Source organism: Clostridium sp. MCC353, assembly GCF_018785315.1.
Classification (GTDB): domain Bacteria; phylum Bacillota; class Clostridia; order Lachnospirales; family Lachnospiraceae; genus CHH4-2.
Genome location: NZ_WQPN01000073.1, coordinates 1 through 48623 on the forward strand (window position 1 = coordinate 1; position 48623 = coordinate 48623).

Consider the following 48623-nt stretch of genomic DNA (forward strand, 5'->3'; position numbering starts at 1 on the left):
CTGTTGCTTTTCCCTAATAAATAAAACGTTTACTCTATAACTGAAATCACAGGTATGGAATTTCAGTTTACAACTGACGCATTATTCAATATACAAATGCGATCTCCAATACTGGGTAGCCATGCTGATAAAGTCCTTGGCCGCATTGTTTATGTAATGGCTGGGTGAATAAGCAGCGGCCAGTTCCCAGCTCGCCATTTCCCCAAGGGAAAAATAGGAAATGTGTTCGCTGGGCAGGGCATAGCAGCGGGGGATGATGCAGCAGCACTGGCCGTTAGCCGTTAACCGCTGCATGGTTCTCATGCTGGTGGATTCAAAGAGCAGCTTTGGCTTGAATCCGGCCAGATCAAAGAGATTATCGATCACCGCCCGCATGGTGGAGGTCTTTTTCACCAGGGTGAACAGGTTGCCGGAAAATTTGGTCAGGGAGATTTCAGGGTACTGTTCGGGCGGAAGGGTTTCCTGGTAAGCCAGCGGATGGGATTTGGGGATGCACAGGTAAAATGGTTCCCGCAGGATTTCCGTATAAACCAGGTGTTTGTATTTTCTTTCATAAATGGTCTGAAAACTGATATCCAGCTGGTTGGCGTCCAGCATCTTTACCTGGGATTCCACGTCGGCTTCCAAAGGCTGGAAGGTGGTGCTGGGGTATTTTGCATGTATTTCTGGATATATGGCGGTGAACATCTGGATTCCCCGTTCAGGAGTGAGGCCGATGGTGATTGTGCCTTTCCAATTCTGAGCCATATCCTGAATCTGGTTATAGGTCTGTTTCTTTATGACCAGAATGCGTTCTGCATTTTCTATATACAATCTGCCTATATCGGTCAATTCCCAATGATTTCTGGTACGGATGAAGAGGGGCGCTCCCAGTTCCTTTTCCAGCTTTAGAAGCTGCTGGTTTAAGGCGGACTGAGTCACGAACAGTTCGTCGGCGGCTTTGGAAATGCTTCTGTGCTTGGCGATTGTCAGAATATATTCGATAATTTTGGTTTCCATAACATATAATCCCCTTTGTATTAAATTGGTATTTGGGCTTCTAATCTCTCGCTGGTCTTAGGGATAGTGCACAATGAACTTTAGAAAAACTAAAGAACAGTTTATTTTAATTAAGTTGATTTTCATATACCTTATTTATATAATAAAAACATACAAAAAACAAGGGGATTTAGAAGAAAAACAACACAAATAATACAAGAGGAGGAAATGATTTATGAGAAAGAGTAAAATGGCGGCTGCATTGGCGGCAGTGCTTATGATCGGTTCCGCACTAACGGGATGTGGTAACGGAAGTTCCGGCAACGCGGGCACAACCGCAGCTCCGGCCCAGGCGGCAACAACCCAGGGGCAGGCGGAAACAACCGCTGGAGAAAATGGTGCGCAGGCGGAAACAGCCGCTGGGGAAACCAGTGCTCCGGCAGAAGCGAAGAATTATAGCAGCACCTTTGATGTAGCAGGCGCAGGCGACGTGACTTTGGATGTTATGATTACATCTTTGGGAGATTCCGACGGAGGCCCCTATCTGAGAGGCGTAATGGACAATTACATGGCGATGTATCCCAATGTTAAGCTGAATCCTGTGGAATGTTCCATGAACGATTTATATACCACATTGATTACCCAGGCTACGGCAGGAACCCTGCCCGACATTTTCACCATGACAGAAGCTTACTCAGCCAACTGCCTTGAAATGGGCATGAGCGTGGACAACATGGCAGAGCTTTTAGGCGAAGAGTACATGGGCGGCCTGATGGAAGCGGCAGTTGAAAATGCAACCGTTGACGGAACCCTGGTTTACATGCCATGGCAGAACAATATCACTGCAATGGTGTACAGAAAAGACCTTTTTGAAGAAAAAGGAATCGAAATTCCTAAAACATGGGATGAGTTCCTGGCAGCCGCTAAAACTTTGACAGAGGATTTGGACGGAGACGGAAAGACAGACCGTTACGGAGCCGCATTTGCAGGAACCAGAAATGATTCCGCAGAATCCAGATTCCAGACATTTGCGCTTACATATGGCTGTGACTTCGTGACAAAGAATGATGACGGAACATTTACCAGCGGTTTTGGAACAGAAGAATTTAAAAATGCGATGACTTCCTTTATCAATATGGCGGCCAATGAAGGCGTAACACCTCCGGGATTCATTGAAACCGGTTATTCAGAAGCTTATACCATGATCGCGGCAGACCAGGCCTGCATGTTCTTCAGCGCATCAAATGTGCTCGGCGGCATTTACAATGCAAACCCGGATATGAAGGGCAAAATGGGAAGCTTCCCGATGCCTGTGGCTGAAGGCGTAGACCCTGTGACTTCATTTTCAAGTGTTGGTATGACAATCAGCAATACCTGTAAAAATCCTGAAGTTGCGGCTGATTTCCTGAAATATATGACAAGTGTGGAGAACAGCGTGGAATGGAATAAGGCTACCTGCCGTCTTCCTGTTGTAAAAGACGCCCTTACCGCAATTTGTGAGGCTGACGAAGCTTATTCAGGATTTGCAGATGCGTCTGACAGCGCGGTTATTTATCCGGCATTTGCAGGGCTTGCGGAGCTTAGGGATGCCTGCGGCGAGTGCTGGCAGACGGTTGTTGCTGAAGGCACATCTGTGGACGACGCGGTAGCGAATGCGGCGGCTAAAGCGGAAGAAGTGGCGAAATCTTATAGTAATTAAGGATGTTTTTTACTGGATGGGGTGACGGGAAAGGCGACGGGAAGGGTGTGACGGGAAGGGTGAAGGCATTTTCAGAAAAGCCTTCGCCCTTTAAAGTAAAGCGTGAGGTCATTTTCGAAAAAGCCTTCGCCCTTTAAAGTAAAGCGTGAGGTCATTTTCGAAAAAGCCTTCGCCCTTTAAAGTAAAACGTGAAGGCATTTTCGAAAAAGCCTTCACCCTTCATGTCACCCTTCATATCACCCTTCATATAAATCCCCCCATCATCCCCCAAACACATACCCAAGAACCGCAAAGGAGGCAAAACATTGAAAAACCGAGTCCAGAGCGTAAGCAGGAACAAAATAAAATCAGCGCTTACTCCATATGGCTTTATCACCCCAGCGTCTCTCACCATACTGCTGTTGGTGGTTTACCCCATACTCTATGGAATCTACATTAGCTTTTTTGATACAAACCTGGTGAACAAATGGAAATTTGTAGGGCTTCGTTATTATGTTCAGGCGCTGACAGATTCCTCTTTTCTGCACAGCCTCTGGAAAACGATGGTTTTCACCGTATCCGTGGTAGGCGGACACTTTATATTAGGCTTTATTTTCGCGTCAATTCTGAATCTGGATATCAAAATGCGCACCCTGTTCAGGGGAATTCTAATTCTTCCATGGCTGTTTCCCGACGTGGTGATCGCGTATCTGTTTAAATGGATACTGAATACACAGGGTGGCATCGTCAATGAACTGCTGATGCATTTTAACCTGATATCGGAGCCGGTGGGGTGGCTGAGCACGTCGGCGACTGCATTTCCGTGCGTGATCCTGGTCAGCATCTGGAAAGGATATCCGTTGGTGATGGTGCAGGTTCTGGCCGGAATCCAGACCATTTCCACCGATATGTATGAGGCGGCCCAGATTGACGGGGCAAATGTATGGCAGAAGTTCAGGTATATTACGATTCCTGCTTTAAAGCCGATTCTCACAACCATTTTGATTCTGGATACTGTTTGGGTGTTTAAACAGTTTACATTGATCTGGCTGATGACTTCAGGAGGCCCGGGCAGTTCGACCATGGTTTCAGCAATTGAAATCTATAAAAATGCATTCTCATATTTCAAATATGGCTTTGCGTCGGCCCAGTCGGTTTATATCCTTGTTATCTGTTACCTGATCGGAGTGGTGTTTAGGAGGTTATTGCGTGATGACTAAAAAAAGCAAAAATAGAGTGGTTTTATCGTTGGGTTACCTGGTTTTGTGCGTGGGATGTCTCTGCGTTTTACTTCCCCTGTCCTGGATGGTGATAACATCCTTAAAATCCATGGCGGACATCACCCTTTCAAAAGGGCTGAAACTGTTCCCCACAGGCCCGACCCTGGAAAACTATATCAATATCTGGAAGGACTATCCCATTGCGGCCTACATAAAGAACAGTTTGATCGCCGTGGGCGGATCTACGGTATTCGGCGTGGTGTGCGCGGCTCTCTGCGGTTACGGGCTGTCCCGGTATGAATTTAAGGGGAAGGCATTTCTTCTCAGTTTTCTGCTGGTGACGCAAATGTTTCCGGCAGTGATGAAGATCATTCCGTATTATAAAATTCTTGTATCCATCAATTTGAACAATACCAGAATCGGGCTTTTGATCGTATACGCGTCGTTCAGCATTCCATTTTGTACCTGGATGATGTTTGGGTATTTTAAGAGCATTCCTACGGGGCTTGACGAGGCGGCAAGAGTGGACGGCAGCAGCGCATTTCATACATTTTACAGGATCATTCTGCCCATTGCGCTGCCTGGACTGGTAGCTACGGTTATCTATGCATTTTTGCAGAACTGGAATGAGTATATGTTCGCTTCCGTGCTCATGTCGGCGGATGAGAAGAAAACCATCACCTATGCCATCAGCACCATGGCGGACGCCTATAAAGTGCAGTGGAACTATCTGATGTGCGCGGCCATCATTTCCAGCGTGCCGACGCTGTCCGTATTTGTGATCATGCAGAAATACCTGATTGCCGGCATGACGGCCGGAGCGGTTAAGGAATAACGACTAAACAACCAAATGGAGGAAATCATGAAGAGTAACAAATTCCACAATCCCGTAATCAAAGGGGGATACCCGGACCCATCCATATGCAGAGTGGGCGATGTCTATTATATGGTCACTTCGTCATTTTCTTATTTCCCCGGACTTCCGGTGTTCAAAAGTCTTGATCTCGTCCATTGGGAACAAATTGGGAATGCGGTATCCAGGCCGGAACAGCTTGATTTCAGGGACTGTGACAGTTCGGAAGGGCTGTGGGCGGCAACGATCCGCTATGATAATGGTACATTTTATATTGTAAATACGTTAGATGTCAATGGCCGCATCGACCGCTACAATTTCATACTAACTGCCAAAGATCCGGCTGGGGAGTGGTCTGAGGCGGTGGTGATCGAAGGTGCGGACGGTATCGACCCGTCTCTGTATTTTGACGAGGACGGGAAAATGTGGTACTGCGGCAATATGATACCCGAAGAACCGAAATATGCCGCCCAGCGGCTGATTTATCTCTGTGAGCTGGACCGGAAAACCTATCAGTTTGTCGGCGAACGAAAGATCATTTACGACGGATATTCGGATTTGAGCCAGTATATGGAAGGCCCCCACATTTACCATATCGACGGCATTTATTACCTGCTGACCGCATGCGGGGGGACCCAGACCAACCACTGCGTCAATGCGGCCCGCAGCAAGGACCTTTTGGGTCCATATGAGCCCTGCCCCAGGAATCCGGTGATTACGAACCGGAACCTGCGGCTGATCAACCAACTGGGAGTTGCGGTCACGGGACACGGGGACCTGGTTCAGACACAGAATGGGGAATGGTATATGGCGCTCCTGGGCATCCGCCCATACGAACACGAGATCGAGGATTACGAATGCTATCAGCCCAGGAAATGGATCCGTACTCCGGACAGGAACAAAAATGCCCAATTCAACCTGGGCCGGGAAGTATTTATCATTCCCATTGCCTGGGATTATGACGGATGGCCGCTGGCGGACAACCATAACGGAATGGTGAACCTGACGGAACGGAGGCCGGATCTGCCTTCTTACCGTCCGCCTCTTCACAGCAGAGTTGACAACTTTGAAGAAGAGACCCTGGATATGATCTGGTGTATGCGGCGTCCGGTAAAAAAACCATTTTACTCCCTGACCGAGAGACGGGGGTGCCTGAGAATCCGGCTTCTGCCTGTGCCGGCAGAGGACACCCGGACCCCGGCAATGCTGGTGAGACGCCAGCAGCATTATGACTTCCAGGCGGCTGTGGCCATGGAATTTGAACCGGAAAAAGAGGGGGAAGAGGCTGGAATGATCGTAACCCAGAATGAGAGGTTTTCTTTCCTGATTCTGAAACAGAAGATTGGGGATGAGACGGTTGTCGGATGTTATAAAGTGGTAAACGGCGTTCGGAAACTGATCAGCACCGCCCAAGCGGGACCGGGAAGAATCTATCTCTTTATAGAGGGAAGCGAAGGCGCTTATGACTTCTATTATGGAAGAAGCGAGAGAGAGAGGATACCTTTGGCTGTGGGAGAAGACGGTTCTATTTTAAGCACTGTGGTGGCGGATGGATTTATTGGTTCTTATCTGGGAATGTACGCGTCTTCCGGCTGTGAAGAATCCGGGAATTATGCGGATTTTGACTGGTTCAGGTATGAAATTATAGAGGAATAGTTAAAACAGTAAAACGATGAGAGGGTGTTGCATCAATGATTGTAAAATCACTGGTGTAACACCCCTTATTTTGTACTTTCGGACTAAAAACAGGAATTATAGATAGTTTGGATATGCCTCAGACCCATAGTTAAATCAATTTCCGCTTTTTGACTGATCAATGTTTTCTTCCAAATAACGATAATCATCTAAGAAACGGGATTCATCCCATGTGCTCTTAGCTGTTTGCAGCAATTCGGCGGCACGGGCATAATCTTTCATGCCGATTGCCGCAAAAATATCGAGTACAGCGATGTTTCCCCCATACAATTTGTTATTCCTATAGGGATTAAATACCCCTTGGCTGCTTTCGTACAGCGCCATAGCACGATCTGTCTGTTTTAGATAGAAATAACAATAGCAGAGATTGATACAGTGAACTAATTTTAATACACCGGACAGTTTTACATTCGATAAGTGTTCCAACAATTCAGCAGCCTTGTCATATTGTCCAAGTCTGCAGTAACCGGCAGACAAATTGATCGTGAGCATATTGTTTGCAAAGCGGCCTTTGGCACGACGGCGTAAGGATTCTGCTTCTGCGATATATTCCTCTGGGCGGCCGGCGTCCAAAAGTGGTGCGATTGCGTTCATCTTTTTCAGATACCGAAGGTTGTAGAAGATGTTGAATGCCGCCATGCCAATAAGTAAAATGGCTGATAGAATCAGGTAATACTGCCAAATTGCACCGTCAGGAATTTGAAATACTATTTTTGCAAAGAGAAACATCATTCCCCAACAAAATCCGGCAATAATAATATAAATGATACGCTTCATTTTCTCATCCTTCCATGAAATTCGATTTCGGGTCTTAATTTATTTGCCTTGTTCAATGGCGTTACCTCCATAAAGCCTGATTTCTTCCGCTGTTAAATGCCAAGAATAGCCGGAATTCATTTGTTGGTTAAAAAAACAAGCCCATGAAGCCCATAACCCAAGAGACTTTTATTTTCGCATATACTCAAATGTAACTCCATATATTTCTCAAAATCTTCTTTCCGGGCCTTGTTAAAATCCGCACCCCGTGCCAATGGATTTCCATCAGATGTTATATGATTGAGTATGGTAAGTTTATATTTTGCTGCCATGTCTTCAATTTCTTCAGGCATCATATATACAAAAGAATCGCCCAGACTTTTTGTACTGCAGCATTTTAATATTTCACTTATATTTTCTAATCCGGGCTTTAAGTTCATATGTAATACTGTTATCAGATTAATATAAGATATGACTAAAATACCTCCGTCTTTTAACAGCCTCAGACACTGTTCCATTGCCTTATAACGCATGGTTTCATCTAAATGATAAAATGCGCCCATACAAAGCACTGCGTCAAAATAATGATCGTTATAGTGATTGCAGGCACAGATATCTCCGACAAAGATATCGTCTAATATCGGAGAACGTTCTTGCTTTTGTAACATAATATCCACATTATGAGGCACAATATCACTTGCGGCCACACGATGGCCTTGTTCCGCTAATTTGAACGCATAATTTCCAGTTCCTGCGCAGCCGTCGAAAATTTTGCTGCATGCGGGAATTATTTTATCAAAATAATGCATGGTTGTCAGCCATTCAATTTGATGGCTGTAATCGCGAAACAGCCTCCCGTCTTCATCATAAGAATTATAATAATTAGTGATACTGTTTTCCATTAGCTGCCTCCGTAATTGATTGTTTCGCACCATATTATCTTTAACCGCCTGATAAATTTCCGTTTTTTCCGGATGGTCACTATTTTACGATTTCGTTATTTCTCTGATATACAGATACGCGAATTCGATTGCGTTGCAACTCAGGTTTTCACACATATGGGGCGGATCATTTTCTGAAAAACCTGTGGGACGCAGTTCCAAACATCTCAAGGATCCAAACGTGTTATCAAAATCAGATGCAAAATGATAACAGGCAGATATAATTTCAGCATCTGTTTTCCCCAATATATGTAGATAAATGCCTATGAACATAAGTGCACCTTCGACCAGACCACATTGCGCTCTGTATCCGCCTGCACCATGCAGTCCAACCGCAGACCAAAGGGTTTGCGGTTCAACGGCTATTTCAAATAATTCGCTCAAACAGATGAGCGCTGTCCCCGCACAATTGATATCTTTTTCCCAGTACAACTCATGTACCCGCTTTGCTATATATTCTTTTGTCAATATCATCCATACCCCTCTCCAGCTATTCTTCAACGGTTCCCCATTTAACGGAACAGATTCCGGTATCCTTCATCCATCTCATCCCCAAGTTTCAAATCTCTCATCAGTCTTGCCGCTTCCGCCGCCTTGCGGTACAAATTGCCATGCATGCTGCCTGCGGCTAAAAGCAGAAATGGATGGCTCCATTCCCACAGCTCTTTTTCCCTGCCGCCTCCGTGAAGAACCAAATCCATGCAGTCTTCCAGCACAAAACGGCCCAGGCCAATGCCCCACCACTGTTCCCTGGCCGGTTTCAGCCATTGACGTATCCACATAAGGCGTTCCCTGGCCTCGTCCCACATTCCGGCCTCAATGAGCACCCGGACCAGCCGCTCACAGGCGGAACAGACGGCCCAGGCATTCTGTTCCTCTTCCAGCAGCATTTTTTCCAATTCGTCCCGCCTGGCATCGGCCTCCTGCTCCTTGTCACCAAGCCACTTCTGCCAATTGCCAAGAGTGCGATAGTCGTCCGTGCCAAGTATCCCTTTATTTTCCTTCCAAATGGCGATGAGCTGCCTGGCTGCATCATTTTCCTGGAGATCAATCATGGTATAGATTCCATCTTCAAGAGATAAAACGTCAGGCGCATCAGGATAACCGTAATTACGAACTTCATAGCCGCAGCAGCAGTCAAAGTTGGCATTCTTGGCCCTTTCAAACAGAGGTTTGTCCTCCGGCGATTCATATGCCTGTAAAAGCTGGGTCAGAATCTCCAGACTGGCGCCGATCCCCTGAAAAGAATTGGTCTCCCGGTCCATCAGTTCCTGCTCAAATACACGGTGTACCAGAGCATGATATTCCTCATCTGTCCATCCCCCGCATTTTTTTCCAAAAAACAACAGGGCATAGCAGAGCCTCTGCCGCTTACAGTAATTCTTGTCAAATGTCCCTTTTCCTTTATCGTGTCCTTCCTGGTAACAATATGGCATAAGCGATCCTGCCATAGCTGTTTCCAAATCAGGCTGATACCTCTCAAACACCTCTGTAAGAATTCCCTGATAATCCTGTGCCATATTTATGCCTCCACTTTGTAAAAATATCTCTATCCATCCAATTGCAAAATGTCATATCCCTGCATCTTTTTAGTACATATGGAACAAACCTGCCTGTTTTATCAATTTCAGCAGATATACCGCCCTTTCAGCAATTATACCATTTCTGCAGTCAATTTAGAAACAAATCTTCTGATATATATTCCCAAACTTTTTCATAGAAAAACTAAAGCCAGAGAAAACCAGCAGGAAAGCGGGGAGCGGTGTCCGGCGGCAGGCTGGGCATTTGAGGCCGGGGCACTGCCAATGGGGCTGGGATTCATCTGGAAACCGTTTAGTGGAACTTAGTTTCCGGAGATGAAAAAAGACGGGCAGAAACTGAAAACCAAATCAGTTTCTGAGATGCCCACTGAACGGTGAAGCCCCATAAAGGGTTCACCGTGAATGGGCATCGCACCGTCTTTTTTCAACTCCGGAGACTTAGTTCCACTTACGGTTGGAAGCTGAATCCCAGCCCCATTGGCAGTGCCCCGGCCTCAAATGCCCAGCCTGCCGCCGGACGCCGCTCCCCGCTTTCCTGCGTAACTTTCACGAATCCCGGCCCGTTATTTTAAAACTGATGTCCCGGCTGCGTCATAGCCACCAAATCCAGCCCCTGCTTCAACTGCTCCTCCGTAAGCAGCCCGGACTGCATCACCAGTTCCCTCACCGGTATACCGGTTTCCAATGACTGCTTCGCGATATCAGCCGCTTTTTTGTATCCGATATACGGACATAAGGCGGTTGCAAGGCCCACGCTGGATTCCACAAGCTGCTCACACCGGTCACGGTTGGCGGTGATGCCTGAAATACAGTTGTCAATCAATGTTCTCACCGCGCCGGTCATGGTATCGATGGATTCGAAAATCTTATAAAATACAACCGGTTCAAATGCATTTAACTCCAGCTGTCCGGCTTCGGCGGCCAATGTGATGGTCGTGTCATTGCCGATCACATTGAAAGCTACCTGGGTCACCACTTCCGGGATGACAGGATTGATCTTGCCGGGCATGATGGAAGAGCCGTTTTGCTTGGGCGGCAGATTGATTTCGCCGATTCCCGTCTTGGGCCCGCTGGAAAGCAGCCGCAGATCGTTGCATATTTTTGACAGGTTGACCGCGCAGGTCTTCAGCACCCCTGAAGTGAATACGAATCCGTCCAGGTTCTGTGTGGCGTCAAAGAGATCCTCCGCCTGTACGCAGTTGGTTCCGCAGACCTGATTCAGGTTTTTAATGATGTGGAACAGATAAATCGGATTAACGTTAATGGCGGTTCCTACTGCAGTCGCTCCGATGTTCAACACTCTCATCTCAGCTTCCACTTTATACAAACGGTGGATATCACGGCTGATCACAGCGGCGTAGGCTTCAAATGACTGGCCCAGGCGGATCGGAACCGCGTCCTGGAGCTGTGTGCGCCCCATCTTCACCACATCGTCAAATTCTACTGCTTTATCGGTAAGCGCCTTGTGCAGGCGTTCTAATTCATGGATTAAACCCGGCATCAATTCCATAACCGTAAGTTTACCGGCGCTGGGGATCACATCATTGGTGGACTGGGCCATATTCACATGGTCATTGGGATGTACGATGGAATAATCCCCTTTGGTGCCGCCCAGAAGCTCAATGGCCCGGTTGGCGATGACTTCGTTGGCATTCATATTGGCCGATGTCCCGGCGCCGCCCTGAATGGCGTCTACGATGAACTGGCTGTGAAATTTCCCTGAAATGATTTCGTCACAAGCTTCGGCAATGGCCTTGCCGATCTTCTCATCCAGAACATGGGCTGCCATGTTGGTATAAGCGGCCGCCTTTTTTATCCGGACTAAATTGTTGATGAATACAGGGTGCAGCGGCCTTCCCGTGATGTTGAAATTGTGCTTTGCACGTAAGGTCTGTACGCCGAAATAGGCTTTGGCCGGTACTTCCATAGTACCTATGGAATCTGCTTCTAATCTGGTTAACATAATACTTCTCCTTTATTTGTTGTATCTTAAAATCCGGTTCTTACAGTTGGAGCATATCACTTTTAAGTATGGAGGTAAATAGGGATTCCCATTTTTGATAATAATTAAGAATATTAATGAAAAACTTAATAAAATAAAGTTTTTGCAGACGTTTTATTTATTATATTAAGAAAGCATCTACATCGACAATTATAGGATATAATGTTATACTACTAATATCTTTATAAGCAAGGAGAAAAATGTTATGAAAAAGATGATATCCTGGAACGTAAATGGACTTCGTGCCTGTATGGGAAAAGGATTTATGGATTATTTTAATGAAGCACAGGCAGATATTTTCTGTCTGCAGGAAACTAAGCTTCAGGAGGGACAGATTGATCTTGAACTGGAGGGATATCACCAGTATTGGAATTATGCCGTGAAAAAGGGCTACTCAGGAACTGCCTTATTTACCAAAGAAGAACCAGTCAGCGTGGCTTACGGGCTGGGGATTGAGGAACATGACCAGGAAGGCCGGGTGATAACTGCTGAATTCCCGGAATACTATGTGGTCACATGCTATACTCCCAATTCACAGGACGGCCTGGCCCGTCTGCCCTACAGAAGGAAATGGAATGATGATTTTTTGGCCTACTGCAAAAAGCTGGAAGAGAAGAAACCGGTTATTTTCTGCGGTGATTTAAATGTGGCCCACAAAGAAATAGATCTTAAAAACCCCAAGACAAACCGGAAAAATGCCGGTTTCAGCGATGAGGAGAGAGAAGATTTTACCAAGGTGACGGAAGCCGGTTTTATTGATACGTTCCGTTATTTTTATCCTGACCAGGAAGGGATTTATTCCTGGTGGTCTTACCGTTTCAGCGCGAGAGCCAAGAACGCAGGGTGGCGTATTGACTATTTCTGCGTATCCAAAAGCCTGAAGGACAGGCTGGTTGACGCGTCGATTCATACGGAAGTTATGGGGTCGGACCATTGCCCGGTAGAGTTGGTGATCTCATGAATTTAGTGACCATTGAACATTTGACAAAATCATATACGGAGCGCCTTTTGTTTGACGACACCAGTTTCAGCATGAATGAAGGCGATAAAGTGGGGATTATCGGGATCAACGGAACCGGTAAGTCCACCCTCCTTAAAATAGTTGCGGGCCTGGAAGAGCCGGATGAGGGCACTGTGACCCGCAGCCGGGGCCTGGATATCCGGTATCTGCCCCAGAATCCGGTTTTTGAGGACGAGGATACGGTTTTGGGAAGTATTTTACGGGCCAATGAAGGACATGAGCATGTGTGGGATATTGAAAGCCAGGCGAAGACCATGCTGACCAAGCTGGGGATTTATGACTTTGATGAAAAGGCCGGGCTGCTTTCCGGAGGACAGAGAAAGCGGGTGGCTCTGGCCGGAGTGCTTTTATCAAAGGCGGACCTACTGATTCTGGACGAGCCGACCAACCATTTGGACAGCAGCATGGCGGAGTGGCTGGAAGAATACTTAAAGAGTTTCCGGGGAGCCCTGCTCATGATCACCCATGACCGGTATTTCCTGGACAGCGTGACCAACCGCATCGTGGAACTGGACAAGGGGAAATTATACAATTACCAGGCCGGTTACGAAGGATATATCCAGTTGAAGGCGGAGCGTCTGGATATGGAGCAGGCGTCTGAACGGAAACGCCAATCCATATTGAGGGTGGAGCTGGAATGGATGCAGAGAGGCGCAAGAGCCCGTTCTACCAAGCAGAAAGGCCACATCCAAAGATATGAAGCCCTGCGGGACCAAAAGGCTCCTGAGCAGGATCAGGAGGTAGAACTGGATTCTGTATACAGCCGTCTTGGACGCACCACTGTGGAAGTGAACAACCTGAGCAAGGCATACGGCGGCAAAGTGCTGATTAAGGATTTTACTTATATATTTTTGAAAAATGACAGGATTGGAATTATCGGTCCAAACGGCAGCGGAAAATCTACGCTGATGAAGATGATCGCCGGATGGGTGGAGCCGGATGCCGGAACCATTGATATCGGACAGACTGTGAAAATGGGATATTTTTCCCAGGAAAATGAAGCCATGGACGAGACCATGAAAGTGATCGATTATATTAAGGATGCGGGTGAGTACGTAAAAACAAAGGATGGAAGTATCAGCGCGTCCCAGATGCTGGAACGGTTCTTATTCCCGTCCAGCGTCCAGTATACGGTGATATCAAAATTGTCGGGCGGAGAAAAACGGAGGCTGTACCTGCTGCGGATTCTGATGGAAGCCCCCAATGTGCTTTTGCTGGATGAGCCTACTAATGACCTGGATATCAGGACGCTGACCATATTGGAAGATTATCTGGACAGCTTTGCCGGGATTGTGATCACAGTTTCCCATGACCGTTATTTTCTGGACCGGGTGGTGCAGAGAATATTCGCATTTGAAGGCGATGGCCGGGTGGTACAGTATGAAGGCGGGTTTACGGACTACCAGGCAGCCTGGGAGCAGAAACAGGCGGACAGGCAGCCAGCGGCGCAGGTGGAAAAGAAGGAAAAGAAATCCGAGAATACATGGAAAGAACGGGACAAGAAATTAAAATTTTCATATAAAGAACAGCGTGAATGGGAAAACATAGAAGATGACATCGCCGGTCTGGAACATGAGATCGAAGAATTGGACCGTCAGGTTGAGGAAGCGGCCACAGACTACGGCAGGCTGAACCAGTTAATGGAAGAAAAAGGCCAAAAGGAAACCCTTTTAGAGGAGAAAATGGAACGCTGGATGTATTTGAACGAGCTGGCGGAGAAGATTGCCAATCAGGAATAATGAGGAGATGGTGAGTTAGAATGGAAGAATATAAGGCAGTTGCAGGTGATAACAGAATATTTCCAATGGGACTCACAGTTACGGAAGGGGGAATCCATGTTTCCACGGCAGCCTCCGGTGATAACTGCAGCCTGGTATTATTTTCGGACGGACAGGAGGAGCCGGATTTAATAATACCGTTTCCGGAGGAGGGCCGGATGGGGGATGTCTGGTGCATGGATGTGACCGGAATTGATATGTCCGGCCGTTTCTATTGTTTTGAATCCGGCGGGGGTCTGTTTTCCGACCCATACGGCACGTCTTTTTCCGGGCGTGAAGAGTGGGGCAGCCTGGAAAATGCGGGAAAACTCCTGAAATGCCGGGGTGATTCAGAGGAATTTGACTGGGAAGGGGACACACCCCTGGGGATACCCTATGAAGAGATGGTGATGTACCGGATCCACGTGCGGGGCTTTACCTGCCATCCATCTTCAAAAGCACACGATAAGGGCACGTTCCGGGCGGTGCTGGATAAGATCCATTATTTAAAGGAGCTGGGAATCACAACCCTGGAGCTGCTGCCGGTCAATGAATTCGATGAGATCATGATGCCGCCGGCCATTGTGGGTAATCCTTATGGCATGGACCAGCCCACCGGCCGGATCAATTACTGGGGATATGGGCCGGGATTTTATTTTGCAGTGAAAGCTTCCTATGCCTCCGGGCGGGAGGAACGCCCGGAACGGGAGTTTAAGATGCTGGTGAAGGAACTGCACAAAGCCGGGATTGAGATAATTCCGGAACTGTATTTTACCGGTCAGGAGAGCCCTGCATTTGTACTGGATGTGGTGAGGTACTGGATTCGGGAATTCCATGTGGACGGGATTCATTTGGTCGGATTTGCGCCTGCAGGAATTCTGGGCAGCGATCCGTATCTGAGCCGCACAAAACTGCTGGCAACCACCTGGGAAGGGACGGACGGAGGGCGGATAAAACATCTGGCCGAGTATAACGACGGTTTTCTGGTCGATATGAGAAGGCTGTTAAAAGGGGATGAGGATCAGATGAACAATCTGATTTTCCGGACAAAACGGAATCCCAAAGACTATGGCGTGATCAACTATATTGCCAATACCAACGGATTTACCATGATGGATATGGTTTCCTATGATATGAAGCACAATGAAGCCAACGGTGAAGGAAATCAGGATGGAAATGCCTATAACTATAGCTGGAACTGCGGTATTGAAGGCCCCACCAGACGCAAAAAGATCCTGGAACTGCGGAAAAAGCAGATACGCAATGCATTTCTGCTGGTTTTGCTGAGCCAGGGAACGCCTTTGATCCTGGCCGGTGATGAATTCGGCAATTCGAAAAATGGAAATAACAATTCCTATTGCCAGGACAATGAAATTTCCTGGCTCAACTGGAATCAGTTAAAAACAAACCGGGATCTATATAAGTTTGTCAAAGCTTTGATCTCTTTCAGGAAAAAACATCCCGTTTTCCATATGCAGAAGGAGCCAATGGTGATGGATTACCTCTCCTGCGGACACCCGGACGTATCCTATCACGGCGTGAAAGCCTGGTGTCCGGAATTTGAAAATTTCCGGCGGCAGATGGGAATCATGTACTGCGGCCTGTATGCGAAGAAGGAAGACGGCAGCCCGGACGATTATTTCTTCGTGGCCTACAACATGCACTGGGAGCCCCATGAATTTGCCCTTCCAAACCTGCCAAAAAAGATGAAATGGCGGGTGGCGGTCAATACGGACGCGAAAGAGGTGAACGGGGTTTACGGGGAAGGTGAGGAACCGGTGGCCGGGGACCAAAAACAGGTTGTGGTGGGCGCCAGGAGTATTGTGGTGTTTATTGGGTATTGATTAATTAACTGATTGAAAAACGTTACGCAGGAAAGCGGTGCGAGGCGGCGGCCGGAGGGCTGGACGCTGGGGACGGGACGGGCGGGGCGGAATCCGGCGGCACCGGAAGGCAGCTTCCAATCGTAAGTTTAACTAAGACGGCAGGGATGGAAAAAGACGGTCCGATGCCCATTCACGGTGAACTCTTTATGGACTTCACCGTTCAGTGGGCATCTCAGAAACTGATTTGGTTTTCAGTTTCTGCCCGTCTTTTTCCATCCCTGCCGTCTAAGTTAAACTAAACGATTTCCAGATGCCTTCCAGTGCCGCCGGATTCCACCCCGCCCGCCCCGTCCCCAGCGTCCAGCCCTCCGGCCGCCGCCTCGCACCGCTTTCCTGCTGGGGTTCTCAGGCTTAGTTAATTAAATGCAATGTTAGAATAAGTAGGAGCTTTTCTGCTAAGCCGCATGCTGAGAATTTCCGATTTTAACATCAACCCTCAAGGCATTTTCGAAAATGCCTTGAGGGTTGATGTTAAATTTCTTTGTCAATTTTTATTATTACCTTACCCCTCCGCTTTTTTATACGTAGTGCAGCCAGTACACAGCCGTGAAGAAGGGGACGCTGGGGCAGGGGAGACGGATGCTGGGGATTTGGGAGCGTATGGAGCCCCTTAGAGATACCAGGCCTTCAAGGGCGAAAAAAGACAGGCAGAAGCTGAAAACCGAATCAGCTTCTGAGGCGCCCACTGAGAGGTAAAGTTCATAAAAAGTTTACCTCGAATGGGCGCCGCCCTGTCTTTTTTCGTTCTTGAAGGCCTGGTATCTCTTAGGGGCGGAATCCGTTCCCAAATCCCCAGCATCCCCTTCTTCACGGCGTAACTTAACCAATCAAAAAGCCCCCTCAACTCCTTAACTCTCGGGATAAATCAGATGTTTATCGTCAATTTGATAAAGAACGTCTTTCAGGAATTTGTCCGCCAGGTATTTTGCCATGGGCAGATTCATATCCAGATAGTTGCCGCAGTCTTTGGCGGCTGCGCCGGGGACATCGCCTTCGAAATCACGGATGAACTCATAGAGTTCGATCATCAGGGGAATGATCTCGCGGGACTGGTAATCGCCGGTCATCAGAAGGTAAAATCCGGTGCGGCATCCCATTGGGCCGAAATACAGAATCCGGTCTTTCCATTGAGGGTGGTTTCGTAAAAATGTGGCAGCCAGGTGTTCAATGGTGTGCACCTCTGCCGTATTCATAACCGGTTCAAAATTAGGCTGTGTCATGCGGATGTCGAATGTTGTAATCGCCGCATAACCGGCTTGATCTTTTCTCGATACGTAAACTCCGGGAAGCAAACTTAAATGATTAATAGTAAAACTGGTAATCTTTTCCACAGTGCATAATCTCCTTTTGTGAATATCTTTACCCAGTATAACGAAAACATGTGAATAAAGCAAGGCCCAACCAAGCTATGTTGACAAGCAGATCATAATTAAATATAATTTACCACATATATCAAACGGTATAAAAATAAAGCAATCAGATGCTGAAGAGGAAAGCACAATGGCCGAAATCCAAAGTTTAGGAAAGATAAATATAGAGGTCCTTGAGGCGGAATTTGGAAAAATCAAAACAGATGAAATTATCGTGACGAATGAACGTATAGAACATATAATGGAGCGGCATCCAGAGGATTACAGCCTTTTTGAAAAATATGGTAAAGAGAGCGTTTCCGATCCTGATTTGATAATAAAAGATATAAAGAATATTGGAACAGTTTTTATGGTAAAGAAATTGCCGGAAACCAACCTGAATGTTGTCGTCAGAGTTGTTCTTGGAGGGGATGATGATAAGCTGAAAAATTCTGTTATGACATTCTATCGAATAAGAGACAGAAACCTTAAAAAGCTTATAGAAAAAAATGGCCTGCTTTACAAAAAAGAATAGATATTATATAATATACATACAATATAAGGCTTTATCCAAAGAGTTGTTGAAGTAGAGATTGTGCTGCTACGCACCCTTCGGGTCAAAAGAAATGTGGGAAAGGGCACACCCACCAACGATTCTTTGGTTTAGCATAAATAAAATGATTTATACCACTAGTCCATGATGGCTGGTGGTATTTTATTTGCTGCGATATCGCAGCCGCGCCAAGATACTTTGGAGAAACCGCATAAATGCGTTGCTTCCGTTAACAAACCGTTAAGGGATTCCCCGGCCGGTTGACAAAGATAACTTATCATTTTATAATCTAATAAATTCAATACATTAACAGGCATCTGCATAGATGTTCTGCGGTTAAGAGGGAGTAGTTTTAATGCATTGTCAACATACGCGGCCTGACGGCCTGGCGGTGCATACCAATCCGGTTACGAGACTTTTAATGCATCCGATTCCATAAATCTTTAAGGTTTATGTGATTCGATGCATTAAAAGTCTTTTTTTGTTCATACCATTAGGTATGGGAGAGGAGAGTTTGTAATGAACGAATGGTTTCGGTTATCGAGGGAAGAAGTACTAAAACAATTGAATGCTCCACAACAGGGGCTGAGCAGAGAACAGGTGGAGAAGCGCCAGAAAGAATTTGGAAAAAATGCGCTTATGGAAGCGGGCAGAAAGAAAACCTGGCAGGTGTTTTTAGAACAGTTTCAGGATTTGCTGGTAATTATCCTGATTATTGCGGCGCTGATTTCTATGGTTTCGGATAATGTGGAAAGCACGGTTGTTATATTTGCGGTTATTATCCTGAATGCAATTCTGGGTACGGTACAGCATCAAAAGGCCGAGAAGTCATTGGACAGTTTAAAATCACTGTCCGCACCGGCTGCCAAAGTTATGAGGGACGGCAAAAAGGTGGAAATCCCCTCAGACCAGGTGGTGCCGGGAGATATTCTTCTTCTGGAGGCCGGAGATCTTGTGGTGGCGGACGGCAGGATCATTGAAAATTACTCCCTGATGGTCAATGAGAGCTCCCTCACCGGAGAATCGGCCAATGTGGAGAAGCGGATACAGCCTATAAAGGAAAAACAGGTTCCTCTGGCTGAACAGTACAACATGGTGTTTTCCAGTTCTCTGGTCACCGGAGGACGGGCGGTTATTGCGGTAACAGCCATTGGTATGGATACGGAAATCGGCAAAATCGCCTCTCTTATGAATGCCACAAAAGAGAAAAAAACTCCGCTTCAGATCAGTTTGGACCAGTTCAGCGGAAAGCTGGCAGCGGTGATCATGATCATCTGCGCGCTGGTATTCGCTTTAAGCCTTTACCGGAAAATGCCGGTCCTGGATTCCCTGATGTTTGCGGTGGCCCTGGCTGTGGCGGCCATTCCTGAGGCACTCAGTTCCATCGTTACCATTGTCCAGGCAATGGGAACCCAGAAGATGGCGAAAGAACACGCTATTATTAAGGATTTAAAAGCAGTAGAGAGTTTAGGCTGCGTTTCTGTCATCTGCTCCGATAAGACAGGTACCCTGACACAGAATAAAATGACGGTACAGCAGGTATTTGCAGAACATAAACTCTATCCGGCGTCACATCTGGATATTACGGACCAGGTGCACCGCTATCTGATCTATGCGGCCCTTTTGGATAATGACGCGGTATGGAGCGAAGGAAAAGCCATTGGCGACCCTACGGAATTTGCATTGTTGGAACTTGGAAAACGGCAGGGAGTGGATGCGGCAAGAGTGAGAAGCCAGATTCCCAGGCTGGATGAGATTCCATTTGATTCCGACAGAAAATTGATGAGCACAAAACACGACATAGACGGAAAGATCATTCTGTTTACAAAAGGCGCCATTGATGTGCTTTTAGACAGAAGTGAGCGGATGTTAACCAGCAGAGGGCCCAGAACCATGACACAGTCGGACCGCAGCGCCATTTTAGACCAGAACCAGCGTTTTTCAGAGCAGGGGCTCAGAGTTTTGGCATTTGCTTACAGGGAGTGCCGGGAAATGGAGGCGATGAGCCTGGAGAGCGAACAGGATTATACATTCCTGGGACTGATCTCCATGATGGATCCGCCCAGACCCGAATCCAGACGCGCCGTGCAGAATGCGGTGCGGGCCGGAATCAAGCCGGTGATGATAACCGGCGACCATAAGGTGACGGCCTCCGCCATTGCCGGTAAAATCGGCATTATGGGAAAAGACGATATCGCGGTGACGGGAATTGAACTGGATGAGATGAGCGATCAGGAGCTGGGGCAGAAATTGGAACATATATCCGTGTACGCCAGGGTGTCTCCGGAACATAAGATCAGGATCGTGGAAGCGTGGCAGAGGCGCGGCAATATCGTGGCCATGACCGGAGACGGCGTAAATGATGCGCCCGCTCTTAAAAAAGCGGACATCGGAGTGGCTATGGGAATTACAGGAACCGAGGTATCAAAAGACGCCGCGTCCATGATTCTGGCCGACGATAATTTTGCAACGATTATAAAAGCTGTGGAAAACGGCAGAAATGTATACAGGAACATTAAAAATGCCATTCAATTTCTTCTGTCCGGCAACATGGCAGGCATTTTAAGCGTGCTGTATACCTCTCTTTTGGCACTGCCTATGCCATTTGCTCCGGTTCATCTGCTGTTCATAAACCTGCTGACCGATTCCCTGCCTGCGATCGCCATAGGTATGGAACCGTCTGAAGAAGATCTTCTGGAACAAAAACCAAGGGATCCGAAAGAGGGCATACTGACAGCCAGATTCCTGGGCACATTGTTTGTACAGGGCGGTCTGATTGCGGTATGCACCATGATGGCATATCACACCGGTCTGGCCACCGGAGGGGCGGCTGTGGCCAGCACCATGGCATTCAGCACCCTGACCCTGGCCCGCCTGTTCCATGGATTTAACTGCAGAAGCACCCATTCCATCATACGCCTGGGATTTAAGACCAATCTGTACAGCGTCATGGCGTTTGAAGCGGGCGTTGTGCTCTTAGCGGCGGTGCTGTTCGTGCCAGGACTTCAGACATTGTTCTCCGTAGCCGACCTGTCGGTGAGACAGCTTCTGACCATCGTGGTATTTGCCGCGGTTCCCACCACGATTATCCAGGCTTGGAAGACCATTCGGGAGGCGATGCATTAAAAATACCGAACACAAAAGCATGTTCCCAAGGGGCGCATCCAGTGCGTTACGTGAAACTCTTCCACAAAATGTCCCTGTTCACCGTTTTATAAAACATGTCCCTGATCTGTCCGCTGTCTGAGGTCTGGCCCAGAATCCACATGAGCTTTGTCACTGTGGCTTCCAGCGTCATATCGTAGGACTCCAGAAGGCCGAACTGGCGCTTGATGGAGCGGCCTACCTCGTAGACGGACATATTGCTCCCTTCATTGGTCACCTGAGTGGTCATAACCACCACTTTGCCAAGGGTGGTCCAGCGTTCGATGGCATTGTGGAAATCGCCGGATTCATAGGATGGAAGGCCGCCGACGCCAAAGGATTCGATGATCACTGCGTCATAATGTTCGGCCATATAGTCCAGAACTGCCGCGTCCATGGAAGGGATCAGCTTTAGCAGGGCGATGTTGGAGTTAAGCGTGTGATAAAATGTCACAGGTTCCTCTATAAGACCTTTATCGTCCAGATAGAACAAAATGTGTTCATCATGAATGGCCGCTATGTAGGGGAAATTGATGCTTGAAAATGCGTTGTAGCTTTTGGTGCGCTCCTTTTTACCCCTGGTTCCTGCGATCACCTTTCCGTCGAATACAATGTTGACGCCATGGGCCCGCTCGCAGGCCGCGAACCGCAGGCTGTCCAGCAGATTGATGCGGGCATCCGTGTTGTCCATGTCAATGGGGCGCTGGGCTCCTGTAATTACGACCGGTTTGGAAGAGTTCTGCACCAGATAGGAAAGGGCGGCCGCTGTATATGCCATGGTATCCGTGCCGTGGCATACTACAAAGCCGTCATAATCGTCATAGTAACGTTCCAGGGTATCCGCAATCAGCAGCCAGTGCTGCGGCTGCATGTTGGTGCTGTCTATGTTCAGAATCTGCAGGCTGTCGGCACGGCAGAACTCATTGGCCGTGGGAACATAGGATAAAAGTTCGTCTGAAGACATCACCGGCTTCAGCCCTTCTTCGCTTCTCTTGCAGGCGATTGTGCCGCCTGTCCCAATCATCAATATTCTTTTCATCATCTTCTCCTCTATGCCGGAGCGTTTTAACGCAAAAATTGCCTACGCAAAAATTGCCTACGCAAAAATTGCGTTACGCAACCCTTGCGTTACGCAGGCCCGCGCTGAGAATATCAGATTCTCAGCTGCGAAACAAATTTGTGGCTCCATCACAAATCTGGGTGTGAAAATAAGCCATCGGGATTATTTTTCACACGAGCCTCCGTAAGTGGTTCTCATACAATATTTTTCAACAACATTATACCATGGCTTTCGTGGAATAACAAATTATCTAACAACGATTTATTGTAAATGATTATCCATATTTGGTTATTATTGTCTTACCTAAATTTATATGTTAAAATTAAACCCGTTATTAGACGGAATGCAGAAAGAAGGGGGTTTTTATGGCGGAAATTCCGAATGATCCGGTCATTTTGCTCAGCTATCTGAATACCCAGTTGCGGGACTTTTACGAGGACATTCAGGACATGTGCAAAAGTTTGAATTTGCAGGAGGATGAGATCAGAAACCGCTTAAAGGCCATCGATTATGAATATGATGCATCACTGAATCAGTTTGTATAGGAGATGCCGTTACCAATGAAGAAGCACATGAAAAGTGAAGATGGTTTTACGCTGGTTGAGATGATCGCTGTTCTCGTTATCATAGCGGTTTTGGCGGCGGTGGCAGTTCCGTCCATGTCGGGTTTTATAAAGAGAGCTCAGATGGACAGCTATATCGCGGAAGCCAGGCTTGTTTGTACCGCTCTGCAAAAATATTTGACGGAGATGGAAGCAGAAGACGGCTTCATATCTGATGCCAAGGTTTATGAAGAAATCGGACGGTATGATATTGGGGATAAGAGAAATGCTCTGAGCAAACTTCTGGAAGGAAATTGCACGGAAAACGGCAGAATTATCAATATCATGTATCTTTACGATAAGCTTGACGGCATTGAATACAATGTGGACGGATACGTGGTGACGATTATGTTTAACAACGAAGTGAAAGTGGAAAAAGAAGACAAGTTTTTTGGAAAATAGATAAAAGCGGCCTTACGACAGGCTGTATGAAGGTAAATCATGGGAATTATGAATAGAGTAAAACGGGATGAGGATGGTTTCACGTTAGTTGAAATGCTGGCGGTACTGGTAATCATAGCAGTTTTAGCCGCTGTTGCAGTTCCATCGATGTCCGGATTCATTAAGGATGCGCAAAAGAAATCCTATACCGTTCAGGCAAGAGCCGTTTTGGTTGCCGCACAGACGGTAGTCACCGAGAACTCTTATAAAGAAGGAGAACCGGATGAACTGAAGAAGCGGATTGTGGAATTGATTTCGGACAACTATATAACCGAAAAAGAAATTGGAGATATAGTGATTGATCCGGATACCAAAAAGGTTCTGAGCATTGAATATACGCCGGATGGCGGGAAGAAGATAACCATCGATTCCGATGGTGTAACTTATGAAGAATAGCGTTTGTATAAGGTCGCCGCGTCAGCGGCGGCTTTTGTTAAAAGCAGAATCGGGGGATAACCGGCCATGAAGTTATTATTTCTGACAGTAATATTGATTTTGACCGCTGTAATAGACTGGAAAAGGCTGATTATCCCCAATTCTCTTGTACTGGCGGTTGCATTGACTGCTGTCTGGGCCTGGTTGACAGAGGAAACTCCTTCCCTGGCAGACCGCGTTGCTGGCAGTCTTATAATCAGCGTGCCTATGACCGCCCTCAATTGCGTGGTCAAAAACTGTTTCGGGTTTGGCGACGTGAAACTGTGTATGGCTTCCGGTTTTCTGCTGGGAATAAAAGGAATGCTGTCAGCCATGTTTCTTGCCGTGTTTGCGGGCGGTATTTACGCAGTTGCGCTTCTGATTAAAGACAGGAAAAACAGAGGGAAGAAAATCCCTTTTGGCCCATTTTTAGCCGTGGGGATCTGGACTGCGCGTGTGTTTGGAAATGGGATCATTGACTGGTATATTGGGATGTTGAGGGGAGGCTGGTAATATGCCGTATTATCATTACAAAGCAAAGGACATAGACGGCCAAAACGCGAAAGGTACGGCGGAGGCGGAGGATGAAGATGATCTTTATCTGAAACTCCGGACGGAAGGCCTTTTCCTTATATCAGCCAGAGCGGAAAAGAGACGTGTGAGGAAAAGCCCACTGTCTTACGGCCAGCTTGCCGATTTCTCCAGACAGCTTTCTGTCATGCTGAAAAGCGGAATCCGCATTTTACAGGCGGTTAACATATTGAAACAAAGGGAACACAATGCAGGAATCGCGGCAGTTTATGAAAATCTTTATGGTCTGCTTTCCCGCGGCTTACCATTGTCCGATGCGTTGGAAAAACAGGAAGGAGTATTTCCGCCTCTGGTGGTCAGCATGATGCGGGCCGGTGAAGAGAGCGGCCATCTGGGCGAAAGCGCAGCGCGGATGGCGGATTACTATGAGCGGGAAGAACGCCTTCGCAAAGCGGTGAAAGGCGCGATGATATATCCTGTTTTTCTTTTGATCATGCTTAATATTTCCATCATTATGATATTCACTTTAATCTTACCCAGGTTCTTTGTTCTGTTTGACGCCATGGAAGATCTTCCGCTGTCCACCCGTTTCTTAATGTGGTTCAGTAAATCCCTGCTGGAGTATGGAAATATCTGCATGTTGATCTTATTGGCCGTGAGTTCTGTGGTCATATACCTGTGGCATAACGAAAAGGTACATCTGTGGCGGGATAAGGCGGCTCTTTCGGTTCCGATTATGGGAAAACTGCTGAAAGTGATCTATACGGCCAGATTTGCCAGAACCCTGAATTCTCTGTATGGAAGCGGAGTGCCGCTGATATCAGCAGTTAACTCAGCATTTCATGTGCTGAACAACCGGTATCTGGAGAAACAGTTCAAACCGGTTTTAGATGATCTGTGCAACGGTGTGTCCCTGGCTTCCGCCTTGTCAGGAATCGACGGGCTGGATGAAAAGCTGATCACCGGAATTTTCATAGGAGAGGAATCGGGAGAACTTGAGGACATGCTGGTTCACGTGGCCGACAGTTTTGATTATGAAGCGGAGGCTGCGTCTAAAAACATGACGGTTTTAATCGAACCGGTAATGATCATATTAATTGCGGTATTGACCGGATATGTGATGCTGTCGGTCATGCTTCCGATTTATCAATATTATGAAATGATGGGATAGGAGGCCCTATAGGAAAATACAAATGAAATTGGTTATTTATCTGGGAGAAGATAACATTAAAGTTGTGTTGGGCAGACATGGAACCGGCCTTTGGGTAAAATCGTGTCATACATATGAACTGCCAAAAGGTACTTTGATCAATGGCGTGGTGACCGATCAGGCTGTTTTTAACGAGGTGCTGAAGGAGATTGCCTTGACATACCACCGTTATGCGGGCCGCGTCCATCTGGTTTTAGGCACCAGCAAGATCATTACCAGAATGATGAAAGTGCCCGATATGTCGGAACGCGCTCTGCTGGAAGTAGCCAGAAAGGAATTGAAAACCTATCTGGTAAATGGTGACGAGGACATGGTCTGCGATTACGGCAGAGTGAACCGGGAAAGCATTCTCTGCGCCGCCATCCAGCGGAACCTGATTGCCGGTTACTGCAGAGGCTTTCTTCGTTTCGGCCTGAAAGTGAGAACAATCGATACAGCTTTAAATTCCGTGGTTATCTTCGCGGAAAACCTTCCGCTTTTAAAGGGCAAAACTTATATCCTGGCAGTGCTTGACGGGAGAAATATGATCTCCACCCTCTATGTCAAAGGCAAATATGTTTATACCAGCAGGCTGAGACTGGTATCGGAACGGGAAACGCCGGAACTGTGCCATGAGATCATGCGCCACATGGGCGCGGTAAGGCGGTTTGGAGAAAACCAGAATAAAGGCGTCAGGATTGAACGGATTCATTTCTGCGGACTGTACGGTATGGAAGAAAACACCTTGTATCCGATGGTGAAAACTGAGCTGGATATGGAGCCTTCCAACCTTAAACTGAATGCCGAAGGCGTTGAAATGGATGTGAGCAGCTATATATTTGCCGCCGGCAATCTGATAAGCCGTGAACGTGAAAAATGTCTGAACCTGGTTTCAGCCTCCAAGCGCAGAAATGCAAAAGAGAAGAGAGCATTTATCAAAATGGCGGCAGTTTATGCCATACCCTTGCTCATAACTGCATGTTTTGCCGGAAGTTATTTTATGAAAATGGCCGAAGTGGAGAAAATACGGAGAGAAACTGCCAGAATTGAGGCCTATCTGAATGAACCGGTTATGGAAGCGAAGATCGATGAGGCAGTAGAAGAAAGCCGGGAGGCGTCCCGTTGGAAAGCGATGGCGGAAGCCATAAAAACGGAGTCTGCAGAGATGGAGGAATATCCAAAGATCAGCGGTGACATCATGAAATCGATTGAAAGAGCAGGAGAAGGCAGAATCCTGTTTGATAATTTTGCCTATAGCGACGGTCTGGTTACATTTACCGCATTAACGGATGATCTTGAGGAAGGTGCCGGATTTGCCGAGCGTCTGGAAGAATTGGGAATCTTTGAACGCGCAGGTTACCATAAAATGGAAAAGAAGGAATTGTACTGCTTCTATATGGAATGCATTATCAAAAAGACAGCGGAGAGGAGCGGCCTATGAAGAAACTGACGGCGAGGGAAAGGCATCTCATTTTTCTGGCAATGATTGTGCTGCTGGCTGGAATGGGATATTATTTCACATCGATTCCGTCAGACGCTGCTTTGTATCAGGCGAATTCAGAAAACCATATGGTCCGGACCGAGTATAATTCCTCCAAAAGGCTGCTGGAGGAATCCGGGAAAACGAAAGAAGCGCTGGACTTTTATAAGCGCTACTGCAAGGAACAGAGAGACATCTTTGATCCGGTGCTCAGCAGTTATGAGCTGGAACGGAAGGTTTCATACTTCCTGGAAAAGAACGGGATTCATTTGACAGAAGTCAGAATTCAAGAAGCAGTGCCGGTATCCGGCGGTGAAAAGTCACGGGAACCGATCTTTTACAAGAGCATCATTCGTGTCAAAGCGGCTGGAAACGCATCGGGTTTCTATGATCTGCTCAGTGAAATGGAGACCAGAAAAGATATGATTATCACATCATTTAACATGGACGATACAGGCTTGGAAGTTCTGTTTGATATCGAATTCACATGTTACATGATGGCAGAGGATTCGAGGTTGGAATGACTGGAAAAGGCGAGGACGGGTATGTATTGGGATATTTTATGATCCTGTTGATGGTTATCATGATTTTTATCACTTCTGTAATGTCGTTATCTTACGGGTATTACAGCAGAATAACAAAAGAGAAATACAGGAAGCAGGCATTTTATACGGCGCGGAGCGTGGCTCAGGCGGTGGCGGAGGAATGGGTTAACAATGGAGAAACCACTGCTGAACTCATGATGGAAGGGTTTCCGGATTACGGTGATATTGAAATTTCCGGCCTTCCAAAAGAGATGGGCACATGTATTCTCAGGACGGAATACGAGGAAGACACCAATCGCATTTATATCTGGATCACCGCAGATGTAATGGATCAAAAAGGAACAGCCGCTGCTGTTCTGCGTTATAAAATGGGTTCCGGAGCAGATGATGCCTTTGCAGATGAAGGCGGATGGGAGCTGGCAGGTTACATAAATGGAGAGACGAAAAATGATGAAATTCTGGAAGAATACTGACGGCAGCTCCCTGGTGGAGGTTATGGCGGCAGCCGTGGTTCTCAGCATTCTGCTTCTGATCACCGCTCAGGGATTTTCCGTGTCATCCGCTATGATGGAAAGAGCGGGGAAGCTGAAACTGGAGACAAACGGATCAATCCTGTCTGCGGAAACAGGGGAAATCCCGGATGAGACAGAAAATGGAGAATTAATCTTTGAACGCTCGGACGGTGTGGAATACAGGATTTCTGTGACCATAAAACGTTACGGCGGGATACGGATTCTGTCAGGCGGACAGGAGGGGACGCGGACAGAAGAAGGGGCTGCGCTTTTGGATGATGACGCAGCAGACGGGAATGAGAGGTAATGATGAACTGCAGAATGGAAGGCAATAAAGGAATGACCACAGTGGAACTGCTGGCCGGCCTTATGATGGCGCTCATGCTGATGGGTGCGGCTTCTACTGTCTTTTTCACTGTGTCGGGAAGCTTTTTGAACTATGCGGACCGGTCGGAGAACCAGATGATTACAGATATGGTCTGCAATATGATCACGGAGCGGGTTGCGTATGCAGAGTTCATAGCGGTTGGAACGGAACCTGTGGAAGGCTGCCGCGTGTTCGAGTTTTCTGAAGAGGGCCGTATCCTTCTGGATGGGGAAGAACTTTTCGAAAGCAGTTTTTATCACGGCAAGAGGCTGGTCTGCGGACTGCCAAAGGACAATGGCGGTATGTCCGGCCAGGTGTTTATGCTCACCGTAAGCTTGGAAGACAGCAGCGGGAAGTCTTTATATTCTTCCGATATTGTGGTAAAATTGATAAACATGGGGATAAGCGGAGAGAACATCCGCTATATGGAAAATGAGGATAGGGAAGCATACGTGAATTCAAGTGACCAGGCTGTTTATATCAGCTTTCGAGAGGTGCAGCTATGATGAAATATAGAATAGAACACGTAAATTTGTCTGCTTATCATGTAGACGAGCTGGCTGTAGCGAAGATTCCGAAACAGATAGCTCAGAAATACAGCGTAATTGCCATCGCTTCAGACGGAAGCCTGCTCACTGTGGCGGTTCACGATCCCATGAATTTATATGCGATAGAAGATATAAGGCTGGTAACCAATATGGAACTGAGACTGGTACAGGCGGATAAAGAAGATATTGACCATGCGGTTGAGTTGTATTATTCAGAAATAGACCTGAAATTAGCTGTTGACCACGCGGTCTGGAATGCCGCTCCGCCTGATAATGTATTTCTGCCGCCCGATATGGGAAATGCGGATGAACAGGCGCCTATTGTGCGTCTCCTCAATAATCTTTTGATTCGGGCTTATAATACCAATGTCAGCGATATTCATCTGGAACCATTTGAAACGGGAACCGTGGTCAGAATGAGGAGAGACGGCATGCTTCTTCCTTATATGACGCTGTCGCCTGTGATTCATAAAGGGCTGGTTGCCAGAACCAAGATCCTGGCACAGATGGATATTGCAGAGAAACGCCGTCCTCAGGACGGTCATTTTAAAATCACGCTGAATAATTATGATGTCAATGTAAGGGTATCTTTTGTACCCACGGTTTATGGAGAAAAGGGCGTGCTCCGTTTTCTGTCCAGCAATGTGATGATTGACCACAACGATACATTTGGCATGGATGAGAAGAATTACAAGAAGATGCTGAGGCTGTTAAAATATCCAAACGGCATCATCTATGTTACAGGCCCAACAGGAAGCGGAAAAACTACGACCTTGTATTCGATTTTACAGTATCTGGCTGCACGTCCGGTCAACATTTCAACAATAGAAGACCCGATTGAGAAAAATATACCCAAACTCAATCAGATGCAGATCAATGAAAAAGCCGGAATCACATTCAGCTCATCCCTTCGTGCACTTTTAAGACAGGATCCGGATATTATAATGGTAGGAGAAACCAGGGATCGGGAGACTGCTGAAGTTTCGGCAAGGGCAGCGCTTACCGGTCATCTTGTGTTTTCTACTCTTCATACCAATAATGCGGTGGCTTCTGTGATCCGATTAGAAGATATGGGGCTTCCGTCTTATATGCTGTCAGCCGCTCTCACCGGAGTTGTGGCACAGCGTCTGGTCCGTAAAATCTGTCCAAACTGCAAGACGGCTTACAAAGATCCTGAATCGGGAAAAGTGAGTTACAGAGGAAATGGATGCAGTTTCTGCGATAACACCGGTTATAAGGGAAGGACGGCGGTCTTTGAGATCCTGGAAATCGACGAAGGCTTCCGCAGCCTGATCACAAGCAGAAAATCCTTGGTAGAATTAAAATCATATGCAAGGAATGTGCTTCATATGGAAACACTGGAAGATGAGGCCCGCAAATTGGTTGAAGCGGGAATCATCAGCACGGAGGAACTGGAACGGGTAAATTACAGCATGCAGGGAGGTGTTTGATATGGGCGACGTGATAAATGGGATAGGAACCGTGTGGACATGGATGATGGAACATCTGCTTTATATCAACCTGTTTCTTTCCGTTATCATCGTATTTTTCCAGAGACGTGATCCAAAGGCTGTTTGGACCTGGCTTTTGGCTCTGTATTTTATTCCGATTTTTGGAATTGTGTTCTATCTGCTTTTGTGCCAGGATTTTCATAAGAGCAAGATGTTTAAAGTAAAAGAGGTGGAAGACCGCCTCCGGTATTCGGTGAAAACACAGGAAGAGGTGATCCGAAGCTATGCGATGTCTCTTTCCGATCCTCTCAGCAGGGATTATGAAGACTTGGTGCTCTATAACCTGGAGACATCAGGGGCTGTGCTGACTGTAGATAATTCTGTTGAAATACTGACCGACGGTGTGGAAAAATTTGCGGATTTGAGGGAAGAGATGAAAAAGGCCCGCCATTATATCCACATCCAGTATTATATTATTAAAAATGACGAGGTATTCAATTCCATGATCCCGATCCTGGTGGATAAAGTGAGGGAAGGCGTGGAAGTCAGAATCCTGTATGATGGAATGGGCGGCCGTTTTATGCCTAAACGAATATGGGAGGAACTGAAGAAGGAAGGAATTAAGGTGGGGGAATTTTTCCCTGCTTTCTTAGGAAGGCTCCACCTGAGGGTGAATTACAGAAACCACAGAAAGATCGTTGTTATCGATGGAAGGGTGGGGTATGTAGGCGGCTTCAACGTGGGAAAGGAATATATATCAAAAGACCCTAAATTCGGCTATTGGAGAGACACCCATCTGAAAATATACGGCGGTTCCGTCCTCAGCCTGCAGATCCGTTTTGCATTGGACTGGAATTACGCCACAAAGGAAAACCTGTTTAAAAACGCGGCCTATTTTGACAGCTACCGCGACGGCTTCGGCATGATCTATCCGGAACGTCCAAAAGAGGGGAAGAGCCCCATCGGCGTCCAGATCATAGCCAGCGGCCCGGATGCCGCCAACCGCCAGATCAGGAACAATTATCTCCAGTTGTTCCACAAGGCCCAAAAGCATATCTATATCCAAACCCCGTATTTTGTGCCCGACGACGCCATATTGTCGGCCCTCAGAATCGCCGCGGAATCCGGCGTGGACGTCCGCCTGATGATCCCGTGCAAACCGGATCATCCGTTTGTATACTGGGCGACCTATTCCTATGTAGGCGATCTGCTGGCGGCAGGCGCAAGGTGCTACACCTATGAAAACGGATTCCTCCACGCAAAAGGCGTGATGGTGGACAGCCGGGTAAGCTGTTACGGAACCGCCAATATGGATATACGCAGCTTTGAACTGAATTTTGAAGTAAATGCCACGATCTATGACGAAGAGACGACAGAGAGGCTGGAGCAGATCTTTATCGATGATCTGATGCATTGCAAAGAGGTAACAAAGGAAGTTTATGAGCAGAGGGGGCTATGGATCCGGATGAAGGAGCAGTGCAGCAGGCTGCTTTCTCCGTTGTTGTAGGGGGAGCTTTTTATGGGGGTGGCCGGAGGGCCGCCGTGGAACCACGGAAGGCGGTGCGGGCGCAGTTGGGGCGGGGGCGGCAGGAGCGGGTTGGGCGCTGGGCCTTAGGGACGCTGGGAGCCCAGGAACCGGCCTGGGGCAGCTGGGCTCCGGCAGCGGCGGACGGGAACCCTGGGGACCGGCGCATGGTTCGCGGTTCCAGCTCATGGTTCCGGCCGGGGCAGCTCTAGGTCTGAAAGGGAGGAAAATGAAGGGTACCGGGAGCATTCATCGAGAATTTCTGAAGAAATTTTCGATTCAGGCTCCCTAAATCGCTGACTTTGAAGGTCAGCGATTTCCCCTCCATTTTCCTCCCTTTCAGACCAAGAGCTGCCGACGGCCGGAACAAATCGCTGGAATCGCGAACCATGCGCCGCTCCCCAGGGTTCCCGTCCGCCGCCGCCAGAGCCCGGCTGCCCCAGGCCGGTTCCTGGACTCCCAGTGTCCCTAAGGTCCAGCGCCCAACCCGCTCCTGCCGCCCCCGCCCCAACTGCGCCCGCACCGCCTTCCGTGGTTCCACGGCTGGGGACTGGCTGCACTATGGATAAAAAGCATTGATGGAATGGGGAGAAAGTTGATTTAGAGGGGGAAATGCAGGGCAAGGTATTATAAAAAAGTAAATATAGGGTGAAATGAAGTATAATAAAGACAGCAAAAATATGAGATATTGTTGGAACCGTAGAAGCTGCGGTATGGAGGGTAAGTATGAAAAAAATTATTATTATACAGGGGTATCTTGCTTCGGGAAAGTCTACATTTGCGTTGAAATTGTCTAAGAGTATTAATGTGCCTTATTTGATAAAAGATACTTTTAAAATTGCTTTATGTGAGAATATAACCGTTGCGGACCGGAAGGAAAGCAGCCGGTTTTCTACGGTTACGTTTGATGCTATGATGTATGTAACGGAGAGAATGTTGGAAGCGGGATATCCAATCATTCTCGAGGGCAATTTTATGCCTGGCGGCATTAAGAAGGTGGATGAATCTATGTGTATTAAGCGATTAATTGATAAATACGGTTATTCATCCCTGACATTCCAATTTACCGGCGATCCCCAGGTGTTATATAAACGGTTCATTGACCGGGAAAAAACTCCTGAGCGCGGGCAGGTTAACACGATGGGATACGTGCCGTCTTATGATGAATTTAACAAGTGGTGCCATAATCTTGATAATTTTAATGTGGGCGGAGAACTTGTAAAAGTCGATACAACAGACTTCAGTGCAGTAGATTTTAATAATCACTTAGAACTTGCAAGACGCTTCATATCAGTCCAATAAAGAACCGCAGAAATTGAATTTATACTCTAATCTGGAGAAAACCAGCAGGAAAGCGGGGCGCGGGGGTGGTAAACCGGATGGCGATGGGGCGGCAGGCCGGGCTGGGCGTGGGCCAACGGGGCAGGAGGCCATCTGGAAACCGTTTAGTAGAACTTAGTGTACAGAGAGGGAAAAAGACGGGCAGAAACTGAAAACCGAATCAGTTTCTGAGATGCCCCTGAACGGTAAAGTCATGAGGAGTTTACCGTGAATGGGCATCGCACCGTCTTTTTCCCTCTCTGTGCACTTAGTTCTACTTACGGTTGGAAGCCGGCCTCCTGTCCCGTTGGCCCACATCCAGCCCGGCCTGCCGTCCCATCGCCCATCCGGTTTACCGCCCCCGCGCCCCGCTTTCCTGCGTAACTTTCAGAAAAAATACAAATTCAAAAAATCCCCTCACAAGCGCATAAATCCCAGTCTCTCAGGGACATAATAAGTAGCATGGAAAAGATAAAACAAATAGAGAGACTGCCAATTAATTTTTTTAAGTGCGGCATCGCAGGGTGGTGCCTGGAAGTTATTTTCACTTCGGTGGAATCAATTATGGCCGGAGACTGGAGGCTGATGGGGAAGACATCCCTTCTCATGTTCCCCATTTATGGAATGGGAGCATTTCTTGGGCCGGTGGGAAATCTGCTGGATAGATGGATTCCCGATTTTCAGCCGGGAGGGCTGAATACGACAGACCGGATGGTGCGCCACGGGATGATGTATATGGTCCTCATTTTTGTGGCGGAATACATTTCGGGGACATATCTCAGGGCGAAAGGCGTGTGTCCATGGGATTATACGGGGCGCCATACCAATATCCACGGACTGATCCGCCTGGACTTCGCTCCGCTGTGGTTTGGGACGGGGCTGTTATTTGAACAGATTACTAAGAAGAAAGGGAATTAGAAGCGTTGACGAAAGAGGGATATCAGCATATAATCAAAGTGATTAAATGCGTAAAAAATACAGAAGGAAGAGAAGAAAATGATAAGGTTCATATTGGTGGCGCTCACCGTAATTGTGTTTTTGGTTCTCAGCATACCGCTTCTATTGATCGAGGCCGCAGTTGGGAAGATCAGCCCTAAAAAAAGGGACGAACAGAGTCTAAGGATTGTACAGAGAGTATTCCGGTTTATCCTCGTGCTTGCAGGAGTGCGGATTACTGTAAAAGGATTGGATAATATACCAAAGGATCAGGCGGTTTTGTATGTGGGAAACCATAGGAGCTATTTTGACATCCTGACGGGATATGTGACGGTGCCGGGTCTGACCGGTTTCGTGGCAAAAAAAGAGATGCTCCGCTACCCGCTTTTGTCCAATTGGATGAATAATGTAAACTGCCTGTTTCTGGACCGGAAGAATATGAAAGAAGGTTTAAAGACTATTTTGACCGGAATCGAAAAAGTGAAAAGCGGAATTTCAATCTGGATTTTCCCGGAAGGGACCAGAAACCGCAGCAAAGACGTGAGGGATATGATGGAATTTAAGGAAGGAAGCCTTAAAATAGCCGAAAAGTCAGGATGTCCCGTGATTCCGGTGGCCCTGACGGGAACGGCTGAGATATTTGAAAGCCATCTTCCATTTATCCGTCCTTCCAATGTTACAATTCAGTTTGGAACCCCGATCATAATTAAGGAATTGGAGCCGGAACAGAGAAAAAGGGCGGGAGCCTATACCAGAAGCATAATTGAAGAAATGATAGAAAAGGAACTGAGCGCATGAAAGAGTTGGATTTACAGGAGATAAGAGGCCGGTTGGACGTGATCGATGCACAGATTGTAGAGCTGTTTGAAACGAGGATGCAGCTTTGCGCGGATGTGGCGGAGTTTAAGATCGGGACGGGCAAGGCCGTATTTGATAAGGAAAGAGAGCAGCAGAAGATAGCCGCAGTGACCGGCATGGCACACGGAGAATTCAATAAGAAGGCGGTGGATGAGCTGTTTTCCCAGATCATGACCATCAGCAGGAGGCTGCAGTACCAGCTTTTAGAACAGCATGGAAAGACCATGGAGATGGGATTTACCCAGGTGGACCGGCTTCCGGCAGAAGGAATCCGTGTGGTTTACCAGGGGTTGGAAGGCGCATACAGCCACGCGGCGGTGCTTTCTTACTTTGGAGACGATGTTAACGCATACCATGTGCCCATGTTTGAGGACGCCATGAAGGCGGTGCAGGACGGAGAAGCCGATTATGCGGTGATCCCCATCGAAAATTCCTCCGCAGGCGCGGTGATCGATACTTATGACCTGATGATAAAATATGACAATACCATTGTGGCGGAAATACAGCTTCCCATCAACCACGCCCTGTTAGGGGTTCCGGGAGCCAGCATAGAGGACATTAAAACCGTCTATTCCCATCCTCAGAGCCTGATGCAGTGTTCCGAGTACCTGAACGGCAACCGGCAGTGGCGGCAGATCAGCATGCCCAATAACGCGGTGGCCGCTAAAAAGGTGACGGACGACGGGGACAAGACCCAGGCGGCTGTGGCCGGAGTTACGGCAGGACGTCTCTATGGGCTGGATGTGCTGAAGGAATGCATTAACCACAACAAGGACAACACCACAAGGTTTGTGGTTCTCTGCAAAAAGCCGGTATTCCGGGAAAACGCGAGCAAAGTCAGCATTTGCTTTGAACTGCCCCATCACAGCGGAACCCTTTATAATATGCTGGGGAATTTCATTTATAACGGCGTAAACATGGTGATGATTGAATCCCGGCCGATTCTCGGCAGAAACTGGGAATACCGTTTCTTTGTGGATATCGAAGGGAAACTGAGCGACGCCTCCATACAGAATTCGCTGAAAGGGATTTCGGAGGAAGCCAGTTATTTCAGGATTTTAGGAAATTATTAATGGGACGAGGCTATTTTCAAACACACTCTAGTGTGAAAAATAATCCTGATGGCTTATTTTTCGCACCCAAATTTGTGCCGGAGCCACAAATTTGAAACGCAGCTGAGAATCTGAAATTCTCAGAGCGCGACTACGCAACGCAAAATTTGCGCAAAAAACTGCTCCGGCATTAGAGGAAGAAAAAGGGCAGAAATGATGAAAACGAAACAAATGGTTATTTACCGCAATTTTAAATATCAGCAGGTTTTTGACGATATGGCCGCTCTGCTGGCCGGGGAAGAGGCGCAGAATGATTCCTATGTATGTGCAAACAAGCTGATCGAACTGGCATCTACATATGGATTCGAAGGAAATTTATGGCACTGCTTTCTGGCATTCTGTATGGCAAACCACGAAAATGCATACTCCACGGCCTGTGAGATCGTAGGAGAGGTTCAGGGAAGTTTAAATGATCTGGTAATGCAGGATTTCAGGATATTGAAGCAGCTCTTTGATTTAGATATCAGAAAACTGGATCGGGACGGCCAGGGTATTTGGAATTCCATGGCAGCTTACCAGCCGTCCAACGGAAACAGCAAAGTATATAATAAGAGAATCCGCGACCGGATCGTAAAGCTGGCCGTTTCCCTGGAAGAGGCCGAAGACGAGACGGTGTTTAAACAGGTGGTGACTGGTTTTTATAAAGAATTCGGCGTTGGCAAGTTCGGCCTGAACAAGGCCTTCCGCCTGGAAGAATCGGACAGGGATGTGAACATTGATCCTATCATCAATGTGGAACATGTATATCTGAAGGATATTATCGGATACCAGCTTCAGAAGCAGAAGCTGATTGAGAATACGGAGGCATTTATCAAGGGGAAAGCGGCCAATAACGCCCTTCTTTACGGCGATGCCGGAACCGGTAAATCCTCCTGTATCAAAGCCATTTTAAATGAATATTATGACCAGGGGCTGCGTATTATCGAAGTGTACAAGCACCAGTTCCGCATGCTTTCCGATGTTTTGGAACAGGTGAAGGACCGGAACTATAAGTTCATTATCTATATGGACGACCTTTCCTTTGAGGACTGTGAATCCGAGTATAAATATTTAAAGGCGATCATCGAAGGCGGTCTGGGCAGGAAACCCAAGAATGTGCTGATCTATGCCACATCAAACCGCCGTCATCTGATCCGCGAAAAATTCAGCGACAAGCGGGAAGCCCAGGATGAACTTCACGAAAATGATACGGTTCAGGAGAAGCTGTCCCTGGCCGCCAGGTTCGGCGTCAGCATCTATTTCGGAGCGCCGGACAAGAAGCAGTTCCAGAATATCGTAAAAACCCTGGCGGAGAAACACAATGTGGTGATGCCGGAAGAAGAACTCCTTCTGGAAGCCAACCGCTGGGAACTGAGCCACGGAGGGCTTTCGGGAAGAACGGCCAGCCAGTTCATCACCCATTTGTTGGGCAAGATGGAGGCTTGAGACGGAATCCGGCAAGACTTTACGTGGAGTTTACATACATTTAATCAAAGATCATTTGTTGTCCTGTTAAGATACAGGGAAGTACAAATTTGTGTCGGAGCCACAAATTTGAATCGCGGCTGGGAAACTGAAATTCTCAGCGCGTGCCTGCGAAAAATATGCTCCGGCATGGAGGAATTATTATGGCAGCGCATATGTTTGCAGCAATCGATGTGGGTTCATTTGAACTGGAACTGGGTATCTATGAGATCACTACGAAAAACGGAATACGGGAGGTCGATCACCTGCGCCATGTAATTGCCCTTGGCAAGGATACTTATAATACGGGGAAAATCAGCTATGAGCTGGCGGATGAGACCTGCAAAGTGCTGGAGGATTTTGTAAATGTCATGAAAGCCTATGGGGTTACCGAATACCGGGCCTATGCCACCAGCGCCATGAGAGAAGCGAAAAACAGCCAGATCGTGCTGGATCAGATCCGCGTGCGCACCGGCATTGAAGTGAAGATCATCAGCAATTCGGAACAGCGCTTTATCAGCTATAAGGCCATTGCGTCCAAGGCCAGCGAATTTGATAAAACGATTCAGAAGGGAACTGCCATCGTGGACGTTGGGTTTGGAAGCATGCAGATTTCCCTGTTCGATAAAGAAGCCCTGGTTTCCACTCAGAACCTGATGCTGGGGGTATTGAGGATACGGGAGCTGTTTGGCTCAATTCCTGCGGAATCCGCCGTCCATCAGAAGATGATTGAAGAACTGGTGGACAATGAACTGTTCACATTCCGGAAAATGTATCTGAAAGACCGGGATATCAAGAATATTATCGGCATCGGCGAGAGCGTTTTGTATCTGGCTAAGAGAAGCGACGGCGGGAAACCGGCCAACCGGATCAGCGCGGAACAGTTCCAGCAGTTTTATGACCGGCTGATCAGCCTGTCCATGGATCAGGTGGAAGAGCGGTTTGGAGTAAATGAAGAATACGCGGCGCTGCTGCTTCCAAGCGCCATCATCTATAAACGGATTCTGGAGCTGACGGGAGCGGAGATGTTCTGGGTTCCTGGAATCCGGCTGTGCGACGGCATTGTTGCGGAATACGCGGACGAAAAACGCCTGGTCCGGCTGTCACACAATTTTGAGGAAGACATTCTGGTGGCTTCCCGCAACATGTCAAAGCGTTACAAATGCCACACCAGCCACGTTCAGATCATTGAAAAGTATGTTCTGGACATTTTTGACACCACAAAGCGGTTTCACGGGCTGGGGCAGAGGGAGCGCCTTCTTTTGAGAATCGCGACGATTCTCCATGACTGCGGAAAATTTATCAGCATGAAGAATCCAAGCCAATGCGGTTATTATATTATCATGGCTACGGAAATTATCGGGCTGTCCCATTCGGAAAGGGCCATTATTGCCAATGTGGTCCGGTATAATGTGGAAGAATTCGGATATAACCAGATCAAATCAGGGGAAACAATCCTGATCGGCAAGCTGACGGCCATGCTCCGTCTGGCCAATGCCCTGGACCGGAGCCATAATTTGAAGCTTTCAGACTGCCGGATGACCATAAAAGCCGGTCAGTTGGTGATCAGCACGGACAACAGTGAAGACATTACGCTGGAAGCCACGGCTTTTCGGCAGAAATCGGATTTCTTCGAGGAAATCATGGGAATCCGTCCGGTTTTGAAACAGAAAAGGAAAATATAGGTTTCGGAATGGAGGAAAATATGGCTGAAACGGATGTTAGATTTTTAAAATCTGAAAATTATGTAAATCGGGAACTTAGCTGGCTGGAATTTAACTACCGGGTATTGAGCGAAGCCAGAGACAAAAGCCTGCCATTATTCGAGCGCCTGAAATTTCTGAGCATTACCGCTTCCAACCTGGATGAGTTTTTTATGGTGCGGGTAGCGTCTTTAAAGGACATGGTTCATGCCAAATATGAAAAACCGGATATTGCGGGTTTAACCCCTCTGGAACAGTTGGAGAAGATCAGCGTAAAAACCCATGAACTGGTGGGGGTACAATATTCCACCTATAACCGTTCCCTTCTGCCTGCTCTGAAACAGAACGGCCTTCACCTGGTCACCAGCCATGAAGAACTGGACGAGGTGCAGGGCGGATGGGTCGACCAGTATTTTAAAGAAAATGTATATCCGGTGGTAACGCCCATGGCGGTGGATTCTTCCCGCCCGTTTCCGCTGGTCTATAATAAGTCCCTGAACATTGCCGCCCTGGTGCGGAAGAAGGGAGGAAAAGGGGAGCTGGAATTTGCCATGGTGCAGGTGCCCAGCGTCCTTCCGAGAATTGTGGAGATCAGGACAGGGGAAGAAAAGACGGTGATCCTGCTGGAAGAAATCATCGAGCGCAACATAAAGTCCCTGTTCCTCAACTATGACATCGTTTCCGCCCACCCGTTCCGCATCATGAGAAACGCGGATTTAACCATTGACGAAGAAGAGGCGGAAGACCTTCTGCAGGAGATTGAAAAACAGTTGAAGAAACGCCAGTGGGGCGAGGCGATCCGTCTGGAGGTTGAAGAAAAGGTGGACAAACGCCTGTTGAAAATCCTCAGAAAAGAGCTGTCTCTGTCGCCCGCCGATATCTTTGAAATCAACGGCCCTCTGGATCTCACCTTTTTGATGAAGCTTTACGGGCTGAAAGGGTTTGATCATTTAAAGGCCCCTGGGTATACGCCCCAGCCTGTGCCCGCGCTCATGAATGACGATGATATTTTCACCAATATCCGTAAAGGCGATATCCTGCTCCACCACCCTTATGAGACATTTGCCCCGGTGGTGGAATTCATTCAAAAAGCGGCCCAGGACCCGGATGTGCTGGCCATTAAGCAGACCCTGTACCGCGTCAGCGGCAATTCTCCCATCATAGCCGCCCTGGCCCAGGCTGCGGACAATGGAAAGCAGGTATCCGTGCTGGTGGAATTAAAGGCCCGTTTTGACGAAGAGAACAACATCATCTGGGCGAAGAAGCTGGAAAAAGCCGGCTGCCACGTGATCTACGGCCTGCTGGGCTTAAAGACCCACAGCAAGATCACCCTGATCGTTAGGCGGGAGGAAGACGGCATCCGCCGCTACGTCCATTTGGGCACCGGGAACTATAATGATTCTACGGCCAAACTGTACACGGACTGCGGCATTTTCACCTGCCATCCGCAGATCGGCGAGGATGCGACCGCAGTATTCAACATGCTGTCCGGCTATTCCGAGCCCCTGAGCTGGAACCGCCTGTCCGTGGCTCCCATCTGGCTCAGAAAACGTTTCATGCGCATGATCAGCAGGGAAGCGGAAAATGCCCGGAACAAGAAACCGGCCCGCATCATAGTAAAAGTCAATTCCCTCTGTGACAAGGACATCATAGCCGCCCTTTACGAGGCCTCCTGCGCCGGCGTCCAGATCGACATGATCATCCGCGGCATCTGCTGCCTGAAAGCGGGAATACCCGGCCTCAGCGAGAACATCCATGTCCGTTCCATCGTAGGCAATTTCCTGGAACACAGCCGCATTTTCTACTTTGAAAACGACGGCTCCCCAGAAATCTACATGGGCAGCGCCGACTGGATGCCCCGAAACTTAGACCGCCGTGTGGAGATCACCTTCCCCATCATGGACGAAAAACTAAAAGAAGAGGTCTACCACATCCTGGATGTCCAACTAAAAGACAACGTAAAAGCCCACATTCTCCAGCCCGACGGCACCTACGAAAAAGTGGACAAACGCGGCAAAGAACTGATCTGCGCCCAGGAAACCTTCTGCCAGGAAGCCATCCAGGCCGCCAAAGCCGAAAAAGTAAAAGCCGAACCCATAAACAAACGCATCTTCCACCCAATCGAAAGCCACATTTAACCATGAAATGCAGCTAAATCAGATCGGCGAACGATAATAAACATAAACCTAAAAAATAACGAAAACAATAACGAAAACAGTAATCAACAAGAGACATTACTAAAATCACCCCAAAACTGACATGATCATATCAACAGCATAAAAGCACCAATAAAACCAATCATAATCTATTAAAAACCAGGCCCGGTCATAGAATGGCACCACAAATTTCTCCCGCCATCCTATGCCCGGGCCTTCCTATTTAGTCCTCAATTTCCGCCTTTTTTACTCCTCCACCCCCTGTAAATTCTTTTTCTTAAACCCGCGATACCCAGCTAAGAAACCGGGATCCGGCGGGGCGGCGGGCGTGTGTGGGCGAAGGGCGACTGATGGAAGAGATCGGGATATCTTAGCGGAAATGAGGCAGAAAAAGCAGGTGAATGTTGAAAACCGAATCAACATTCAAGGCGCCCGGAGAGGTAATGTCATGAGGAGATTACCTCGACTGGCGCCGGTCCTGCTTTTTCTGTCTCATTTCCGCTTAGATATCCCCTCTCTGTAATCCGGAGCCCTTCGCCCACACACGCCCGCCGCCCCGCCGGATCCCGGTTTCTTAGCGTCCCTCCCGCCAACACCCCCAAAAAAAATTTACAATATAATCTCCATTTTGACAGAAATTCCCTAGCTCTTTGTAATAAAAAAGTAAGGCAAAACGTATATTCTTGTGGTACACTATAGTGGAGAAAGCTACAACCAGTCTGCGCCGCAGGCTGACAAAGGAGGAAAGGCTATGTCACAGATTAATATTCTGGTAGTGGATGACGAGAAAGAGATTGCCGAATTAGTTGAAATTTATCTGGTTAGTGATGGTTATAAGGTATTTAAAGCGGAGAACGCCCAGCAGGGGCTGTCTATATTAGCGCATGAGGAGATTCACCTGGTACTCCTGGACATTATGATGCCGGGAATGGACGGACTTGAGATGTGCAAGAAGATAAGAGAGACCAACAACATTCCGATTATCATGCTCAGCGCCCGTTCTACGGATTTAGATAAGATATTAGGGCTCGGAACCGGTGCGGACGATTACGTGGTGAAGCCGTTTAATCCTCTGGAGCTGACGGCCAGGGTGAAATCCCAGCTGAGACGTTATACCCAGCTCAATCCCAACAGCGCGGCCCATGAGAATGCTAAGAATGAAATTATTATAAAAGGTCTGGTGATCAACAAGGATAACCACAAAGTCCTGGTGGATGACGAAGAGATTAAGCTGACCCCCATTGAATTTGATATCCTGTATCTGCTGGCGTCCAATCCGGGCAAGGTGTTCAGTACTGACGAGATATTCGAAAAGGTCTGGAATGAGAAAGTATATGAGGCCAATAATACGGTTATGGTACATATCCGCCGTCTTCGTGGAAAGATGAAAGAGGACAGCAGACAGAGCAAGATTATCACCACCGTGTGGGGGGTAGGATACAAAATTGAAAAATAATGATATGAGCCGGCGTTTCCATACCCGCGTAATAATGAACATTATATACAGTGCGGTGGTCGCCTGCCTTGTGGAGATTTTTGTAGTGACCAATCTGGCCATGCTGGCCGATTATATGGAGACTTCAGGGCGGACCAATTCCGTTATCATTCTTTTTAAGTCCTCCGATGTCTGGATTATTCTTTTATACGTACTTTTGGGCATCGGCGTATTTTCCATCACATTTCTCTTGCTTCAGGAGCGCTCCATGAAGTATATTTCCAAGATTTCAGCCGCCATTCAGAACATTTCAGAAGGCGATCTGAACACGGTGGTGGAGATTGTGGGGGATGACGAGTTCTCCACCATGGCCGCCAATTTGAATAAGATGGTGGAAGACATCAGGGAACTGATGGATAAGGAGAGGGAATCGGAACGGACGAAGAACGAACTGATTACCAATGTGGCCCATGACCTCAGGACCCCGCTCACATCCATTATAGGATATCTGGAACTGCTGTCCGGCAATACGCCGATTCCTGCGGAGATGCAGAAGAAATACATAAATATCACATATACCAAGGCGAAGCGTCTGGAAAAACTGATCGAAGACCTGTTCGGCTTTACCAAGCTGAATTATGGAAAGATTTCCATGAAAGCGGCTCCGGTGGATATTGTAAAACTTCTGAGCCAGTTATTGGAAGAATTTTACCCCAATTTTACAGAAAAGAACCTGGCCTATGAACTGCAGAGCAATGTTCCGGCTAAGATCATAACCGCGGACGGCAACCTTCTCGCCCGTCTTTTTGATAATCTGATCAACAATGCCATCAAGTACGGCGCGGAAGGAAAAAGGATTCTGGTCAAGGTCCATGCCACCAATACGGTTGTGACGGTATCGGTGACCAACTATGGCTATGTGATCCCCAAAGACGAGCTGCCGCTGATTTTTGACAAGTTTTACAGAGTGGAACAGTCCCGGTCTACCAATACGGGAGGCACAGGGCTGGGGCTTGCCATAGCGAAGAACATTGTGGACATGCACGGCGGCCTTATTACAGTATCCAGCGACCTTTCAGGTACGGTATTTACGGTAAAATTAAAGGTGAATTTTGATATTAACAAAGAAAATTTCGGCATGCCGGATGAGAAATAGTTTAATGGAGACAGAGATGAGCAATCAAAAGAATAAGCGGAAAAAGAACAGGATGACAGCGGTCCTTTGCCTGGCAGCCATGCTCGCTGTGGCCGGGACCTTTTTGGTTTCTGCATCGGAAAAAGCAGCTGCCGGGATGGAGCCGTCCCAGGCGGCTGCTTATGTATTGGGAGAAGAGGCCGTAACCATGGAAGTCAATTACGGCTATGACAATACGGCCAAGGGCGGAAGATATGTGCCGGTCTGGATTGACCTTGTAAACAGCGCCGATCAGGCGTTCCAGGGCAAAATCCAGATCCTTTCCATGGAATCGGATTATGAGATTTACAGATACGAATATCCTGTGGCCATCGATGCAGGCGGCTCTGCCGAGGAACATGTCAACATCCCTCTCGGCAACCGGGCGGACCAGCTCTTCGTTTCCCTGGTTGATGATAATGGGCAGAAAGTGGTGGAGAAGCGCCTGAAGCTGAATGTCAGCCTGGAAGTTTCCGAACTGTTTATCGGCGTGCTGTCGGATCAGCCGGAGAAATTGAGCTATCTTAACGGGATAGGCGTGAGCTACAGCATGCTGAGGACGAAAACATTTAATCTGACCAAGGAAACATTTCCGGAAGAAGAGATCGGGCTGGATCTGGTGGATGTGATCTTAATCAGCGGCTACCGGATCCGCGACTTGTCGGAGCGTCAGACCACCATTCTGATGGAATGGGTGAAGAACGGCGGGGTGCTGATTCTGGGAACGGGAAACCGGGTGGATGATACGCTGGGGCGGTTTGCCCCGGAATTATTGGACGATTCCTATGATGCTCCGGCTGTGATGTCAGTCAATATGGGGCTGGAATTTGATACCAGCGGCCCTCTGGATTCCAATATCGAGATTCCCTGCGTGGACGTGTCCCTTCATGGGGGCAATGTGATCTTTTCGGATGACCAGATGCCTCTTTTGTCGTCTGTGAGCCGCGAAAAGGGGATCATAGCGGTTGCCGCGTATGATTTTGCGGACATCGAGGAATTCTGCCGGGAGAATCCGTCCTATGTGGATAAACTGTTCACAAACCTTATGGGTGAGGAGCGGATCAACCGTCTGGCGGAGGCTGTGTACAGCGGGAATTCCAACCAGTATTGGTCGGTGAAGAGCATGATTAATACGGGAAATGTAGATAAACTTCCGGAAGTGCCTCTTTATGTGATGGAGATCATCATCTACATCCTGTTGGTGGGGCCGGGGCTTTACATTTTCCTGAAACAGAGGGATTTGAGGGAATACTACCGGCTTGGAGTTGTGGTGCTGTCCGTGCTGTTTACCGGAATCATTTATCTGATGGGCAATAAGACCAGGTTTGAGGATACGTTTTATAATTATGCCAGGTTTATTGACGCGTCTGAGGATATGATCAGTGAATCCACGTATATCAATATCAGGACGCCTTTTAACAAACCCTATTCCCTCAGCTTAAACCCGTCCTATTCCGTCCGTCCTGTGACGCGGAGTTACTACTATGAGATGATGTCTTCCCCCACCAGGTTTACCGGATCGGAGGACTATAATATCGCCATCAACTATGGGCCGGAGAAGACCAAGATTTCCGCCCAGAACGTGGTGGCATTTGAGCCAAAATACTTCCAGCTTGAGAAGAGCGAGGAAAATGTAAAACGCATCGGCTTCGAGGGCCGGGTGAATCTGTTCGATGGAAAAATCAGCGGATCGGTCACCAACTCCTTTGATTATCCGGTGGAGAACGCCACGCTGATCATGTATGGAACCATGGTTATGCTGGGAGATATGCAGCCGGGAGAGACGAAAAAGCTGGACGGACTTGAGCTGATCCGTTATCCGGTAGGGCAGTATTACATTGTGGCTGAGAACATTTCAGGAGGCAGCCGTTATAAAAAGGCGGATATCGAGGATGAATACTACCTGGATGCCCTGGAAAAGACCAATGCCCTCATCTTCTATCTGGATAATTTCATGACCTCCTATACTTCGGATGCGCGTGTGGTGGGCTTTGTTAAGAGTGAAGAGAACCTGAATCTGATGGTGGAAGGGGAGTATGAACATGACGGCCTGACTGTTGTCACATCGTCTCTTTCCGTTAATCCTTACAGGGACCGCATGGTATCCCGGTCGGCGCTGATGAAGCGGCCCAAGATCGTGAGCGGGCAGTACGATCCCATGAGCAACATTTTATATGGAATCGACCCGGTGGTTCTGGAGTATTCACTGGGAAATGACATCGAAGTGGAGCGGATTAAGCTGAACATGATCTCCGATGTGTTCCTGAGCAACGAAAAGTACGGATATATGACGCCGTTTTCCGGCAATATGTATTTTTATAATTATAATACAGGTATTTTTGATGTTCTGGATCCTAAGAAGACGGAGTACAGCGTATCGGATCTGTCTCCTTATCTGTCGCCGAGCAACACCCTGACGGTGAAATACCTGTATGACAATACCGGCGAATACAGCTGGAATATCTTACTGCCTATGATTGATGTGATAGGGGAGGAACGATAATGCTTGAAATTAAAGAACTGAAAAAGAGTTATAAAAAATTCCCCGCCCTTGACGGTTTGGACATGGAGATTAAAGACGGAGCCCTCTATGGATTTGTAGGCCCTAACGGCGCGGGGAAGACGACAACCATAAAGATTATGACAGGGCTTCTGTACCCTGACAGCGGAACCGTTTTGATCGACGGGATTGACGCGGTGAAAAAACAGGATCAATTGAAGGAAAAGATCGGATATATACCGGATTTCTTCGGAGTTTATGACAACCTGACGGTGATGGAATATATGGAGTTTTTCTCTTCCTGCTACGGCATTTTCGGATTGAAGGCCAGAAAACGGTATATGGCGCTGTTGGAGCAGGTGGGGCTGGATGAAAAGGTGGATTTTTACGTGGACGGCCTTTCCAGAGGAATGAAGCAGAGGCTCTGCCTGGCCAGGGCGCTGATCCACGATCCGTCCATCCTGATTATGGATGAGCCTACATCGGGGCTGGATCCGAGAACCCGCTTTGAATTTAAAGAGATTCTCAATGAACTGAGAGAGCAGGGCAAGACCATTTTAATCAGTTCCCATGTGCTCTCCGAATTATCAGAAATCTGTACGGATATCGGGATCATTGAACAGGGAAAGATGGTTTTAAACGGGAGCATGAAAGAGATTCTCAGCAGAATCAATATCAGCAATCCGATTATCATCTCTGTTTACAGCAACCTTCAGCAGGCCCTGGCCGTGCTGAGAAGCCATCCTTCTGTGAAGACCATTTCGGTAAAGGAACAGGATATTATGGTGGGATTTTCGGGGGACCGTCATGACGAGGCCCTGCTTCTCCAGCAGTTAGTGGATGCGGATGTGCTGATTCACGGGTTTGCCAGGGAACAGGGCAGCCTGGAATCCCTGTTTATGCAGATCACGGATCACGAGGAAGAAAAGGTGGTGCTGGCTCATGAAAATTAATCCGGTATACCGAAGGGAGACGAAGGTGAGCACGAGAAGTTTCCGCCTGGCGCTCATTATTCTGGTTTTTAACGGGATCTTGTCCGTAGTCGCCCTTCTCAACATGTATTCAGTTATCGAACAGGTTAAAATAACGGCGGAGATCCAATATTCTTCCTTCCTGGAGATGTATATGTTTGTGGCTGCCATTGAATTTGTGCTGCTCATGTTTATAGTACCGGCAATCACGTCCGGAAGTATCAGCGGAGAGCGGGAACGGCAGACCCTGGATCTGATGCTGACTACGAAGATGACCCCGGCCCAGATTGTGATAGGAAAGCTGGGGGCGTCCATCAGCACCATGTTCCTTTTGATATTCTCAAGCTGCCCGGTGCTGGCGCTGGTGTTTGTATACGGCGGGGGAATGGTGTCGGATATTCTGATGCTGTTCCTCTGCTATGTGGCGGTGGCCCTGCTGGCAGGCAGCCTTGGGGTGTGCATGTCGGCCATCTTTAAACGCTCCACATTAGCCACGGTGGTTTCCTACGGAATCCTGATCGTGGTGGCGGCGGGCACCTATGCGGTCAATGCATTTGTGCTGGCCATGGCCCGCATGAATATGGCCAGTTATGCCAACACCATCGGAAGTGTAACCCAGCAGGCGAATTCCGGCGGTTTCCTCTATCTGCTTCTCTTAAATCCGGCTGTCACCTTTTATGCGGCCATCAACAAGCAGGCGGGGAACAACCAGGCGGTAAACAACATCACCCAGTGGTTTGGCGCCCATTCCGCCAATTTCATAACGCAGAACTGGATTTATATCAGCATCGGCGTTCAACTGGCGATTGCAGGGATTCTGGTGCTGGTCGCGATTAAGGCGATTTCTCCGAAGAAGAGAGGGAATAAGCAGAGACGGAGGAAGGAATAAAAATTCAGGGGAGCGGCGGAGATACGCTGTTCACCCATGGGGAAGAACCGGCCGGAGCCGGAACGGACAGCCCGTTGCGGGCTGTCC

Annotated in this window: 41 protein-coding genes and 1 pseudogene; 33 read left to right on the forward strand and 9 right to left on the reverse strand. The window is 47.8% G+C overall.

Annotation, left to right across the window (positions count from 1 at the left end; translation table 11 throughout):
* Positions 1-81 precede the first annotated feature (81 nt).
* Positions 82-999: a LysR family transcriptional regulator gene (locus GPL15_RS14505; RefSeq protein ID WP_215699399.1), complete on the reverse strand. Its 918-nt coding sequence runs from the start codon at positions 997-999 to the stop codon at positions 82-84.
* A 214-nt stretch (positions 1000-1213) separates the two neighbouring features.
* On the opposite strand from GPL15_RS14505, the gene GPL15_RS14510 reads away from it, so the two are divergent.
* The 4 genes from GPL15_RS14510 (at position 1214) to GPL15_RS14525 (ending at position 6385) form a co-directional block, all read left to right on the forward strand.
* Positions 1214-2677: an extracellular solute-binding protein gene (locus GPL15_RS14510; protein ID WP_215699400.1), complete on the forward strand. Its 1464-nt coding sequence runs from the start codon at positions 1214-1216 to the stop codon at positions 2675-2677.
* A gap of 305 nt (positions 2678-2982) precedes the next feature.
* Positions 2983-3876 (forward strand): sugar ABC transporter permease, encoded by an 894-nt coding sequence (locus tag GPL15_RS14515; protein ID WP_215699401.1) that lies wholly within the window; start codon positions 2983-2985, stop codon positions 3874-3876.
* Positions 3869-4711, forward strand: coding sequence for a carbohydrate ABC transporter permease (locus GPL15_RS14520; protein WP_215699435.1), 843 nt, complete (start codon positions 3869-3871; stop codon positions 4709-4711). Before GPL15_RS14515 ends, GPL15_RS14520 begins: the two co-directional genes overlap by 8 nt.
* Positions 4712-4738: 27 nt before the next feature.
* Positions 4739-6385, forward strand: coding sequence for a glycoside hydrolase family 43 protein (locus GPL15_RS14525; RefSeq protein WP_215699402.1), 1647 nt, complete (start codon positions 4739-4741; stop codon positions 6383-6385).
* 135 nt (positions 6386-6520) lie between these two features.
* Here GPL15_RS14525 and GPL15_RS14530 read toward each other — a convergent pair whose 3' ends face one another.
* The 5 genes from GPL15_RS14530 to GPL15_RS14550 all read right to left on the reverse strand — a co-directional run bounded on the left by GPL15_RS14530 (position 6521) and on the right by GPL15_RS14550 (position 11625).
* Complete coding sequence (locus tag GPL15_RS14530) at positions 6521-7201, reverse strand: hypothetical protein (RefSeq protein WP_215699403.1); 681 nt, start codon at positions 7199-7201, stop codon at positions 6521-6523.
* A 116-nt stretch (positions 7202-7317) separates the two neighbouring features.
* Positions 7318-8082 carry a class I SAM-dependent methyltransferase gene (locus tag GPL15_RS14535; protein WP_215699404.1) on the reverse strand — a complete coding sequence of 255 codons (765 nt, stop codon included), beginning with the start codon at positions 8080-8082 and terminating at the stop codon, positions 7318-7320.
* Positions 8083-8166: 84 nt separating this feature from the next.
* The gene (locus GPL15_RS14540; protein ID WP_215699405.1) at positions 8167-8595 is read right to left on the reverse strand and encodes a C-GCAxxG-C-C family protein; all 429 of its coding nucleotides are present in this window, start codon (positions 8593-8595) and stop codon (positions 8167-8169) included.
* Between the two features lie 38 nt (positions 8596-8633).
* Positions 8634-9641, reverse strand: coding sequence for a hypothetical protein (locus GPL15_RS14545; protein WP_215699406.1), 1008 nt, complete (start codon positions 9639-9641; stop codon positions 8634-8636).
* Between the two features lie 589 nt (positions 9642-10230).
* Entirely contained in the window at positions 10231-11625 is a 1395-nt protein-coding gene (locus GPL15_RS14550; protein ID WP_215699407.1) for an aspartate ammonia-lyase, read from the reverse strand.
* Between the two features lie 244 nt (positions 11626-11869).
* On the opposite strand from GPL15_RS14550, the gene xth reads away from it, so the two are divergent.
* The 3 genes from xth to GPL15_RS14565 are packed head-to-tail and all read left to right on the forward strand — an operon-like array spanning position 11870 to position 16286.
* On the forward strand, positions 11870-12625 hold the full coding sequence (gene xth / locus GPL15_RS14555; protein ID WP_215699408.1) for an exodeoxyribonuclease III: 756 nt from the start codon (positions 11870-11872) through the stop codon (positions 12623-12625).
* Positions 12622-14424 (forward strand): ABC-F family ATP-binding cassette domain-containing protein, encoded by a 1803-nt coding sequence (locus GPL15_RS14560; RefSeq protein WP_215699409.1) that lies wholly within the window; start codon positions 12622-12624, stop codon positions 14422-14424. The genes xth and GPL15_RS14560 overlap by 4 nt, the downstream gene beginning before the upstream one ends.
* Positions 14425-14444: 20 nt before the next feature.
* A complete protein-coding gene (locus tag GPL15_RS14565) occupies positions 14445-16286 on the forward strand; it encodes an alpha amylase C-terminal domain-containing protein (RefSeq protein WP_215699410.1) in 1842 nt (613 codons plus the stop codon).
* 890 nt (positions 16287-17176) lie between these two features.
* Here GPL15_RS14565 and GPL15_RS14570 read toward each other — a convergent pair.
* Complete coding sequence (locus GPL15_RS14570; protein WP_215699411.1) at positions 17177-17659, reverse strand: S-ribosylhomocysteine lyase; 483 nt, start codon at positions 17657-17659, stop codon at positions 17177-17179.
* Between the two features lie 169 nt (positions 17660-17828).
* On the opposite strand from GPL15_RS14570, the gene GPL15_RS14575 reads away from it, so the two are divergent.
* Both GPL15_RS14575 and GPL15_RS14580 read left to right on the forward strand, forming a co-directional pair.
* Positions 17829-18212, forward strand: a complete 384-nt coding sequence (locus tag GPL15_RS14575; RefSeq protein ID WP_215699412.1) for a PBECR2 nuclease fold domain-containing protein — start codon at positions 17829-17831, stop codon at positions 18210-18212.
* Positions 18213-18749: 537 nt separating this feature from the next.
* Positions 18750-21356, forward strand: a complete 2607-nt coding sequence (locus tag GPL15_RS14580; RefSeq protein ID WP_215699413.1) for a cation-translocating P-type ATPase — start codon at positions 18750-18752, stop codon at positions 21354-21356.
* Between the two features lie 46 nt (positions 21357-21402).
* On the opposite strand, the gene GPL15_RS14585 is transcribed toward GPL15_RS14580, so the two are convergent.
* Positions 21403-22413 (reverse strand): asparaginase, encoded by a 1011-nt coding sequence (locus tag GPL15_RS14585; protein WP_215699436.1) that lies wholly within the window; start codon positions 22411-22413, stop codon positions 21403-21405.
* A gap of 386 nt (positions 22414-22799) precedes the next feature.
* On the opposite strand from GPL15_RS14585, the gene GPL15_RS14590 reads away from it, so the two are divergent.
* The 12 genes from GPL15_RS14590 to cls all read left to right on the forward strand — a co-directional run bounded on the left by GPL15_RS14590 (position 22800) and on the right by cls (position 32021).
* Complete coding sequence (locus GPL15_RS14590) at positions 22800-22979, forward strand: DUF4250 domain-containing protein (protein WP_215699414.1); 180 nt, start codon at positions 22800-22802, stop codon at positions 22977-22979.
* Between the two features lie 15 nt (positions 22980-22994).
* The gene (locus GPL15_RS14595; RefSeq protein WP_215699415.1) at positions 22995-23438 is read left to right on the forward strand and encodes a type II secretion system protein; all 444 of its coding nucleotides are present in this window, start codon (positions 22995-22997) and stop codon (positions 23436-23438) included.
* A 39-nt stretch (positions 23439-23477) separates the two neighbouring features.
* Positions 23478-23873, forward strand: a complete 396-nt coding sequence (locus GPL15_RS14600; RefSeq protein WP_215699416.1) for a prepilin-type N-terminal cleavage/methylation domain-containing protein — start codon at positions 23478-23480, stop codon at positions 23871-23873.
* 66 nt (positions 23874-23939) lie between these two features.
* Positions 23940-24404, forward strand: coding sequence for an A24 family peptidase (locus GPL15_RS14605; RefSeq protein WP_215699417.1), 465 nt, complete (start codon positions 23940-23942; stop codon positions 24402-24404).
* A gap of 1 nt (position 24405) precedes the next feature.
* Positions 24406-25593: a type II secretion system F family protein gene (locus GPL15_RS14610; protein ID WP_215699418.1), complete on the forward strand. Its 1188-nt coding sequence runs from the start codon at positions 24406-24408 to the stop codon at positions 25591-25593.
* A 22-nt stretch (positions 25594-25615) separates the two neighbouring features.
* Positions 25616-27052, forward strand: a complete 1437-nt coding sequence (locus GPL15_RS14615) for a hypothetical protein (protein WP_215699419.1) — start codon at positions 25616-25618, stop codon at positions 27050-27052.
* Complete coding sequence (locus GPL15_RS14620) at positions 27049-27615, forward strand: hypothetical protein (protein WP_215699420.1); 567 nt, start codon at positions 27049-27051, stop codon at positions 27613-27615. Before GPL15_RS14615 ends, GPL15_RS14620 begins: the two co-directional genes overlap by 4 nt.
* Entirely contained in the window at positions 27612-28109 is a 498-nt protein-coding gene (locus GPL15_RS14625; protein WP_215699421.1) for a hypothetical protein, read from the forward strand. Before GPL15_RS14620 ends, GPL15_RS14625 begins: the two co-directional genes overlap by 4 nt.
* Complete coding sequence (locus GPL15_RS14630) at positions 28084-28455, forward strand: prepilin-type N-terminal cleavage/methylation domain-containing protein (protein ID WP_215699422.1); 372 nt, start codon at positions 28084-28086, stop codon at positions 28453-28455. The genes GPL15_RS14625 and GPL15_RS14630 overlap by 26 nt, the downstream gene beginning before the upstream one ends.
* Complete coding sequence (locus GPL15_RS14635; RefSeq protein WP_215699423.1) at positions 28455-29021, forward strand: hypothetical protein; 567 nt, start codon at positions 28455-28457, stop codon at positions 29019-29021. The genes GPL15_RS14630 and GPL15_RS14635 overlap by 1 nt, the downstream gene beginning before the upstream one ends.
* Positions 29018-30514, forward strand: a complete 1497-nt coding sequence (locus tag GPL15_RS14640; RefSeq protein ID WP_215699424.1) for a GspE/PulE family protein — start codon at positions 29018-29020, stop codon at positions 30512-30514. Before GPL15_RS14635 ends, GPL15_RS14640 begins: the two co-directional genes overlap by 4 nt.
* A gap of 1 nt (position 30515) precedes the next feature.
* Positions 30516-32021 (forward strand): cardiolipin synthase, encoded by a 1506-nt coding sequence (gene cls, locus GPL15_RS14645; protein WP_215699425.1) that lies wholly within the window; start codon positions 30516-30518, stop codon positions 32019-32021.
* Between the two features lie 226 nt (positions 32022-32247).
* On the opposite strand, the gene GPL15_RS14650 is transcribed toward cls, so the two are convergent.
* The gene (locus GPL15_RS14650) at positions 32248-32580 is read right to left on the reverse strand and encodes a hypothetical protein (protein WP_215699426.1); all 333 of its coding nucleotides are present in this window, start codon (positions 32578-32580) and stop codon (positions 32248-32250) included.
* 185 nt (positions 32581-32765) lie between these two features.
* Here GPL15_RS14650 and GPL15_RS14655 point away from each other — a divergent pair, with 185 nt between their 5' ends.
* The 12 genes and pseudogenes from GPL15_RS14655 (at position 32766) to GPL15_RS14710 (ending at position 48536) form a co-directional block, all read left to right on the forward strand.
* The gene (locus GPL15_RS14655; RefSeq protein WP_215699427.1) at positions 32766-33341 is read left to right on the forward strand and encodes a hypothetical protein; all 576 of its coding nucleotides are present in this window, start codon (positions 32766-32768) and stop codon (positions 33339-33341) included.
* A gap of 480 nt (positions 33342-33821) precedes the next feature.
* Positions 33822-34277, forward strand: a complete 456-nt coding sequence (locus GPL15_RS14660; RefSeq protein WP_215699428.1) for a putative ABC transporter permease — start codon at positions 33822-33824, stop codon at positions 34275-34277.
* Positions 34278-34355: 78 nt separating this feature from the next.
* Positions 34356-35163 (forward strand): annotated as a pseudogene (locus GPL15_RS14665) (lysophospholipid acyltransferase family protein).
* A complete protein-coding gene (gene pheA, locus GPL15_RS14670) occupies positions 35099-36226 on the forward strand; it encodes a prephenate dehydratase (RefSeq protein WP_346344982.1) in 1128 nt (375 codons plus the stop codon). Before GPL15_RS14665 ends, pheA begins: the two are co-directional and overlap by 65 nt.
* A gap of 195 nt (positions 36227-36421) precedes the next feature.
* Positions 36422-37690: an ATP-binding protein gene (locus GPL15_RS14675; RefSeq protein ID WP_215699437.1), complete on the forward strand. Its 1269-nt coding sequence runs from the start codon at positions 36422-36424 to the stop codon at positions 37688-37690.
* Positions 37691-37872: 182 nt separating this feature from the next.
* The gene (locus GPL15_RS14680) at positions 37873-39393 is read left to right on the forward strand and encodes an exopolyphosphatase (RefSeq protein ID WP_215699431.1); all 1521 of its coding nucleotides are present in this window, start codon (positions 37873-37875) and stop codon (positions 39391-39393) included.
* 20 nt (positions 39394-39413) lie between these two features.
* Positions 39414-41549 (forward strand): RNA degradosome polyphosphate kinase, encoded by a 2136-nt coding sequence (locus tag GPL15_RS14685; RefSeq protein WP_215699432.1) that lies wholly within the window; start codon positions 39414-39416, stop codon positions 41547-41549.
* Positions 41550-42318: 769 nt separating this feature from the next.
* Positions 42319-43023: a response regulator transcription factor gene (locus GPL15_RS14690; protein ID WP_103228008.1), complete on the forward strand. Its 705-nt coding sequence runs from the start codon at positions 42319-42321 to the stop codon at positions 43021-43023.
* Positions 43013-44158 carry a HAMP domain-containing sensor histidine kinase gene (locus GPL15_RS14695; protein ID WP_346344983.1) on the forward strand — a complete coding sequence of 382 codons (1146 nt, stop codon included), beginning with the start codon at positions 43013-43015 and terminating at the stop codon, positions 44156-44158. Before GPL15_RS14690 ends, GPL15_RS14695 begins: the two co-directional genes overlap by 11 nt.
* A gap of 16 nt (positions 44159-44174) precedes the next feature.
* A complete protein-coding gene (locus GPL15_RS14700) occupies positions 44175-46679 on the forward strand; it encodes a hypothetical protein (protein WP_252198428.1) in 2505 nt (834 codons plus the stop codon).
* Entirely contained in the window at positions 46679-47629 is a 951-nt protein-coding gene (locus GPL15_RS14705; protein WP_215699433.1) for an ABC transporter ATP-binding protein, read from the forward strand. The genes GPL15_RS14700 and GPL15_RS14705 overlap by 1 nt, the downstream gene beginning before the upstream one ends.
* A complete protein-coding gene (locus GPL15_RS14710; protein ID WP_215699434.1) occupies positions 47619-48536 on the forward strand; it encodes an ABC transporter permease subunit in 918 nt (305 codons plus the stop codon). Before GPL15_RS14705 ends, GPL15_RS14710 begins: the two co-directional genes overlap by 11 nt.
* The last annotated feature ends 87 nt before the right edge of the window (positions 48537-48623 follow it).

What these genes read in the sequence shown, in the direction of transcription:
- GPL15_RS14505 (WP_215699399.1), bottom strand. Translation starts at nt 999, where the DNA reads ATGGAAACCAAAATTATCGAATATATTCTGACAATCGCCAAGCACAGA.
- GPL15_RS14510 (WP_215699400.1), top strand. Translation starts at nt 1,214, where the DNA reads ATGAGAAAGAGTAAAATGGCGGCTGCATTGGCGGCAGTGCTTATGATC.
- GPL15_RS14520 (WP_215699435.1), top strand. Translation starts at nt 3,869, where the DNA reads ATGACTAAAAAAAGCAAAAATAGAGTGGTTTTATCGTTGGGTTACCTG.
- GPL15_RS14525 (WP_215699402.1), top strand. Translation starts at nt 4,739, where the DNA reads ATGAAGAGTAACAAATTCCACAATCCCGTAATCAAAGGGGGATACCCG.
- GPL15_RS14530 (WP_215699403.1), bottom strand. Translation starts at nt 7,201, where the DNA reads ATGAAGCGTATCATTTATATTATTATTGCCGGATTTTGTTGGGGAATG.
- GPL15_RS14535 (WP_215699404.1), bottom strand. Translation starts at nt 8,082, where the DNA reads ATGGAAAACAGTATCACTAATTATTATAATTCTTATGATGAAGACGGG.
- GPL15_RS14540 (WP_215699405.1), bottom strand. Translation starts at nt 8,595, where the DNA reads ATGATATTGACAAAAGAATATATAGCAAAGCGGGTACATGAGTTGTAC.
- GPL15_RS14545 (WP_215699406.1), bottom strand. Translation starts at nt 9,641, where the DNA reads ATGGCACAGGATTATCAGGGAATTCTTACAGAGGTGTTTGAGAGGTAT.
- GPL15_RS14550 (WP_215699407.1), bottom strand. Translation starts at nt 11,625, where the DNA reads ATGTTAACCAGATTAGAAGCAGATTCCATAGGTACTATGGAAGTACCG.
- xth (WP_215699408.1), top strand. Translation starts at nt 11,870, where the DNA reads ATGAAAAAGATGATATCCTGGAACGTAAATGGACTTCGTGCCTGTATG.
- GPL15_RS14560 (WP_215699409.1), top strand. Translation starts at nt 12,622, where the DNA reads ATGAATTTAGTGACCATTGAACATTTGACAAAATCATATACGGAGCGC.
- GPL15_RS14565 (WP_215699410.1), top strand. Translation starts at nt 14,445, where the DNA reads ATGGAAGAATATAAGGCAGTTGCAGGTGATAACAGAATATTTCCAATG.
- GPL15_RS14575 (WP_215699412.1), top strand. Translation starts at nt 17,829, where the DNA reads ATGGCCGAAATCCAAAGTTTAGGAAAGATAAATATAGAGGTCCTTGAG.
- GPL15_RS14580 (WP_215699413.1), top strand. Translation starts at nt 18,750, where the DNA reads ATGAACGAATGGTTTCGGTTATCGAGGGAAGAAGTACTAAAACAATTG.
- GPL15_RS14585 (WP_215699436.1), bottom strand. Translation starts at nt 22,413, where the DNA reads ATGAAAAGAATATTGATGATTGGGACAGGCGGCACAATCGCCTGCAAG.
- GPL15_RS14590 (WP_215699414.1), top strand. Translation starts at nt 22,800, where the DNA reads ATGGCGGAAATTCCGAATGATCCGGTCATTTTGCTCAGCTATCTGAAT.
- GPL15_RS14595 (WP_215699415.1), top strand. Translation starts at nt 22,995, where the DNA reads ATGAAGAAGCACATGAAAAGTGAAGATGGTTTTACGCTGGTTGAGATG.
- GPL15_RS14600 (WP_215699416.1), top strand. Translation starts at nt 23,478, where the DNA reads ATGGGAATTATGAATAGAGTAAAACGGGATGAGGATGGTTTCACGTTA.
- GPL15_RS14605 (WP_215699417.1), top strand. Translation starts at nt 23,940, where the DNA reads ATGAAGTTATTATTTCTGACAGTAATATTGATTTTGACCGCTGTAATA.
- GPL15_RS14610 (WP_215699418.1), top strand. Translation starts at nt 24,406, where the DNA reads ATGCCGTATTATCATTACAAAGCAAAGGACATAGACGGCCAAAACGCG.
- GPL15_RS14615 (WP_215699419.1), top strand. Translation starts at nt 25,616, where the DNA reads ATGAAATTGGTTATTTATCTGGGAGAAGATAACATTAAAGTTGTGTTG.
- GPL15_RS14620 (WP_215699420.1), top strand. Translation starts at nt 27,049, where the DNA reads ATGAAGAAACTGACGGCGAGGGAAAGGCATCTCATTTTTCTGGCAATG.
- GPL15_RS14625 (WP_215699421.1), top strand. Translation starts at nt 27,612, where the DNA reads ATGACTGGAAAAGGCGAGGACGGGTATGTATTGGGATATTTTATGATC.
- GPL15_RS14630 (WP_215699422.1), top strand. Translation starts at nt 28,084, where the DNA reads ATGATGAAATTCTGGAAGAATACTGACGGCAGCTCCCTGGTGGAGGTT.
- GPL15_RS14635 (WP_215699423.1), top strand. Translation starts at nt 28,455, where the DNA reads ATGATGAACTGCAGAATGGAAGGCAATAAAGGAATGACCACAGTGGAA.
- GPL15_RS14640 (WP_215699424.1), top strand. Translation starts at nt 29,018, where the DNA reads ATGATGAAATATAGAATAGAACACGTAAATTTGTCTGCTTATCATGTA.
- cls (WP_215699425.1), top strand. Translation starts at nt 30,516, where the DNA reads ATGGGCGACGTGATAAATGGGATAGGAACCGTGTGGACATGGATGATG.
- GPL15_RS14655 (WP_215699427.1), top strand. Translation starts at nt 32,766, where the DNA reads ATGAAAAAAATTATTATTATACAGGGGTATCTTGCTTCGGGAAAGTCT.
- GPL15_RS14660 (WP_215699428.1), top strand. Translation starts at nt 33,822, where the DNA reads ATGGAAAAGATAAAACAAATAGAGAGACTGCCAATTAATTTTTTTAAG.
- GPL15_RS14675 (WP_215699437.1), top strand. Translation starts at nt 36,422, where the DNA reads ATGAAAACGAAACAAATGGTTATTTACCGCAATTTTAAATATCAGCAG.
- GPL15_RS14680 (WP_215699431.1), top strand. Translation starts at nt 37,873, where the DNA reads ATGGCAGCGCATATGTTTGCAGCAATCGATGTGGGTTCATTTGAACTG.
- GPL15_RS14685 (WP_215699432.1), top strand. Translation starts at nt 39,414, where the DNA reads ATGGCTGAAACGGATGTTAGATTTTTAAAATCTGAAAATTATGTAAAT.
- GPL15_RS14690 (WP_103228008.1), top strand. Translation starts at nt 42,319, where the DNA reads ATGTCACAGATTAATATTCTGGTAGTGGATGACGAGAAAGAGATTGCC.
- GPL15_RS14700 (WP_252198428.1), top strand. Translation starts at nt 44,175, where the DNA reads ATGAGCAATCAAAAGAATAAGCGGAAAAAGAACAGGATGACAGCGGTC.
- GPL15_RS14705 (WP_215699433.1), top strand. Translation starts at nt 46,679, where the DNA reads ATGCTTGAAATTAAAGAACTGAAAAAGAGTTATAAAAAATTCCCCGCC.
- GPL15_RS14710 (WP_215699434.1), top strand. Translation starts at nt 47,619, where the DNA reads ATGAAAATTAATCCGGTATACCGAAGGGAGACGAAGGTGAGCACGAGA.